This window comes from Glycomyces sp. NPDC048151 (assembly GCF_043202775.1).
Lineage (GTDB): Bacteria > Actinomycetota > Actinomycetes > Mycobacteriales > Micromonosporaceae > Glycomyces.
Genome location: NZ_JBIDBB010000003.1, coordinates 57672 through 113002, shown reverse-complemented (window position 1 = coordinate 113002; position 55331 = coordinate 57672). Strand labels below are relative to the sequence as shown.

Here is a 55331-nt window from a genome sequence, read left to right as displayed (position 1 = left end):
TCCAGGGTCACGGTGTGTTCGGCCTGGTCCTCGGTGGCGACGCGGAGGTTCACGGAGGCCGGTTCGGCGGTGGTGGCGGCACCGTCGGGGCAGCGGGCCTCGCCGTACTTGGTGATCATGTCGCGGGCGTTGACGCTCGGCGGGACCTCGACGTCGAACTCCTGGATCCCCAAGGGCGCGAACGACTCCGTGACGAGCTCGACGCCGATGACGCGGACGGGCGCGTCGCCGTGGTTGGTCACGGCGATCGCGACCTGGCCGGGCTTCATGAACATGCGGCGGATCTCGGCGGTCGCGGTCAGGTCGGGCGGGTCGGAGACGGCGGCAGGATCGGTGTCGCCGCGAGGGCTCGCGAGGCTCCCGGCGAGCGCCGCCGACGCGGCGGCAAGCACGAAGACGCCGACGACGGCGATCCGAATCCAGCGCATGAGGGCCTCCCGGAGCGCCGATCCGAAGGCCCGCACGGGGTCGCGGGGACGGACCGGCCCGATCGGTCCCAGTCTGGCACCGCAGGGGCCCGCTGTGAAGGGCCGAGCCGGACACAGAGCGGGCGCGAATAAAGTTCGCGTTCAAGGCGATGTCGGACCCTTGTGGGAGGGTGTCCTTATTTCACATGGTGGTCGGAGGTGGATGCGGGTGGGAAGGGGCATGCCCTATGGCCGCCCGCGGCGCAACCGCGCCTCGCCCCGTCAGCGCCGCCTACCTGTTGGGCGTCAAGCGTTCCGACCCGTCCAGGCTCCACGCCAGCGCCGAAGGCCAGCGGCCGTAGCCGTCGTCCAGGGAGATGTGGCCGCCGCCCGCGATCACGTCGACCTCGCAGCCCAGCGGCCGCCCGTAGTGCTCGGCGGCGTCCTCGACGCAGTACGGGTCCGCGTCCGAGCAGGCCAGGCGCACCGCGTTCTTGGCGAGGCGCAGGCCCTCGAGGTGGAGGCCGGTCGTGGTGAACCCGGCGATGACGTCCCAGTCGAACGCCTTCGGCCCGGGCGGGCTCACGAACAGCACCCGGTCGGCCGAGAGCGGGTTCGCCGAGGCGGCGTCGGCGGCCGCGAGGTGCATCCACGCGACGCTGGCGAGGCTGTGGCAGACCACGACCTTCTCCCCTCGCATGAGCGCCAGCTCCGACCGGATCGCGTCGGTCCAGTCGGCGAGCGAGGGGCGGTCGGTGTCGGGCAGCTGCGGGTAGAAGACCTGTTCGCCCCGCTCGCGCAGGTCCATGGCGAGCTCGTGCTGCCAGTGGCCTTCGGGCCTGCGGTTCTCCACGCCGTGGAGGATGAGAAAGCTGCGGTTCCACATGTCCGGGAGACTAATCGCGCCCCAGGTCGAAGGCAAGGGCCTTCCCAAACCCGGGGCGCCCGAACCGCTTCGCGCGGGCCTCGTCTAAGACGGGACCTGCGCGACGGTCAGCAGGTGGTTGCTCGCGCCCAGCAGCGAGGGCTCGGCCTCGATCACGCGCAGGCCGTCCATGAGGTGCCTGCGCGCCTCGGGCTCGTCGATGAGCCGCTCCAGCTCGGGGATGTACCCGGGGAAGCCCTGCACGGCGTACTGCGCGGGGGCCTTGAGGCCCGCGTCGGCGAACTCCTCGAAGACCTCGCCAGGGTGCGCCAGGTAGGCGGTAGTGAACATGTCCTGGTCGGAGAAGCGCAGTTCGCCGTCGCCGAGGATGCGGAGGCTGTCCTCGGCGCTGATCTTCCGGTCGATGTCGTTGGACTGCGAGAGGAGCCAGTCGCACCAGCCCGAGGTGCGGTTGATCGTGACGGCCGCGACGACGCCGCCGGGACGCGCGCACCGCTTCGCCTCGGCGATGGCCTGCACCCGGTGTGCGCGGTCGGTCAGGTGGTAGAGCGGGCCCATGAGGAGCACGGCGTCGAAAGTCGCGTCGCCCCAGGGCAGTTCGCGCGCGTCGCCGACGACGGCGGTGACGCCGGGCAGTTCCGCGGCGACCGCGACCTGGCTCGCGACGGGGTCGATGAGGGTCACGCGGTGGCCGTCCTCGGCGAGCCACTGGGAGTGGATGCCGGTCGCGCCGCCCACGTCGAGCACGTCGAGGGAGCCGCCGGGGAGCTTGCGGCGCAGCAGGTCCTGCATGCGGGCGAACTCCAGGCGCCCGCGCGGGCTGCGCGTCAGTCGCGCGCCCTCCTCGCCGCGTTCGTAGTACGACTCGATCTCGGCTTCGAATTCCCAAGTTGTCATGGAGCTCATTGTGCAGGAACAGGACTGAAAACGCTATCCCGTAAGGGGGCGCGGAAACGGCGGCCGGTCTGCCGTCCCGTCGGCACTCCCGCAAGCGCGAAGGGTCGGTCGGCTGGCCGCCGCGCTGCTATCTCACCTCATGCCCCGCGAACCCCGCCGCGCGGGGGCGCTACTCGCGGGTTCAGTTGGCGGCGACGCGGAGTCCGAGGGCGACCATGACCGCCCCGGTGACCCCGTTGAGCCAGGCGCGCACGCGCGGGCGCTCGAGCACGGCCCGGAAGAGCCCGATGAGGTTCGCCAGTCCGATGTAGAACAGTCCGCATACGGCCATCCCGACGGCCGCGAGCTCGCCGATCAGCACGGCCTGCGAGCCGCCGCCCACGAGGAACTGCGGCATGAGCGCCGTGAACAGGACGACCGCCTTCGGGTTGAGCAGGTTGCACATCAGGCCTGAGCGGAACGCCGCCCAGTGGCTCATCGGCCGGTCGAGCTCGATCGCGGCGACGGGCCGCCGCCGCTCCTTGACCGCGGCGCGGATCGACTTCACGCCCAGGTAGACCAGGTACGCCGCGCCCGCGAGCTTGACCACCGTGAACGCCAGCGCCGAGGCGGCCAGGAGCGCGGCGAGCCCGATCGAGGTGGCGACGACCCACACGACGATGCCGAGGCCGATCCCGACGGCGGTCCACATCCCGCTCACGCGCCCTGAGAGCACGGTGTTGCGCACGACCATCGCGAAGTCGGGTCCGGGCACGATGGCGGCGAGCAGGATCGCCAGGCCGAAGAGCAGCGGCGCGGTCATGGTTCTCCCCCTGGGTCGGTGCGGTCGCACCTATCGTGCGCGCCGGGGCCGTGCGGCGCATCCGCACGGTGACGGGGTTGTGCGACTGGGTTCAGGCGGGGTCGGCGAGGCGCCAGTACTGCTTCTTGTCGCGGTCGTGGACGACGACGCCGAGGGCGGCGAGTTCGTCGAGGAGTTCGCGCAGGTCACTGCCGTTGGACTTCTCGAGGGCCTGCTGCCGGGCCTTGAGTACGGCGTTCGCGCCGTCCGGGAGGCCGTCGGCGCCGGGGACCCAGCGTTTGAAGTCGGCGGCGTAGGGGTCGCCGTCGGGGAGCCAGCGGTAGCCGTGCTTGCGGAGGGCGGCGGCGAGGGCGTCGCGGTCGAGGTCGAATTCGGCGTTGGCGAGTTCTTGGCGGCGGTGGCCGAGGACGACGATCCGCTTGTCCTGCACGAAGACGGCTGCGATGTCGGTGCGGTGGGCTTCGCGCTCGTAGTCGCCGCGTTTGAGCCCGATGCGGTCGCGGCCGATGGTGACGGTGAGCATCTCGTGGAGGACGAAGAAGGCGATGAAGAGCCCGAGGACGAGTCCGGCGGCGAGGGCGACGATGAGCTGGAGTGTCGCGGAGAGGTCGGTGAAGAGCTCGAACAGGCCTTGGAACGGGAACCAGGAGAGGCCGACGATCCATTCGACGATGAAGGTGAGGCCCCATCCGAGCGCGGCGCCGGCGAGTGGGAGGCCGATGAGGAAGGCCGGGCCGACCCAGGGGGCGTCGGCGACGGTGGTGGTGTCGCCGGTGCGGGTGTCGTCAGTGGGCATCGGGGTCGCCGCCTTTCGGTCGGATCAAGACGGTTTCACTGTATCCACGGGGTCTGAGCTGCTCAAACGGTTCTACGGAGATCGAGCCCAAGGGATGAGCGCTGTGGCGCGATTCGATACGGAAGGCGTCCCCGCAGGGTCGGGGCCGATACGAAAGTATCGCCGATCCGACCCTCGTAAACGTGTGAAAACGCCGCATACGGGATTCGGCTCGGCTAACGTCCAGATCGTTCGATCCGGTACGCGGCCATGGTGATGCGCCGCGCGCGAGAAAGGCCCGGACCAGTGTCGTCTAGCGGATCTGTGCACCGTCCTGCCACGCTCGTCGCCGCCGCGGCGGCGCTCCTGCTCTGCACCACGGCTTCGGTCGCCGCGTCGACCGAGCCTGCCCCGAACTATGTGGACATCGTGCTGTCCGAGGGCGACAGCCGCTGCGCGGTCGAGCGCGTCGAGGTCGGGGCCGCGCCGCCGAGCACGGTGGCGATCGACGCCGCCGCGGTCGACTTCGACTGCAGCGGCAGCACTGTGCTCGATTTCAGCGCCGACACCGCGTTCGCCTTCGACGACGCGAAGGGCACCGCGACCGCCGAGGACGTGCGCATCGCCGCGACCAAGCTCGGCGTGACCTGCACGTACGAGTCGGAGCGGGTGACGCTCACGCGGGAGGGCGCGGGCCGCGGCTACCGGGGCGGGCCGATCGGCGCGAGGAAGGTCGGCGGCTCGTTCCTGTGCCCGGGTTCGGTGAACCTCGATGCGGCCGAGGTCGTCTTCCACCAGTAGGCCGCTGCCGTCTAGAGCACTCCCGGCGACCGGTCCACGAGCAGGCCCTGCCGCGCGGCCGTGACGGCGTCCCGCCAGGGCTGCGCGTCGGCCGGGTCGAGGCGCTCGGGCACGCGTTCCTCGACGAGGTCCAGCTGCAGCTGCTGCAGGCGTTCCTGGGCGACCCGCACCGGCCCGAAGCTGCGCAGGTACTTCCTCCTGTCGCGGCGCCGCGACAGGCTCGCGGCCTCGACGGCGGCGAGGCTCCCGGCCTGCACCTCCTCGGCGGCGACCGCGTCCCAGCGGGCCCGGAACCCGCGCCGCACCGCGATGTACACGACGACGAGGATCGCGAAGTTCACCAGCGGCTTCCCGATCGCGCCCGCGAGCCCGCTGAAGAACGGGCTGTCGAACAGGAAGTGCATCCCCATGGCGAGCGCGAAGCACCCGGCCGCGACCCAGATCCGCCGCGCCGTCACCCGGCCCGGCGCGCTCACGAGGTACCCGATGCCCGCGCCCGCGACGGCGGTCATCGTCCAGTGCGAGCCGATCCCGGTGAGCAGGATGCGGATCCACAGCACCTGCCCGGTGGCCCCGACCGGGTCGACCCCGCCAGCCATGCCGATCGCGTTGAGCCCGTAGGTGAAGTTCTCCATGACCTGGAAGCCGAACCCGACGAGCGCGCCGTACACGAACCCGTCGGCGGCGCTGCGCACGAGCCGCGTCGAGACGCACGCGAGCAGCACCACGCCCGCGGCCTTCACGGCTTCCTCGTTGAGCGGCGCGGTCAGGGCCGCGGCCCACTGCCCCGCCGCCTCCAGCCCGAGCGCCTTCGACCAGGCGGCCAGGAGCAGGCCGTTCATGACCAGCGCGAGCCCGCACGCGCCGAACGCGCCCCACATGAGCGCCAGCCACGTCCCCGACCACGGCGGGCCCTGCACGGGCCGCAGGAACCGCCGCGAGACCCACACGGCGAACGCGACGCCCGCGGCGAGCACCACGAGGTCGAGTCCCATGCTGCCGGGGAACGCCAGCGCGACGGGCAGGAAGTCCTTGCGGAGGGTCCAGAGTCCGAAGGCGGACAGGGCGATGAGGGTCCAGAACGCGAGCGTGCGGACCCGGACGTTGGCCGGGCGCGGCACGGTCGTGTGCGCGTAGACGGTCATGACGCCTCCTCGATCGCGATGGTGTCGATGAGCGCGGCGGCGGCCGCGCGGTCCTCGTCGGACGCGTGGGACGGGGCGAGGACCTGGGCTTCGACGGCCGTCGCGCCTTCGTCGTCGGGGAGGACGTAGGCCTCGCCGACGCGGCTGCCGACCTGGAGTTTCCCTTCGAGTCCGGCGAGGCCTGCGGTGTTCTCGTACTCGGTGGGGCTGTCGAGCCAGACTTCGGTCCCTTGGCCGCGTTGGATGTCGAGGAGCCGGTCGAAGCCGTTCCACATCTCGCCCGGCGACGTCCCCTCCGGGAAGGTCACTGTGGACAGTTCGACGACCGTGTCGCCGCGCACGAGCACGATGCGGGAGTTGATGTCGCTCGCGGCGCTGTCGAGGACCCAGCCGTCGCCGACCTGCACCGTGGCCCGCTGGTCGGGCCCGAACGCGATCACCGTGTCGGGCACGACCTCCACGCCGTCGGGCTGCGAGGCGGCGAAGACCGCCTCGGCGGTGATCAGGGCGGCCAGCACCCCGACGACGGCGAGCGGCACCCAGATCCGGCGCCGCCCTTCCACCGCGTTCCCCGCGGCCCCTGTGTCGTTCATGCGTTCAACATAGCCAGAAAGCGGCCGCGCTAACCTGGGAAAACTCTCATCTGATCCTGTGTGTACTGCCAGGGTTCAGGGCGAGCCGTGGACGTCGGCGCCGTGCAGGAAGGTCTGCTGGACGTTCCACACGTCCGGGTTGAGCGCGATCCGCGCCGAGTACCAGACCCGGTAGCCGGGCTTGCCGTACTCGGTGTCGGCATACAAGGTGGCGCGGTAGAGGCGGTCGTGCTGCCCGGGTTTGAGCCGCGGGATGGCCGACATCGGGAACGACGCGAAGTTCGTCGGCGTCGACCCGGCAATGAACAGCAGGTCGCCTTCGCGTCCGCTCGCGCCGGTGACGGTGTCGTTGAGCAGTCCGATGTACTCGTTGCCGTCCTTGACGATCGAGAGGTGCCAGGGCTCCTTGTTGTTCTGCATCGGCCCGAGGGTCGCGTACACGCCGGCCGACCAGTTGGCCTTCGCGGGGGTCGCGCCGCCGACGAAGTAGACGATCCGGTTGGGCGAGCGGACCATGTCGACCGCCCACATGTACCAGCGGCCGTTCTCGTAGATGAACGCGGGCGACAGGGGCCGGCGCACGCTCATGGAGCTGCGCATGGCCTCGGCGGGCGCGGACCAGTGCACGCCGTCGGTCGAGGTCGAGTACTTGATGCGCTCCTGGGCGAGGTCGGGGATGACGACGCGCCAGAACAGGTACATGGTGTCGTTGGGGCCCATCTGCAGGTCGGTGTCGGAGTTGTACGGGCCGGGCGATCCGGGCTGGTCGTCGATCGGGTTGGTGAGCCCGGCGGGCACCTCCCAGTTGACGCCGTTGTGGGACGCGGCGATGTTCGGGTCCTCCCAGGCGTCGTTGCTGCCCGGGTAGGGGGTGTGGGCCATCCAGTACTCGTAGCCGTTCCAGCCGCCGGGGATCTTCACGACGCTCGGGTGCGTGGTCTGGCCGCCCGCCGGGGAGGCGTGCGTGGGGATGGTCCGCTTGGCGCCGTAGGGGCCCCAGACCCGGCCGGGCTGTTCGAGCTCCTCGTCCGGGACGGCCGGTTCGCACCGGCTCAGGTCGACCGCGCGCGCCAGGACCTTGCCTCCGGGGGCGAGGCGGGCCTTGAGGGCGACGCGCCGTTCGGTGCCGACGGGCAGGACGGCGGTGCCGGTGAGCGTCTGGTGCCCGGCCAGCGCGGTGCCTTTGCGGAGCGTCCCGGCGAGGTCGGCGGTCTTCCAGGGGTTCGAGTCGGGTCCGGTCTGGATCTGGACGGAGGCCACGACGTGCGCGGCGTCCCCGTAGTTGCGCAGCGCGAACTCGACCTCCCGGTCGCCCGCGGCCGTGCACGTGGAGGAGGCGTACTCGAGGACCGGCCCGCTCGGCGGGACCTCCTGCGCGTGGGTCGGGAGGGCGGCCATGAGCGCGGTCAGTCCGACCGAGACGGTCACTGCGAGCAGTCGTCGTGTGCTGGCGGGCATGGTGCGCTCCTTGCTAGGCGGGGTGGCCGACGGTCAGGTGGAAGTCGTTGAGCATGCCGATGGACTCGGCGCCGGTGACGCCGTTCGCGCCCTCCCACACCATGACCGGGCTCGGCAGGCTGAACGTGCGGTCGAGCGGCGGGAACGCCGGGTCGGCGACGGGTTCGTCCGGCAGCAGACGGACGGGGCCCGTGTAGAGGTAGAGCGGCTGGCCGTTGCCTGCCATGCCGGGGACGTGCTCGACCTCGAACTCGAGGCCGGAGGTGAACACGATGGACTCGGCGTCGGGGTTGTACTCGTAGGTCGTGGAGTTGAGGGAGCGGATCGAGACGGCGGCCTTGCCGAACGGGCCGGTCTCGTCGTCCTTGGTGCCGAGCACGAGGTTCGCGGTGGTGATCGCGGTCTCGCCGGGGTGGCGGGCGAGGTCGACCTCTCCGGCGAGGCCGCCGGTGCCGAGCGGTTCGAGCTGGCCGAGGATGTCGAACACGGCGCCGTCGCTGGTGACGGCCATGCGACGGAAGTTCGGGTCGTCGGCGACGACGTCCTGGGCGACGGTGACGGCGGCCGCGAGGAGGACGACGAGCGGCACGACGACCGCGACGACGCCCAGGCGGCGCTTGCGAAGGCCCGGCGTCTCCGGCCGGTCGGCTTGTCTGCGCGCCATGGCGTTCCCTCCGTCGCCGCGGCGGTGTCCAGGGGTTCCGCCGCCGATGTCTGTCCGCACCGGACAGTAGACGCCTCCGGGCGCTTCCGTGCCGTTTTTGACCGAAAACCAGCAGGTGCCCGGCCGGATACGCAAGGTGAAGTCATCCACCGCAACGGCAAAGGAAACGAAATGGCACACAGTGCACGGCTCGCGTCGGCCCTGACGGCCGCGGTCATCGCCGGGCTCATCGCACCGGGCCCGGCCGCCGCGCAGGAGCCGGCCGCTCCGGTCGAGCAGGGGTTCGCCGGGAACTACGACTACAACGGCGACGGCCGCGCCGACCTCGTCGCCCGCCGCGACGAGACCGGCATCCTCGAGGTGTGGCCCGGCAGCGGCTCCGGCGGCTTCGGCCAGCGCTACGACGTCGGCCCCGGCTGGAACGGGATGGACCTCCTCGCGACCGCCGGGGACCTCGACGAGGACGGCCGGGCCGACCTCCTCGCGCGCCGCGCGAGCGACGGCGCGCTGCTGTTCTACGGCGGCGACGGCACCGGTTTCCGTCCGCCCGTGCGCATCGGCTTCGGCTGGGACGCGATGAGCGCCGTCGTCGCCGGGCACGACTACGACGGCGACGGCCGCGCCGACTACCTCGCCGTCGAGTCCGCCACCGGCTACCTGTGGCTCTACCCGGGCGACGGGACCGGCGGCCACGGCGTGCGCGTCAGGATCGGGTCGAGCTGGAACGCGCAGAAGGAGCTGACCGCGATCGGCGACATGGACGAGGACGGCCACCCCGACATCGTCGCGGTCCGCGGCGCCGACGAGTGCATGTACTTCTACGGCGGCCCCGGCAGCCAGGGCTTCCGCCGCCCGGTCATGTTCGACTGCGGCTGGGACGTCATGGCGTCCGCGGCCGCCGCCGGCGACTTCAACGGCGACGGGCACGCGGACTGGGTCGGGCGCGAGACCGCCAACGGCCTCCTCTACCTGTTCACCGGCGACGGCGAGGGCGGGCACAGCTCGTCGCCCGTGATCGACGTCGGCTGGGGAAAGATGACGATCGCCTAGGCCGCGGCGACCACTGGCAGCCGGTCCATCAGGGACTTCGCCGAGCAGTGGTCGGCCAGGTGGGCCCAGGCCGCCTCCTGCTGCGCCGCGTACGCGCCCGGCTCGGTCGCCAGCCGCTCGACGAGCAGGGCGACTTCGCCCGGCTCGCAGTAGAGGGCGGCCGGGCCGTACACCGGCGCGAACCTGCGGTCCATCACGACCGGCACCCCGGCGGCCATCGCCTCGAGCGGCGCCCTTCCGAACGCGCCCATGCCTTCCCCGGCGAAGCAGACCATGACGTCGATCTCGGCCAGGAACTCCACTGTGGGCATGGCGTCGAACGGATGCACGGTCCAGTTCCGGGGCAGCCCGCCGAGCACCCGCGCGGGCGTCTCGACCCCGCCGAGCACGTGGACCTCGAACGGCTCCCGCTCCGGGTAGCACTCCAGCAGCGTCTCGCGCCGCTCCGGCCAGTGCGACCGCTCGTCCCGCGAGTGCCTGCCGATGCGGATGCGCCCGTCCGGGACGCGGCGGCCCTCGCGCCGCCAGTGCCCGAGGTCGACGACCTCGTGCCACGGCTCGGGGGCGAGGTCGACGTCCGGGTGGCGTTCGAGCGCGGCCTGCACGAGCGGCCCGCCCGCGTACCAGGTGTGCGCGCCCAGCCAGCCCGTGACGTTGCGTGCGACGATCGCGACCTCCCAGGCCTCCCCGCCCGCGCCGTACGCCCCCGAAGGCGGCTCGGCGGCGACGACGGCGGTCCGCGCGGCGGCGACCAGCGGCCGCCGCTCGAGCGGGTGCATGAGCGGCACGGGGTTCCGCACGACCGCGAGCGCGCACGCGACCTCGTCGTCGCGGCCGATCAGGCGCACCGGCCCGCCGAGGAGCGCCTCGACGCGCGGGTCCAGCGGCGCGTTCGCCTGCCGCCGGTAGACCGGATGGTGCAGCAGGCCCACGGTGAGGCCGAGGTCCCGGCAGATCTCGACCTCGGCGACCACCGACGCGACGTCGCCGCCGCAGTCCGCGACATAGACGACGTCGACTGCGAACCGCTCCGGCGCGACCCGCGACCGCTCCTCCTCGAGCTGCCGCGCCTCGACCTCCCGCAGCAGCGCGATCCGTTCGGCCAGCGGCACTCTCGTGTCCGCGGCGAACTCCCGTGCCTCCCGCACCGCCGAGACGGGGAACCCGCCCTCCAGCGCCTCGAACACGCGCCGCTTCCTCCGGTTCCCGGCATCCGGGGCCCGGTGGGCGCGCAGCAGCGCCGCGGCCTGCCGCCCGGCCGCGATGTCGCGGCCCAGACGGCGCAGCCGCACGGACGCACGCCATGTGAGTCCGATGAGGACGGCGAGGACGAGGCCCCCGGCCGCCAGGGCGTAGGGCGCGTCGAGCACGAACGGCAGCGCGATGGTCGCGGCCGCCGCCCCACAGGTGAGCACGGCTCGCAGCCGGGTGTGCTTGTTCATCGGGCGTCTTCCCTCGTCGCAGGTGCATCGGATCGGCTCGGCACGGTCACGCCGAGCCCGTTCACCCTGCGCAGCAGGGCTTCCGGGGAGAACCGCTCGCGCACGGTCCGCAGCCCGGCCTCGGCGCGCTCGGTGCGGTAGGCGGCGTCGGCGGCGAGGCGGCGCACTTCGGCCTCCACGTCCTCCGGTTCCCGGTAGACCGCGCCGTCGCCGAACAGCTCTTCGAAGTCCGGCGACAGGATCGTCGGCACCCCGGCGGCCATCGCCTCCATCGGGGCCCGCCCGAACGCCTCCACCAGGTTCTCGTCGACGAAGTACGCGTACACGTCGACCTGCCCTAGGAAGTCCACGGCCGACATCGTCCCGAACGGATGCGACACCCACCGGCGCGGAATCGTTCCCAGGATCCGTTGCAGCGCATCGTGACCGCCGAGCATGTGCACCTCGATGCCGTCCGTGTCCGGGTAGGCGGCGAGCAGCTGCTTGGCCATGTTCGGGAACTTCGTCACGTGGTCGCGGCTGTGCCGCCCGAGCCGGATCGGCTCCCCCTCGGCGCGGACCCGCCGCTCCTGCGGCGTCCACTCGGCGATGTCGATCGTCTCGTACCAGAAGTCCTCGGCGAGCGCGATGCCCGCCATCTCCTCGGCGTGGTGGGCGTGCAGGACATCGCGGATGGCCGGGCCGATCGCGTACCAGGTGTGCTCCCCGAGCCACTCGGTGACGTTGCGGTGCACGTCAGGGATGCTCCACGCGGTCCCGTACCCGCCGGTCGGCCCGTACTCCTCGAACGGCGCCTGGTTCACCAGCAGCACCGTCCGCCCGGCCACGATCTGCGGCCGGTCCTCCATCATCTCCGCAAGGGCCACCGGGAAACGCACGATCGTCAGATCACAGTGGACGGTGTCTCGCGGGTCGACGAGCACCACCTGCTCGCCGTCGACGAGCGCCGTGATCTTCGGGTCGATCGGCCTGCCCATCGCCCGTTCCTTCACCGGGTGGTTCACCAGCGCCACCCGCAGCCCGGCCGAGACGTATGCCAGGATCTCCGCCTGGTTGGCGGAGGTCGTGCCGCCCCTGAGGTTGAAGGTCGACACGATGGCGATGTCGACGGTGTGGGTGCGCCCCGGCCTGGGGTCGAGCGCGGCCCGCCGGGCGCACAGGACGCCGAGGGCGTGCACCTGCGTCTCGCGGGGACCCTTCCCCGAATCGGCGGCGATCCCCGCCAATGCGGTTGTCGCCGTCGCCGACCAGCCGTGGTTCAGGCGCAGCTCCCACCGCTCGATCATGCGGCGCTTCTTCTCGGTGATCCCGCCGGAAGCGGCCGCCCGGCATTCCTCGGTGGCGCTCACTCGGGCGCGGTCGAGCGCGCGCAGCAGCCGCAGCTGCGTCACGGCCGCCAGGAGGCACAGCACCGTCAGCGCGATGCCTGCGGCGAACCACGGCTCCGGCGCGAACACCGCCAGCGCGGGAACGAGCGGCGCCGCCCCGGCCGCCGACCACACGGGACGCCGACCGGCGGCCCGCACGAGGTGGACGATCGGCGTCGGCAGTCTGCCCGGGTCCTTGGCGGGCAGCACGGGCCGCACGGCCGGGGCGTTCTCGGGCTGCGCGCTTGGCAGCCGCGCGGGCACCTGCCGGTCGAACGCCCGCCACGCGGCCAGCGCGAGCACCGAGCCGGTCCAGACCACCGCGCTCGCGCCGGCGACCCAAGGCAGGGAGGCAGGTTCGACCGCCGCCGCGACGGCGACGGAGGCCGCGACGGACCCGAGCCCGCACGCCGCCAGGAGCACGTCGGCGCGGCCGAACATCCCCCGCAGCCCACGGGACTCGGACTGCGAGTCCGAATGTGCGACGCCAGTCAGGCTGACGGCCTCGGCAGGCGAGGACGGCGACCCATCGGCGGATCCGACAGGCCCGGCAACGCGCACTGAACCGGCCGCGTCGGCTTCGGCGACCCGCGCAGCGGGCACGGCGGGTTCGCGCGCGGACGCATCGCCGACGGTCTCGGGCGCGCTCGCGACATCGGCCTGGCCCGCCGCATCCCGCTGCGTCACTGAAGCCATCGCGACCGACGCCGCCTCCGGTCGACGATCGCTTGCCTCACTCGACGCGGCGTCGGTCGCCGAAGCCGAAGCGGCCGTACCGGTCTCGGCAGCCCGCGCAGCAGGCACGGCGAGACCGGCGGCCTCGCGGGCGGGCACATCGCCGACGGCGTCCAGCGCTCCAGCTGCATCAGACTGCGCCGCAGGCGCGGCCACCGCGGCTGACTCGCGACAGCCCGGCGAAGACGCGGCACCGGCCGCGCCAGACTGCCGCTCCGAGTCGGCAGAGACGACCCCGGCGACTCCGGCCGCACCAGCGGCGGCCTCCGCACCCGCACCCACGCTCACGTTCGCATGCGGCGCACCGGCAACACGATCCGAGCAGTGCACCCGAATCCGGGCGGCATCGATCCCCGGGTGCTCGAATCGGAGCAGCTCCGCGTAGGCCGCGCTGGGCGTGATGACCGGCGCAGTGTGCCCTCCCTCAGGCTCGACGAAATCGAGCCCGTCCTCGGAAGCGGCGGTCAGCACCGCCCGATCGACGAGGGCCTGATCCCCCTTGATGCCCTTCAGGTCAGGACAGTGCAGCAGTGCGACCGCGACGCCCCCGCGCGCCGTGTCGCCCGCCTCGGCGAGCATCGCGCACCGCGTCGCGTCCAAGGCGCTCCAGTCGGCGGCGTAGACGCGGCCGTACTCGATCGCCTGATTGTCCGCATTGGACCTCGTGATGCACCGCGTGATCGGGAACGGCCTAGGGCGCGCGAGCGAAGCCATGAACGGCGACGCCTGGTCGCGCCCGATCGCCCGGTGCCAGCGCGCGAACCCCGAGTAGTACCCGAAGCGGCTCGCCGACATCCAGTGCCGCGACACCTCCCCGGCCGACAGCGTGTTCCCGTTGTACCGCACGGCGGTCAGCGGACCGTTCCCCATGCGCAGGAAGCTCCCCTTACCGAACGCGTTCTGGATCCGGAACCGGTATTCGGAGTCCGCAGTCTTCCTGACCTCGTCGTAGAAGCCGACCTTCTTCAGGACGGCCTCGGACCGGATCATGATCGGCGTCGACCGTGCGGCGATGATCGCGATCTGCGGATCGATCATCAGCGACAGGTCCTCGGCGACCGCGACGCACCTCGACTCGACCATCACCAGGTCCGGATTGACGACCATCGGCCGCACCTGCAGCTCCAGACGGCGCGGGTGCGCCCAGTCGTCGGAGTCCAGTCCGGTGATGAACTTGCCTGCGGCGACCGCCATCGCCCGGTTGCGCGCCTGGTAGGTCCCGGCGTTCTCGGGCTGGATGAGGAGCTTCACGCGCGGGTCGAGCGACGCGGCCTCCAGCAGCACCGACTCGTACTCGGGCCCGGAGGCGTCGTCGACGAGCAGCAGCTCCCAGTTCTGCCACGTCTGCGCCACGATCGACCGCACCGCGGTCAGCAGTGCCCCACCGGGCTTGAAGCAGGTCATGACGACCGAGATCATCGGCCCCCGGTCGACCGGCTCCAGCGGGCCGGTCCGCAACCCGTCGAAGTGCAGCGCCGCACCGGGTTCGGGCCCCACCAGCTCGGGCCATTCGGTGAACTGCCTGAACCGCCGCATGTACGCGGCCGGGCTGCCGCCGTGGTTCGGGTGAGCCTCCTGGCAGCGGAGCGAGCGGAGCAAGAGGTCCGGCAGGCTGTCATAGGCCTTGATGAGACGCTTCACCTGCCTGGTTCGGCCGTGCAGATGCGCCGTGGTCACATGCAGCTCTTGGTGTTCGCCGGGCAGGCGTCCACCGAGCCGGCGATAGGCCAGGTCGTACAGGGCAAGGGCCTTCTCGCGTTCCTCGGGGGTCCGGGCCTTCAACCCGATGGAGGCCGCCAGCGCGCAGAGCGCTTCGAGGTTGAGCGCTGCCTTCCCAAGGCGCGGTTCACGACCGCGGAGATCGAGGAGCAGCCCGGGGTCGGCTGGGTAAGCGAGGTGCGCGAGGACATGGAGTACGAGGCGGGAGTTGTGGAACTGCCCCCACTCGTGGATGTCCTTGATGCGCGTCGACGCCACCGAGTCGAGCGCCTGATCGACCAATTCCGCGACATTCGGCGGCCTGTCCACTCGCACGGAATCGCCTTCGGCGGCACGCTGATTCGGCCGGGATTCGGGCGTGGGCGAGAGGGTTCTTGTACCAGTAGAACCTGTCATGAGCCGGACTTTACGAGTTTTTCCGGCCCCGATTGTCGAACTCCGCGGCGTGTTGCCGCACTTGGGAAGGAACGGACCGGCCGACCCCCACCAGATCGGCCGGTCCCCCGGGGCTAATTTGGCGCAGCCCCGGCGATGAAAGCTTTTGCCTGCTTCATAAGTCCCGCGCACCATGCGTCACCGTTCCACGCCCCGCGCCAGACGGGCGCGAAGTTCTCGTCATCGAACCGGCAGACTTCGTGAGGGCCGACCCCGTCATCGCAGTCGAGCAGGTATTCGCAAGGACCGTTCGGGTACTGAGTCTGGTCCGGGCCGAGCCGGTAGAGCGAGAACAGCACATGGCCCCTTGCGAAGTCGCCGAGGAAGCCGATCGTCGCAAGGCCGCCGTCCGAACGACGCCCGCACTGCTGCTTCGCGACCATTGCCCTACCTCCATTTCAGCCTGTCGGATCCACGACAGTTCTTCCACCAGCCGCGGATCCTCCTATGAAACGAATGTAGGCAAAGCCCAGGCACCGCAAAAGGACCGACGAAGCAGCACTTCCTGCCGAAAGAAGCGCCTGCAAGAACAACCGGAAAGTTTTGCGCCCCAAACTTTCTGAAGCTCACTCCCTATTGATTCGCACAAGCGGCCGAGTGTACCTTTTCCACTACAGTGCGTTCCCACCAAACGAACTCAGGGGGAGTCCGATGCCGCTCTCAAGACTCGCCAACTGGTACGTCCTTGCCGAACTCAATGCGCTCAGCGAAGAAACCGACCTCACACAGCAGCAGATCGCCGATGAGATCGGGGTGAGTTCAAGGACCATCACCAACTACCTCACCGGCGAGACGCGCCCCAAGGCCGGCATGGCAGCCTCCTTCGCCAAGGCCTGCGGCGGCAACGACAAACGAGCCAACTTCTTGTCTCATGTCATCAAGCAGCTCGACAGCGGCAAGATCGTCTCCGACCTCGACCAGCGGAACATCTTCATCATCGAGCGCGCCGAGGCCACCTACGGTGAAATGTGGGAGTGGGAGCCCTGGTACATCCCTGGCCTGCTCCAGGATCCCCGGTATCACATGGACCTGCTCAGCGGTCAAACCGACCACCCGATGCAGAACTGGCAACGCAAACTTCGGAGGCAAATCACGGTAAATCGCCGAGCACCCCAGCCCACTATGCGGTTTCTCGTCGGCTCCACTGCACTGAAACCGCTCCTTGGCAAGGAGTGGGGAGAGGCTCAATTTCAGCGGCTAGTCGAGGCCGACCAGACACCAAACTGCGAGGTCCGAATCCTCGACGGTCTACATCGAGGCGTTGAACACGCGTTCACCACCTTCCACCCTTCGGTACATCCAAAGGCGGGACCATCGTTCGTCTATGTCGAGGCTCTTGATCAGAGTCGGCACATCGAAGAGCCTGTAAAAATCGGCTTGTACGATGTCCAGATCAAGGACTTGTGGTTCCGAGGAGACGGTATAGGAGGGACCCTGGATGACTGGGTTCACTAGCTGGCGTAAGAGCAGCCGCAGCTCCGGTGCGGATGACAGCCAGTGTGTCGAGTGCCGCGTGACCTGGCGAAAGAGCAGCAGAAGCAACAGCGGCGACGACAGCAACTGTCTCGAAGCCCGCTCGCAATCTGGAGCGTTCCAGGTCCGGGACTCGAAGCTGGGACATGGCTCTCCGGTCTTCGATCTCACCGTGATCGACTTCAAAGCACTCCTCGCGGCTGCCGAGTAAGTCGTGAAATCGGCCGATTACTGGGAGCTGCGATACTCGCGCGGTGGGAACTCCGGCGCGGGTTCACGCGGTATTCACGCAGAATTCAAGGCGAGCGTGCTGAACGAGTTCGTCGCCGAACACGGCATCGACTCGGTGATCGAGTTCGGCTGCGGAGACGGGGAACAGCTCGCGCTCGCCGACTACCCGCGCTACCTCGGGTTCGACGTGTCCCCCACGACGCTGCGTCAGACGAAGTCCAAGTTCGCGGGCGACCCGTCGAAGAGCTTCGCGCTCTACGACTCGGAGCTGTACACCGATCCGGCGGGGCTCATCACCGCCGATCTGGCCATTTCTCTCGACGTGATCTTCCATCTCACAGAGGACGACGTCTACGAGCTGCACCTTGACCATGTCTTCGGGGCCGCTCGCCGCTACGTGGTCCTGTACACGAGCGACCTGGACGACCCCGGGATGGACGGCGAGTTCGCGGCTCACATGCGGCATCACCCGGTGGTTCGCGATGTCGCGAAGCGCTTCCCGGAGTGGCGTCTCGCCTCCCGCATCGAGAACCCTCGCCCGTGGTCCCTTGAGGACACCGATGGCTCGATCTCCGACTTCTTCGTCTACGAGCGAGTCACCACCGACTAGAGCGCAAGCCGAAGGGGCCGTCATCACGAACGTCGCGATGACGGCCTCTTCGAGTGCGTGCCAGGTCCGCCGTCAGGCTTCGTCTCAAGCCGGGTTGATCGGTCGGCTCGATCGTCCGGCGCGGCCGGTGAGTTCGGCGTCGAGGGTCGCCTGGGCGGTCTCCATCTGCTCCGCGTAGCCGGGGGCGCTCATACGGGTCCAGACTTCCTCTTCGGACACGTCCTCGACGTGCGACATGATCCACCAGATGTTGCCGAAGGGGTCGCGGATGCGGGCGCCGCGATCGCCCCAGGCGGCGTCGGACAGCTCGGTCACGACGCGGGCACCGGCCTTGACGGCCTTCTCGACCGTCGCGTCCGAGTCGGCGACCCAGATGCGAAGCAGCGAAGGCATTTCGGGCCAGTCGGGACGGCGGTCGAAGGCCAGGAGCATGGTGTCCCCGACCCTGATCTCCGCGTGGCCGATGCTGCCGTCTTCAGTTGCGACACGGCCGGTCTCGACGCCGTCGAAGACCTCGGTGATGAAGTCGAGAAGCTTCGCGGTGTCTTCGGTGACCACCCAGGCGGTGACGGTCGTGTAGCCCTCGGGCTGAAAGTTCACGTTGGTCATGTCGACTCCCGTGCTGGTAGGTGCGGATGTCCCCACTGTATCAGAACGGAATTATACGTTCCCCTTTATTCCCCGGTTCAGCCCACGTTCCTCGCGGCCGGGTTCGAGTGGGCGGCGAGAGCCAGTTCGGACCGCAGGAGTTCGAGGAGTCGGCCGACCCAGTTGCCGCCGGGTTCGGGCCCGTCCGACCAGAACGGGGAGTCGAAGTCGACATAGCGAATTCTGGCGTCGCCCGTTGCGGCAAGGACTCCGGCGAGGTCGGGGTGCTGCTCGAACTTCAACCGCAGCAGGCGCAGCATGGCCGCGGCGCGGACCAGGTGCCAGTCGGGGACCCGGGATGCGGAAGCCGCGACGATCTTCGATGCGGCCGTGGCGGTCCGAGCGGCGGCGATCGCCTCGCGCTCGGCCTCGTCGGTGACGCACTGCGCCCAATAGGCCAGGGCGAGGGTCGGGTAGACCCGGCCGTCGACGGCGACCGGGTACGGAAACCCGTTGTGGAGACGCTGGGTCGGCGGGGCCTTCGTCGGGTCGGCGTACCAGGCGGGCCTGATCTCGACGACCGCGGTCGTCGGGACCGGCGGATCGTCGACCGGGCGAGGCGGAGCCTCCCGTGCTTCGGCGGCCCAAGGGCGTCGTTCCTCGAAGTAGGCGACCGTCCATTCCGAAGGCTCCGAGCCCGGCGCTGCGATCCCGCACAGTTCGCGAAGGGGCCGGTCCTTGGAGTCCATGTCGCCGAGTGCGTAGAGGCGGTTGTGCTCGGGGATCGCCAGGTAGGCCTCCCGGAGTGCGCGGCGCGACTCCGGAGTCCGGTCCTCGAGGTAGCGGTCGATCGCGGTGCGGCAGCGCGCGGTCGCGTTCGGCCGGTCGTTGAGCTCCTCGATGAGGTCGGCCACCTCCGCGAGGAAGGCTTCGTGACCGATGTCGGAGTCGACGTCCTCGAACCGCCAGCCGGTGGTGAGGTGGTACGAGCCGCGAGCGCCGTCCTCGGGCCGCAGCGTCACCTCGCCCCTCGCGAGCATCGCCGCGAGCCCGTCGAGGTCGGTCCGGTCCCAGCACTGGATCACGCCGTCGGCGTAGATGAAGAGCTCGGATGCGTGGTAGTCGAAGTTCTTGACGAAGACGTGCAGCCAGGTCCCTTCGACGCGGACGCCGTCGACCATGCGGTAAGTGCGATTGCGGATCACGTTTCGAAATCTACGACAAGCACGGCCGGTCGAGGCCGCAGGGAGCCGTTTGCCTGCGCCGCAGACGAGCGCGGAGCTCGGCGCGCAAAACACGCTCCGCCGCTGGTCGTCCCGGCGGGATGTTCGGGCACGGTGGGGCTGGTGGGATGATGTCGCACATGTCGATGACACCGCCCATGTCGAGAAACCACCGCGTCCGCCGCATGGTCAGCCGCGACCCCGAAGAGTCGCACCGCACCGCGACGCCGCTCGAACTGCTCTTCGACCTGACCCTGGTCGTGGCGTTCAGCCAGGCCGGATCGCAGGCGGCGCACCTGCTCGAACTCGGGCACTACGGGCCCGCGATCGGGGCGTTCTCGTTCTCGGTGTTCGCGATCTGCTGGGCCTGGATCAACTACTCCTGGCTGGCTTCGGCGTTCGACAACGACGACGTGTTCTTCCGGATCGCGACGATGGTCCAGATGATCGGCGTGCTCATCCTCGCGCTCGGGCTCCCGCAGATGTTCCACTCCATCGACGAAGGCGCGCACGTCGACAACAGCGTCGTCGTCGCCGGGTACGTGATCATGCGGGTCGCGATGATCGCGCTCTGGCTGCGCATCGCGCGCCACGACGCCGAACAGCGCCGCAACGCCCTCACGTACGCGCTCCTCATGGGGATCGTGCAGGTCGGCTGGATCACCCAGATCTTCCTCGACCCGCCGCTCGCGGTGACCGCCGGAGTCGTGGTCGTCCTCGGGCTCTTCGAACTGTTCATCCCGATCGTCGCCGAGATGCGGGGCGGGCGCAGCCCCTGGCACCCTCACCACATCGCCGAACGGTACGGGCTGCTCGTCATCATCACGCTCGGCGAAGTCGTGCTCGGCACGATCCTCGCCGTCTCGGCCGTCATCGAGGTCCAGGGCTGGTCCGTCGAAGCCGTGCTCGTCGCGTTCGGCGGGACCGCGCTCGCGTTCGGGCTGTGGTGGGTGTACTTCATGATGCCCTCCGCCGAAGTGCTCGCGCGCCACCGCGAACGCGGATTCGTCTGGGGCTACGGGCACCTGTTCGTCTTCGGTGCGCTCGCGGCGACCGGCGCGGGCCTGCACGTGGCCGCGACGGTCATCGACCACACCGCGCACATCGGCGCGACCGCCGCGATCTGGACGCTCGTCATCCCCGTCGCGATCTTCCTGGTCGCGCTGTTCACGCTCTACTCGCTGCTCCTGCGCGAGTTCGACCCGTTCCACCTAGTCCTGTTCGTCGGCGCGATCCTCGCGCTCGGCGCGTCCGTCGCCGCGGTCGCGGCCGGGGCGACCATCGGCGTCGGGATCGTGATCGCCGTGTGCTCGCCGCTGATCGTCATCGTCGGGTACGAGACGGTCGGCCACCGCCACCAGGCGGCCGCCCTGGAGCGGGCGATGGCGTAGCGCCGCGCCGTTTCACCCGCTCACACGGCCTCGTCCCCGTTACGCTGGCGGGCATGACACGACCACGGCGACTCCGGAGTGGACCGTGCCCGGCTGGCTGATCGCGGGCGGGTGGGGCCTGGTCGCCGGTGCCGCGCTCGTCGTGGGCGCGCTGTTCGGCTACCTGGTCCGGGTGCCGCAGAAGGCGATCGCGAGCATCATGGCGTTCGGCAGCGGCGTGCTGCTGTCGGCCGTGTCCTTCGACCTCATCGCGGACGCGGCCGACCTCGGCGGGCTCGCGCCCACGGCCACCGGCGCGGTCGCCGGGGCCCTGACCTACACGCTCGCGAACGTCGCACTCGCCCGCCGGGGCGCCCGGCACCGCAAGCGCTCCGGCGCCCAGCAGCCCGCCGAGGCCGACCACCCCGGGTCGGGCACGGCGATCGCGCTCGGCGCGCTCCTCGACGGCATCCCCGAGTCGATCGTCATCGGCACCAGCCTCCTCGGCGGCGGCCCGGTCAGCGCCGCGACCGTCGCCGCCGTGTTCATCAGCAATGTGCCCGAAGGGCTCTCGAGCGCGGCCGGGATGCGGCAGTCCGGGCGCTCGCGCGCCTACGTGTTCGGGCTGTGGAGCGCGATCGCCATCGCGAGCGGCCTGGCCGCGACCGCCGGGTACGCGTTCCTCGGCGACGCGCCGGACGCGCTGCTGGCCGCCATCACCGCACTCGCGGCGGGCGCGATCCTGGCGATGATCACCGACACGATGATCCCCGAGGCGTTCGAGAACGCCCACTTGTGGACCGGGCTCATCGCGGTCATCGGATTCCTGGCCGCCTTCAGCATCGCCGAGTGGTGAGGCGTCAGCTCCCGGCCGGGCGCATGATCGCGAGGTTGTCGCCCCATTCGTCGAGGACCTTGCCGTGGCCCGCGTTGCGGGCCTTCGCTTCGACCTCGGCGAAGAGGCGGCGCTGCACGTCCGTGTCGCCGGTGTCGATGATGCGCTGGATGTCGTCGAGGAGCGCCGCGGTGTCCCAGCCGGGGAGCGGGCGGCGTTCGAGCTCCCACTCCAGCGCCTTGTTGTAGGGGCGGGGGCGCAGGTCCATGGTGAAGAGGAGCTCGAGGAGCGCGCCGATGCTGTCGGCGGCGTCGAGGCGTCCGGCGAGGACGCGGCCGTCGCGCTGGTTCTTCACCGAGCGGAACATGTAGTTCGCGTAGCCGTCGAGGATCTCGGCGGCGCGGTCGAACGCCGTTTGCGGGTCGAGGCGGCCCTTGGCTTCGAGGAACGCGGTGAGCTCGCCGCCGGTGCGGTCGAGGAGGACGCGGCTGCGGGCCAGCGCGTAGTCGACGTACGAGGGGATGGCCGCGAGCTCGTCGAAGGCGATCACGTTGAGGTCGAGCGCGGGCGAGCGCAGGCCGTGGTGGCGTGCCAGCTCGGTCTCGCCCCTGGTGACGACGAAGAGGTCGTGGTCCGAGTGCTCGGTCGCCAGGCCTTCCATGGAGTGGGAGCCGATGAGGAAGAGGCCGACGACGGCGGGGTCGTTCTCGGCGGCGCGGATCGCGTCATCGAAGGTGAAGGTCATCATCGATGTGTAGCAGCCGGTGCGGCGCAAGGGAAGCGGATTTCGTGCGAGCCGGGCCGGTATCGTCGGGTGCAACACCCAGGTGACCGACCCGAAGGCGATCCGCGATGACCACGCCCGATCCGAACGTCCGCATCTCCAACGCCGAGCGCGACGCCGTCGTCCGCCGCCTCCACGCCGCCACCGAGGAGGGCCGGCTCGAACTCGACGAGTTCGCCGAGCGCTCCCGGCGCGTGTACGAGGCGAAGACGTACGCCGAGGTCGAGCGGCTGCTCACCGACCTGCCCGAGGAGCGCGGCGCGGTCGCGATCCCGACCGCGGGAGCGCGGGAGGTGCCGGAGCTGCGGCTCGCGCCGAAGCACAGCAAGGTGGTGCGCGAGGGCGACTGGACCGTCCCGTCCCGGATCGCGCTCGGCCCGAAGCACTCGCGGATCGTGCTCGACTTCCGCCAGGCCGTGTTCACCACCCGTGAGGTGGAGATCGAGGTGAACCTGACGCACTCGGGGCTCACGGTGATCCTTCCCGAGGGCGCTTCGGCGAGCGACGAGGGCATCGACTTCGAGGGCGGGCGGATGCGAGACAAGACCCGGAGGCGGGGCGACGGGCCGCGCATCCGCATCAGCGGACGCAACGTGTACTCGCAGATCAAGGTGGTCAACGAGCGCCGTTTCCTCTGGTGGCGTTGGTAAGCCGGGCGGATCGCCGAAATCAGGCGTGAGCGCGCCTCGCAGTCCTTAGACTGCGGGGATGGCGATTCGATGGACGACAGCGTTCTGGGACTACCCGGCCGAGGGCTTCGAGAGCGGTATCGCGTTCTGGCTCAAGGTGACCGACTCGACCCTGTCGGCGCGGCGCGGCCCTGACGGCGAGTTCGCGACCCTCATCCCGGCCGAGGGCGACCCGCACCTGCGGGTGCAGCGCATCCGGGACGGCAAGGGCGGCAACCACCTCGACCTGCACGTCGACGACGTGGACGCCGAAGCGGAGCGGGCGGTCGAACTCGGTGCGACGGTGGTGCACCGGGAGCCGGGGCTGGTCGTGCTGCACTCCCCCGCCGGATTCGCGTTCTGCCTCGTCGAACATGACGGGGAGGGCGCGGTGCCGCCGCCGCTGGGCTGGCCCGGCGGGCAGAAGAGCCGCACCGACCAGCTGTGCATCGACATCCCGCCGCAGGCGTTCGACCACGAGCTGGCGTTCTGGCAGGTGTTCACGGGTTGGCGGCAGACCGTGACCGATACTCGGGAGTTCCGGCGGCTCCTGCCGCCGCCGGAGCTTCCGCTCCAGTTCCTCCTGCAGCGCTTGGACCTCGCGGAGAAGGGGCAGAGCGCGACCGCGCACATCGACCTGGCCTCCTCGGACATCGACGCCGAGACCGAGCGGCACGTCGGGCTCGGGGCCGGGACCGTGCGGCGCCACCACTGGTGGCAGGTCATGCGCGACCCCGGCGGCCTCGAATACTGCATCACCGGGCGCGACCCGGAGATCGACCTGCACCCGATCACGTGAGCGCGGCGAACGCCTCCCGGAGTGTTGTGCGGGAGGCGTTCGCGTTGCGCCGCATCAGGCCGCGCCGCCTCAGGACTCGGGGAGCCGCCTGCCGAGGACGGGCATGAGGATCGCCGCGACCAGGACGTGCAGGATCGCGAGGAACACCTTCGTTCCCGCCGTCGCCTCGGTGAAGACCACCGGGAACACCTCCAGCGCGAACACGACGCCCGCCCCGATGCGCCAGACCAGGACCGCGCGCCGCTTCGCGAACCGGTCGAGGATCGCGCGAGCCAGCCAGCCCCCGCCGCCGAAGACCACGACCGACGCGGCGACGTTCACCGGGCCGATCGGGACCGGGTCTTGGCCTGGCTGGCTCGCGTTCAGGTCGACCCCTGCGGCGTTCGCGACGACCCAGGCCACGAGTGCGGCGGCCAGGGTCGCGCCGAGCGCGAGGAGGCGGGGGCGCCAGACCGGGGCGGCCACGCGTTCATCTAGTTTGGACATTGCTTGACTCCACTGCCTTGAGTTTCGTTTCGGGGGAACGACTACGAAGGTATGGCCGGGAGCCGGAAGCGCCCATCCGCGAGCGTCCTCGGTTCATACGCGATCGTCCTCAGACCTGCCCGAAGCACCCGCCGCTGGCTAGGGTTGCCCGCATGGATGTGCTCAGCGACGTACTGGCGGTGCTGCGGACCGGCAGGCCCTTCGCCGCCCGGTTCTCGCTCACCGCGCCCTTCTCCGACCAGCGGCGCAGCCACGCCAACGGCTTCGGCGTGCAGATCATGGTGCGCGGCAATGCGTTCGTGACCACCGGCGACGGCGAGGTCATCGAAGTGGGCGAAGGCGACGTGCTCGTCGTCCCGCGCGGCAGCTCGCACTCGATCGTGTCCGACTCGCTCAGCACCCCGGCCGGCCCCGAATGCGACGGCGCCGGGCCCGCCGGGCTCATCCTCCGCTCGCCCGACGACCCCGCCGCGACGCACGTCATGGTGTGCCTCGCCTACGCGATGGCCCCCGGCCGGTCGCACCCGATGCTCGCCGCGATGCCCGACTTCGTCGTCATCCCCGCCGACCCGGTCGCCCGGCCCGCCCTCGCCAGCGCCGTCGCCATGCTCGAAGCCGAGCTGCGCGCCGAACGCGGCGGCGGCGACACGCTCGTGCCCGCGCTGCTCGACGCGGTCCTGATGTACCTGCTCCGGGCCCTGCTCGAAGGGAACGCCCGGCACTGCGGGTTCGACGGGTGGGCGGCGGCGCTGGCCGACCGGTCGATCAGCGCGGCCCTGCAGGCGGTCCACGCCGAGCCTGCGCGGCAGTGGACGGTGAGCTCGCTCGGCGAGGTCGCCGGGCTCTCGCGGTCGGCGTTCTCGCGTCGGTTCACCGAGCTGGTCGGCCAGCCTCCGTTGGGGTACTTGACCTCTTGGCGTCTGACGCTGGCCGCGCGGCTCCTCTCGGACACGGACGCGCCGCTCGCCGCGGTGGCCCGGCAGGTCGGGTACGCCTCGGAGTTCGCGTTCGCGGCCGCGTTCAAACGCGACTTCGGCCTGGCCCCGGGGCGTTTCCGCAAGCAGAGCCCGGCGTGCGAGCCGGCGGTGCCCGCGTTCGAAAGGGAGGCCGTGGCCGTCTGAGGCACGTAGGGTCCTCTCAGGGGAGACGACGAGAGGGGCCCGGCATGGCCGTCGAGACGGAGGTCCGCGAGAGCGCCCGGCGGCTGCGGGCGAGCCGGGTCTGGTACGGGGTGCTGTTCGCGGTCGTGCTCGCCTCGCTGACGTGGCAGACGGTGCTGGTCGTGCAGGGCGGCACGGACGTCAACGCGGGCGAGTCGGCGGCGCACGAGGACCTCGCGGTGCGGCTGGTGCGGCTCGCGAGCTACTTCACGATCCAGAGCAACGTGCTCGTGTGCGTCGGCGCGCTGCTGCTGATGCTCCGGCCCGGTCGCGACAGCCCCGCTTTCCGTGTGCTGCACCTGGACGCGCTGCTCGGCATCGCGATCACAGGGCTCGTCTTCGCCACGATCCTCGCGCCGCTCGTCGATCTTGAGGGCGCGGCGCTGGTGGTGAACGCTGGCCTACACTTCGTTGCGCCGGTGGCGACGGTCCTCGGCTGGATCCTTGTCGGCCCGCGCGGCCGGGTCGACCGCGCGACCATCGCTCGGGCGTTCGTCTGGCCGGTCGCGTGGATCGCCTACACGCTCGTGCACGGCGCTTTCAGCGGCTGGTACCCGTACCCATTCCTCGACGTCGCCGAGATCGGCTATCCCATGGCGCTCTTGAACATCGTGCTGGTGCTGGTGGTGGCGTTCCTGCTGGCGCTCCTGGCTTCCTGGGCGGACCGGAAGCTCGTCAGGAAGTGAGGTCAGTCCTCTTCGATGTCGTCGGCGTCGGAGAGGCGCAGCGTCTCGTCGTCCTTCTTGGGATGCAGCGTGAGTTTGATCCGGTGCAGCTGGGACTCGTTCTTGGTCGAGTCCGCTTTCCCGTCGACGACTCCGAGGACTGCGACGCCCGCGCCTTTCGTCTTGCTCTGGGTGATCTCGAGTGTCAGTTCGAGCTCGATGTCCGCGACTTCGAGGGCCACCTGGTCGTCTGCGGTGAGCATGGCGATCTTCAGTTCACGGCGGATCTCGGCGATGGCGGAGCTGAGGGGAATGGCGTCCATCGGCTGAGTTTAGGCGCGCATTCGGTTGCGGTTCAAGCAGTCAGCGACGGGTGGGCGGGCGGGGCGGGAAACATGAAGACTTTCGCATCGTGTGGGTGATGACAGTCTTGGTACAGGTGAGCGATAATTGAGGTACGCATCAAGGGCAGGGAAGGATAGACGTCCAGGTGTCGTGTAGGTGCAAGCAGACTACGCCAAGCCTCTGGCCTACAGGCAAACCGGATTTCCTTCCGAGGCGACGGCCCCGAAAGCCGGGGTTCCCTCCGATGATTCGGAGGCGTCCGATCTCACCCTTGTAATGCCATCGCGTTCCGCAGCTGACTACGACTCCGCAAACGGGTCGTACTGGGTGGAAGATCGCTGGTTCGGATCACCTGGGCCAGAGGCAGTGTCAACTGAGCGAGGCACATCAGCGCAAGACCGCCAGCGCGATCGACGCCGGCTGGCCGGGCATCAGAGGACCCGGGCAGACCACGGCGAGACGTGCACGGCAACCAATCCACATCCGCCTTCTGGCGTCAGCTTGCCCAATTGCAGCGGCCAGGAACGAGAGAGGAGGAAGCGAAGCCACCAGGCGAACGGGTCGGGAGGCTTTCTAGACGGCGCGGGCCACGGTGATGATCGAAGGCGAAGCGGAGGAATCGAACGGTGAACGGTCGAACCTTCCGAAGCGCTCGGCCACTGCGAATCCGGCTGACTCGAGCAGTGCGTCGAGGGCGTCGGGTTCGATGAACCGCAGCTGGCAGGACGCCACTAGGGGTTTATCCCAATGCGGGCCTTGGAAGACCGAGCTGAGGGCGACCAGGCCGTTGGCATCGGGCTCACTGGCCTCGTGGTGGATTCGGATCGTCGCGCCGAGAGGATCGACGGTCTCGTAGGGGTGATCGGGGTTCCAACTCCGCCATTCAGCCACCGCCGGGTTGCGAGTGTCGAACGCGAAATGACCACCATCGGTCAGCGCACGGCGCACCGCCCGCAGGGACTCCAGGATCGTCGCGTCGTCGAGAAGGCACTGGAACGCGTTGCCGCTCATGAAGGCGAAAGCGAACTCGGCCTTCCAGTCGGCATCAGCGGCGGTACCGAGCCGCCATTCGGCGATGTCGGTTTCACGGGCCTGGTCGAGCATCGCAGCGTCGGGGTCGATCCCGGCAAAGCGGCCTCCATGGCCTTCGGCCCGGGCTCGACGCAGGATCGTCCCGGTCCCGCAGCCGACATCCAGCACGGAGAGCGATTCCATGACCAGGTCGAAGTAGAAGACATCGGCGATCCCCCAGGGGTTCAGCCGGTCGTAGAGGAGCGCGTCCAGCGTCTCGCCATCGAGGGAGGAGGGGTCGTAAAGATGGGCCACAGCGCCAGTATCAAGCGCCTGCCGCAGCCCGGCAATTGGTTTAGGGCGGGGTCGACTTCTCTGATTTCCCGGAAGGCTCGAAACCCTTCTTCATCCCGACCTCCCGCATGGCGATCGCTGCGTTCGCGAATTCTCGCTGCGCATCCTCGGCCTCGTCGAATCGTTCCAGGCCGCGAAGTATCGCGATCTTGAAACGCAAGGCTTCGACAAGCTTGGAGCCGTGGAGCTTGGGTGATGCCTCGGCCAGTCGCTGCCGGATCTCGACGGTCCTCGTCATCACTTCAAGTGCAGCGTCGGGCTCTTCGGCCTGAACATGGTCATGACCGAGCTGTTCGAGCACGTTCGCGAGCGTGCTGTAGGCGCGCGGCTGGTCTTCGACGATCTTCTCCAAGAGTTCGACCTTCAGCCGCAACGGCATTCCCTGCTGCATCGCGATAATGGGCTGAGCGCCGTATCTTCCGACTCGTATGTCCCGCGGAGGCTCCGGGTCATCGGAGTGGAAACTCTCGCGAGCGCGCTCGATCGATTCCAGTTCCTTCATGAGGCCGATCGCCGACTCTTCCTGCCCGGACTCCCACAGCGCCGCCGTGCGCCGCTCCATCGCACGCAGCGCCTCGGGCCAGAGTCGCGGAGTCTCTTGCGCCACCAACCGCAGTTCCGCTTCAGCATCCGCCATGACGCTCAACGCCCCGGTCCTGTTCCCACCGCTGATCCACATCGCCCCTCCGTACTCGACCAGCGCTCGAGCCAGATCCGCGTCCGGGACGTAGTCAAGTCGCGCGGCCCGTCTTCGCAGCTCCACCGCCGCTCCCAGTTCCGCCACCGCCGTCGCCTGTCGCTCGCACCACCAGAGCTGGCTGGCGCGAATCTCGAGCTCTTCGGCTGCCAAGGATCGAAAGCCCGGGTCCTGGGCCGAGATCCATCGCAGAAGCTCGCTCACTTCCTCCACCAGATCCGGGTCGACGCGCTCTTCGGCCATGAAGATCTCGTCGAGCCGCGCGAAGTTCATCTGGTACGCGCCGAGGTCGTTGTCGAGGATGCGCCGTTGAAGCCGCAGCGCCGCCATGGTCGCGTGGAGGGCCTCATTCCGGAAGTCCTCCTTTGCCGCGGCTGCGATCCGTTCGTACTGCTCGATCGCGAACAAGAGATCCGATCGCTGCGACATGCCGATATCGAGGCGGATCCGCACCGTGAAGTCGAGCGTGGACCGGGCTTTGTCGAGCCGGTACTCCTTCCTCGCCCTTCGAGCCGATTGCTCCAGGGTGTCGAGACTGCCCTCATACGCGCGGGCCAGACTCGCACCGGACAACTGCATGAACTCGATGAGCGCTTCGGCGGCCTGGACCGATTCCGTATGGTGGCCGCCTTCGACAAGGCGTTTGCGGATCAGTTCCATGGCCTCCAGCGTCCAAACCGGGTTCTCGAAGGCTCCCAGGGTCACACGCAGGTGCATCGACTCATGGAGGAGACCAAAGCTGTCGGTGAATCGGCCCTTCTCGAGGTAGGCCCGGGCAGCCCCTTCCAAGGCCGCCAGCAGACCTGGTGTGTCGCTCTGCTCGCGGCAGTGCCTGAGCTTGATGTCGTAGAGCAACTGACCGAGCTGCGCGAGGCGTTCGTCATCGTGGCTGGCGAGAACCTCGATGTCGGCGAGGACCTCTGCGATGCGTTCGAAGTCGGCGACTTGCCGCAAGGCACTCGACAGCAGGTTCGCCACTTCAGCGTCCTCGCCGCCTTCGACCTGTCTGACGGCGATCTCGATCAGGCGCGGGAGGCTCTGGTCGAGGACTTCGGCGATGGAGAGCGACTGGTCCTCGCCGCCGACGATCCTGGTGAGGGCGTGGACGAGCATCTGCTTCACGGAGCCGACGGCGTCCGGGTAGTGGTCGTGCGTGAGAGTGAGCAGGTGAAGCATGCGGGCGAAGTGGTCGGTGCCCAAGAGCATCTTGTGGAGCGAGGCGGTGACCGCCGGAAGGTCTTCAATGCTGGCGACCAGGTGCTCCGAGACCAGGTCGGGCTCGATCGGCGCCGTGCGGCCGTCTTCGGCCGGATACAGGCGGGCGAGTGCCTTGCCCGCTTCGCGTCTCGACGCGTTGGACTGGTCGGCCCAGAGGTCGGAGGCTTTCAGGAACTCGGCCGCTTCGAGCACAGTCGGGCCGGTCAGGGTCATGATCGCGACCGCGTGGAGGGCCTGATCGCTCTCCTCAGGGCCGACGTTCGTCGTCGAGAGCGCGGGCTCGGCGGCCCAGCGGCGCTCCCGTTCGCGTTGGAGGAGGAAGCCGAGAAGGCGGTCGCGGAGGCCGGAGCGTTCAGGCGAGGGAAGGGATTCTCCCCTGGCCGCGAGGAGAGCGGCGATGTGGACGAGGAGCGGGGAGTCGTACTGCTCGCCTTCGATGAGGTCGATGAAGCGGTCGGCGTCGGCGGGTTCGTCGATATCGGCAGTGAAGCGGGCATAGGCGTTTCGGAAGTGGGCGGCGCGCTGCTCGGGGCCGAAGTCGCCGCGGCGCAGCTCGATTCGCGGCGACTCCTCGCCTTTGAGGCGGTGCTGCAGCAGGGTGCCGCCCTGGTCGCTGAGCTGGTCGTACCAGCCTCCGGCGGCCCGGGAGATGAGCAGGACCCGCACGGGAAAGCGCAGGCGCTCGCCAAGTCGCTCAAGGTGTTTCAGAAACTCGACGACCTTCGCGGTGACGGCCGAGCGCTCGACGTAGTCGAAGACGATGAGCAGCGGGGTCTGCGGGGCGTGGGATCCCCAAGGTGCTTCAGGGTCGTCCAGGGCGAAGCCCGCGCGCCAGACCGGGTCCTTGTCGGCGATGCGCCTGCACAGTTCAGCGGCGAGGCGGGTCTTTCCGGCCCCGGCCGGGCCGGTGAGGAGGCGCAGGGCCACGTCGCTGGCGTTGTCGGTCGGGTCGTCGAAGCACCAGGAGGTCAAGGCGTCGAGGGCGTCGCCGTGGCTCTCCTTGACGAAGGGGACCTGGCCGTAGCGGGCGGTGATGAGCTTGAACTCGGTGGCTTCGCCGAGGGGTTCGAAAGGGCTGCGCACCAATGGGTGCGGGTCCGACAGGGCGAGCAGTTCGGGGTTGCCTAGGAGCTCGCACAGGCCTTCCTGTTCGAGGATCAGGGCGGCGGGGATCGCGTTGAAGCGGCGTCTGCGCGTGCCGGAGCGTTCGGCGAGGACGCCGAGGAGGGCGTGGTCGTCGAGGATCATCGCGCCGGAGAGTCCGGCCCAGTCGTGATGGTCGACCGCGTCGGGCGAGTCGAAGTCGAACTGCATGCGGCCCTTGCCGGAGCCCTGGCCGGGGACGAAGCCGCCGTCGATGAGGGCGGCGTGGTGCGCGCCGCCCTCGCGTTCGGCGCGGGGGAAGCCGATGCAGCGGGCGGCCTTGGCGCCCACGTAGTCGGTGTACTCGCCCCAGACGACCCGCCCTTTCGGTGCATTGAGGCCGGGGACGCGGAGCAGGGCGATGTCGATGCCGGATTCGCCTGGACCCCAAGCGAGTTCCGCAGGGAGGGGCTCGGCGTCGGGGCGGCAGACTTCGCGGGTCTCGGCGTCGGACACGTCGTGGGCGCAGGTCAGGACGAGTTCGTCGGCGACGAGGTACCCGGTGAGGCTGTGGCGTTTGCGCCTGTCACCGGTGCGTTTGACGGTGCTGATCCGGACGACGCGTTCGTCGCTGCACCAGAGGCGGTCGGCGGGGGCCATGGGGTTCCAGTTCTGTGTCAGTGCTCGGCGGGGCGGGCGCCCTTCTGGCGGGCGAGGCTGCGCCCGAGTTCGGCCGCGGCGAGCATGGCCGGGTAGTTCCAGGCTCTCACTTCCTCGGTCGCGGTGGGGGCCTTGCCGAACAGGCCGTCCGGCTGGGCCGGGACGCGAGGGGCGGGGAGGGGGCGGTCGATGTCGTCGTAGGACATGAGGGCGACCGGCGGGGCCTCGTCGGGTTCGGGGAGTTCGGGTTCGGGCGCGGGAGGAGGTTCGGGAGCGGGCTGTACGGCGCCGAGCGGGCGGTCGAGGGCGGTGCCGCGCAGGGGCTCGTACGTGTCGGCGCCGGGGAGGTCGGGGACGTCGGGCATGGCGTCGTCGATGTCGGCCTGAAGCGCCCGGTAGCGCTCGCCGAGGGCGCTGACGACCTCGGCGAGGCGGTGGCGCTGCTCGTCGCGGAACGCGGCGTGGGCGGCGCGGAGCTGGAGCTCGGTGAGGCCGCCGAGCGGGGTCCAGTGGTCTTCGACCCAGCGGTCGAGGTCGGCCCAGTGGGACGGGTCGAGACCGGCGGCGAGGGCGTCGTCCTGGGCGGCTTCGAGGGCGGCGGCGGCCTCGGCGAGGAGGTGCTTCTCGCTGTAGGACATGCCTTCGCGGGCGGCGTCGAACGCGTCGAGGATCGCGGCGGCCCATGCCTGGTAGCGGTCGGCGGCGCGGCCCTGCCAGTAGTCGGCGAGCTCGTCGAGCTGGCGGGCGAAGGCGGCGGCGACGAGTTCGACGCTCTCGCGGGCGTGCTTCCAGAACTGGCCGGACTGCCGCACGCTCCAGGGGTCGCCGTCGCGCATGAGCATGTGCCACAGCTGTTCCTGGTCGTATTCGGTGTAGTAGTAGTCCGGGCTCCTGTCCATCGGGTCGGCTCCGTTTCGGGTGCGGGGGTCACTCGTCGAGGTCGGCTTCGATCGCTTCGAAGTCGGCGGCCGTGGCCTCCTGGGCTTCGCGGTAGGCCGCGGCGGTCTCGGCGAGGCGTTCGCCGCCGAGGCGGGTGGCGTGGAGGCTGCGGTCGAGGATTCCGGCGAGCTGGTCGTAGACGCGGGCCTTGTAGTGCTCGGCGAGGTCGCGGGCGTCTTCGGAGCCTCCGACGCGCAGGTCGACCGGGTCGATGCGGTCGAACCCGCGGATGAGGAAGGCGAAGGCGGCCACGGCGTTCACGTCGCCCTCGGCGAGCATGCGGACGGTCGCTTCGAGGTCGTCGCCGTTCTGCTGCAGCGCGGTCGCGTGGTCGGCGAGCGCCTGCTCGTCGACCGCCAGATGGTCGTCTTCGTCTTCCTGTCGGTCGCTCATCGCGGCGGCCTGAGCGTGAGGTCCATACCCATAGTGTTTACAACGATCGATCAAGGCATTTCCACCCCGTTGTGTCGCAAATCCGACAGTTCCGGGTCTTGACTCGTTCAGATCAGTTGCGGCACAACGTGTTTCAGAACGAGATCGTCTCGACCTGTTTCACCACTGCGGTGGGCAACGGCTTTCAGGCCTTGGCGCGCTTGCGGGCCTTGACCGCGATGAGGACGACAGGGATGAGCAGGAGCGCGCCGATCCAGAGGACGCCGCTCGGGGCGGTCGCGTCGACGACGTAGCCGCCCGCGAAGGAGCCGACGGCGATCGACAGGTTGAACATGACCGTGTTCAGCGAGGTCGCGATCTCGACCTCGCCGGGCTCGACCGAGTTCATGTACCAGGTCTGCAGGACCGGGGAGACCAGGCCGTAGCCGATGCCCCAGAGCACGAGCACGGCCGTCGCGGAGAACAGGTCGCCGACCGCGAAGGCCATGAGCGCCATGCCCGCCGCCATCGCGACGCCGAGCGCCGCGAGGGTGCCGCGCAGGCGGGTGCCGATGAGCGAGCCGGACGCGACCGTGGCGACGAGCGCCGCCGCGCCGAAGGCGAGGAGCAGGCCGCTGACCTGGCCCGCGCCGATGCCGTTGGCCTGGAGGATCGGGCTGATGAACGTGTACGCGATGAAGTGGCCGGTGACGATGAAGAAGGTCAGGGCCAAGCCGATGCGCACGCCCTTGTTGGCGCGCACCAGCTTCGGGAGGGAGGAGAAGGAGACTGTGGTGTTCGACGGGAGCTTCGGCACGAGCAGCGCGATCGCGGTCATGGCCACGAGTGCGAGCGCGGCGAGCGCCCACATGGCGGCGCGCCAGCCGAAGTGGTCGCCGATGAGGGTGCCGAGCGGGACGCCGAGGACGGTCGCGGCGCCGATGCCGCCGTAGACGGCGGCGGTCGCGCGCGGCACGTCCCTGGCGGGGACGAGGCGGAGGGCGATGCCGCCCGCGACGGCCCAGAACGCGCCGATCGACAGGCCGACGAGGACGCGGGCCGCGAGGAGCATCTCGAAGCCGGAGGCGAGGGCGGCGCCGACGTTCGCGGCGGCGACGAGGACGGCCAGGCCGATGAGGACGAGGCGGCGGTCGAGGCGGCGGGTGAAGACGATGCTCAGGGGCGCGGCGACGGCCGCGACGAGGCCGGGGACGGTGACCATGAGGCCGGCGGTGCCGGCGGAGACGCCGAGGTCGCCGCTGATGGGGGTGAGGAGGCCGACCGGGAGGACCTCGGAGGTCATGACGACGAAGACGCCGAGGGCGACGACGGCGACGGCGAGCCACTGCTTGAGCGTGGCGCGCTCGGGCGCGGCGACGTCGATGGTCGGCTGGGTGAGGGATCGGCGGTCGTCGAGGGTGGTCACGGCTGCGGCCTTCCGTAGCGGTTCGGTTCGGGTCGGAGTCCAGGGACTCTTTGCCGGAACCGGTCCACCACTCGGTCCGCGCTCGGTGACACGGGCTCTGCTCGTACAGGGGCTGTGGGCCTCGTGGGAGGCGTTCGGCCGGGAGCGGGGCTCCCTTGGCGGTGTACGAGCGTATGCCCTGGCCAGAAGCTCGTTGTGCTTCTGGGGCGTCGCCTGTGCTCAAGGGTAGCGCCGATGCGCGTATTTCGGAATGGTGAAATCCGTCGCACAAGCGCATCTGGCGGGAAGGCGCGGCCTCGTCGTATGCGGTGTGGCGAGGCCATGACAGACTCCTTTCTGCGTGTCACGCACACATACGGAAGGAATGGCGAGCAGATGTCAGCAGAAGGCGGCACCAAGGCGATCGTCGCGGCCCTATTGGCCAACACGGGAATCGCGGTCAGCAAGTTCATCGCGGCCGGGATCACGGGTTCGGCGTCGATGCTGGCCGAGGGCGTCCACTCGGTGGCCGACGCCTCGAACCAGGTCCTCCTGCTGATCGGCGGCAAGGCCTCGCGGAAGGCCGCGAGCCCGGCGCACCCGTTCGGCTACGGGCGCGAACGGTACATCTACGCGTTCATCGTCTCGATCGTCCTGTTCTCCATCGGCGGCGTGTACGCCCTGTACGAGGGCTTCCACAAGCTGGGCGAGCGCGACAGCCACCACGGTCTGGAGAACGCGCTCGTCGCGGTCATCGTGCTGGTCCTGGCGATCATCCTGGAGTCGTTCTCGCTGCGCACCGCGGTGAAGGAGTCGAACGCGGTCCGCGGGAAGCAGACGTGGGTCCAGTTCATCAAGGGCTCGCGTTCGCCCGAGCTGCCCGTGATCCTCCTGGAGGACATCGGCGCGCTCGTCGGCCTCATCCTGGCCCTGTTCGGCGTGAGCCTCTCGTGGATCACCGGCGACATCCTCTTCGACGCGCTCGGCACCATGAGCATCGGCGTGCTGCTCGTGCTCATCGCGATCGTGCTCGCCATCGAGATCCGCTCGATGCTCATCGGCGAGTCGGCGACCCTCGAGGACATCGACGCGATCAAGACGGCCATCAACGACGGCGAGGGCAGCAGCCTCATCCACCTCAAGACCCTGCACGTGGGCCCGGACGAGCTGCTGGTGGCCGCGAAGGTCGGCATCGGCGAGTCGGCTACCGGCCAGGAGGTCGCCTCGCAGATCGACGCGGCCGAGGCGCGCATCCGTGCGGCCGTGCCGAAGGCGAAGATCATCTACATCGAGCCGGACATCCCGCGCACGGACGCTTAGGGTCGGATCATGGCCAAACTGGTGCTGGACCTGCACGACATCTTCAACAAGGGCGACCAGATCGAGAAGGCGCTGCGCGACGTCATCGACGAGGCGGTCGCCAAGAAGATCGACCTCGTTGAGATCATCCCGGGCAAGGGCTCGGGGCAGTTGAAGAAGAAGGTGCTCAGGTTCCTCGACCAGAAGGAGGTCAAGGCCCTGTACCACCGCGTGGACAAGGACTCGAAGAACTTCGGCCGCCTGTTCGTGCACTTTCGTCATGAGCACAGCCAGCACAAGGACAAGCGCAAGAAGCGGTAAGTGAAGCAAGGCGGCGGCGCTGCTCCCCTCCCCCGGGGCGGCGCCGCCGTTTCGCGTCCGTCAGTCGATCAGGATGCGTTCGCGCTCGGAACGGGGGTCCGGCGCCCCGAGCAGTTCCAGCAGCCGCAGCACCGGCACCCGGTAGCTGTGGCCGATCCGGAGCACCTGGACGGGGAACTGCCCGTCCTTCGCCAGCCGGTAGGCGACCGTCCTGCCGATCCCGAGGATCTGCGCGGCCGTCTCGACATTCGTCATCACGCCGAGCGACTTGACTCGCTCGACGGTCCAGATCTCGTCGATGACGACACCCGAAGGCCCCACCTTCGCATTCGGTGTCATGTTGGTCCTCTCTGGCGCCCCGAGCCGACACGGGGTGCATCGGCCGGGTGACGCCTAGGACCAGTCGACCCCACACGGCACGGCCAAGTCCAGAGTGCCGCGCCGGAATTCACTCTTACGCGTGGTATCCGATTCCTCACTTGGATGAGGATCGTTTGGGCGCGAATGGGATTCATTGCACATAAAGGACGCGAGTCTGCGTCGCACCTCACCGCCGACCAGCCAGGATGCGCACTAGCGCGGGATAGGTTAGCCTAGCCTCATGTCAGACGACGCAGGCCTCAGCGGCCGCGCCCTCCGCCTCGCCTACTTCGGCGACACCGTCGTGCACGACGCCGACATCACGTTGCGCGGCGGCCGGGTCACAGCCCTCCTGGGGCCCAACGGCTCCGGCAAGTCCACGCTCCTGCGGTCCCTCGCGCGCCTCCACAAGGCCGAGGCCGGAGCCGTCGAGTTCACCGACGGCACCGACGCGACCGCCTTGAGCCCCAAGGACTTCGCGCGCCGCGTCTCGCTCCTCGCCCAGTCCCGGCCCGTCCCCGGCGGCATCCGCGTCGTCGACGTCGTCGGCTACGGCCGCCACCCGCACCGCGGCCGCTGGCGTCAGGGCGACGAGGAGGGCCCCGCGAAGATCCAGCGCGCCATGGAGATCTGCGGCGTCGCCGACATGGCCGAGAAGGGCGTCGAAGCCCTCTCCGGCGGCGAACGCCAGCGCGTCTGGTTCGCGTCCTGCCTCGCGCAGGACACCGCCGTGCTCCTCCTCGACGAGCCCACCAACCACCTCGACCTGCGCTACCAGGTCGAGATCCTCGACCTCGTGCGCGACCTCGCCGACGAGCACGGCACGGCCGTCGGCATCGTCCTGCACGACCTCGACCAGGCCGCCGCGGTCGCCGACGACGTGGTGCTGCTCCACGACGGCCGCGTCAAGGCCGCCGGCGCCCCGTCCGAGGTGCTCACCGCCGAGAACCTCACCGCCGCATACGGCATCGACATCCGCGTCGACGCCGACCCCGCGACGGGCCTGCTCACCGCCCGGCCCATCGGCCGGCACACCCGCAGGTTCGCCAGCACCACCACCGAATAGAAGGAACCCGATGCGACTCCCCCACCTCAAGCGCTCCGCCGTGCCCGCGGCACTGGCCGCGGCCGCGCTCCTCGCCGCCTCCGCCTGCGGCACCACCGAAGCAGGCGGCGGCGACGAGACCTCGGCCGAGTCCGGCCCGGTCACGGTCACCGACTTCCTCGGCCGCACCGTCGAACTCGACGCGCCCGCCGAGAAGGTGGTGACCCTCGAATGGGCCGAGACCGAGATCGCCGCGAGCCTCGGCGTCATGCCCGTCGGCGCGGCCGACCTCGAGGGGTACAACACGTGGGTCGGTGCGTCCGAGCCCATGGACGACACGGTCGTCGACGTCGGCACCCGCCAGGAGCCCTCCGTCGACGCCATCGCCGGGCTCGCCCCCGACCTCATCGTCATGGAGCCCGACGACGAGAAGCTCATCGCCCAGATCGAGGAGTTCGCGCCCGTGCTGGTTGTGGAGGGGTCGAACGCAACCGACAACCTCGACCGCATGAAGCGCGACGTCGACATGATCGCCCAGGCCACCGGCACGACCGCCGAGGCCGAGGCGCTGTGGACCGAGTTCGAGGCGAAGATCGAGGCCACCACCGCCGCGATCGAGGCCGCCGGGACCGGCGACGTGCCCTACCTGTACGCCGACGGCTGGGTCGAGGGCGACGCGATCTCCATCCGGCCCTTCGGCGCCGGCTCGCTCGTGGGCTCGCTCGGCACCGCCGTGGGCCTGGAGAACGCCTGGACCGGCGAGACCGACGCCGCGTGGGGCCTGGGCGCCACCGACGTCGAGGGCATGGCCCAGTACACCGACACCGAGCTGAAGTTCGTCTACAACAACTCCTACAACGACAACATCTTCAACGAGAAGCTCGTCGGGAACCCGATCTGGGACGGCCTGAAGTTCGTCAAGGACGGCTCCATGTACGAACTGCCGCACAGCATCTGGACCTTCGGCGGCCCGCGCTCCTCGGGCGCCATCCTCGACTACTTCGCCGAGGTCTACGCCAGTTGAGCACGGTGAGCCCGCCCGTGCGGCCCGAGGTCCGCAAGGGCCCGCGGCTGCTCTCGACCGCGGCGGTGTTCGCCGCCGCGGTCGGGGCGCTGGTCGCGCTGGCGGCCCTGCACCTCACGCAGGGGACGTCCGCTGTGGACGGCGGGGACCTGCTCGGGCTGCTCACCGGCGGCGCCGACCCGGCCGTGTGGAACGTCCTCGAAGGGGCGCGGCTACCGCGCCTGGCGGGCGCGGTGCTCACCGGCATCGCGCTCGGCGCCTCGGGCGTGCTGCTGCAGTCGGTGGCGCGCAACCCGCTCGCGAGCCCGGACACGCTCGCGGTCAACGCGGGCGCGCACCTGGCCGTGACCGCGGTGGCGGCGTTCGGGCTGACGCTGCCGTTCCTGTCGGGCATCGGCGTCGCGTTCACCGGGGCGCTCCTGACGGCGGGCCTGGTGCTCGCGCTGTCGGCGGGCGGCGGCGAGTCCGCGACGACGCGTCTGATTCTGGCGGGGTCGGCGACCGCGATGGCCGCGAACTCGCTCGTGACGCTCCTGGTGCTGTTGTTCCAGGAGGAGACGACGGGCCTGTTCGCCTGGGGCTCGGGGAATCTCAACCTCTCGGGGTTCGGGAGCATCGGGCAGGCCGCGCCGCTGGTCTTGGTCGCGGTCGCCGTGGCGATGCTCGCCGCGCCGCGTCTGGACCTGCTGCGCTTGGGCGACGACACCGCTTCGAGCCTCGGCGTCCACGTGCGGCGTACGCGGCTCGTCGCCGTCGTGTGCTCGCTGCTGCTCGCCTCGTGCGCGGTGACGGTGGCCGGGCCGATCGGGTTCGTGGGGCTCGCGGCCCCGGTGATCGCGCGGCAGATCGCCGTGCGGGTGCCGGTGCTGCTCGCGCACCGCGCGCTGATCCCGTTCAGCGTCTTGTGCGGCGCGCTCGTCATCGTCGGCGCCGACCTCGTCGTGCGGGCGGTCCTGGGCGCTGAGAAGAGCATCGAAGTGCCTGTGGGCGTGGCGACGACGCTTCTGGGCGCGGCCGTCATGGTGTGGCTGGCCCGGTCGATCGCCTCCGGCGGGGCCGAGGACCGGCCCGCGATCCTGCACGGCGCGGCGGGCCGCAGCCGCCTCGCGTTCGCGCTGATTCTGGGCGGCCTCGCGACGGCCTCGCTCGCGGCGGTGTTCGTCGGCATGCTCGCCGGGGACACGATGCTGCTCGGCGGGGACCTCGTCAACTGGTTCGCCGGAACCACGGGCGATTCCTACACGTGGATCATCGACCAGCGCTATCCGCGGGTGCTCGCCGCGGTCCTCGCGGGCGCGGCGCTCGCGTGCGCCGGGGCGGTCACGCAGGGCGTCCTGCGCAACCCGCTCGCCGAACCGGGCCTCCTCGGCGTCACCGCCGGGGCCGGGGTCGGCGCGGTCGCCCTCATCACGTGGGTGCCGTCGGCGGGGGCGTGGACGGTGACCGGTGTTGCGGCCGTGGGCGGTCTGGGCGCGTTCGCGCTGGTCTACGCGCTCGCGTGGCGGGGCGGGCTCGACACGTCGCGGCTCGTGCTCATCGGCATCGGCGTGTGGTCGTTCGGCATGGCCGCGATCACGATCATCATCCTCGCGTCGGACCCGTGGAACATCCCGAAGGCGATGACCTGGCTCTCGGGCACCACGTACGGGCGGACCGCGGACCGGTTGATCCCGCTCGCGGCGGCACTGGTCGTGGTGCTGCCGCTGATCCTGGCGCACCGCAAGGAGATCGACCTGCTCGCGCTCGACGACGACACGCCGCGGGTGCTCGGCGTCAGGCTCGAGCGGACCAGGCTGCTGCTGCTCGGCTCGGCGGCCGTCCTGACCGCCGCCGCTGTGGCGGTCGTCGGCGTGATCGGCTTCGTCGGCCTGGTGGCCCCGCACCTGGCGCGGGCCCTGGTGGGCAGCAGGCACACCCGGGTGCTCCCGGTGTCGGTCTTCCTGGGCGTCCTGCTCGTGAGCGTCGCCGACACGTTGGGCCGCACCGTGATCGCCCCCGCCCAGATCCCGGCGGGCCTCGTCTGCGCCCTCATCGGCACCCCCTACTTCATCTGGCTCCTGTGGAGGACCCGGACGAGGACGTGAAGTAGGCGCGCAGCCGCTTCGCGTAGACCTGGCGGTCGTCGAAGGAGGCCCAGCCCGGGAGCGGCGACGACTCGTATAGGCGGTCGCCCTCGTAGCGGGGGAAGACGTGGACGTGCAGGTGCCAGACGTCCTGGTTCCCGGCGGGCTCGTTGTGCTGGCGCGTGGAGACGCCGTCGCATCCGTACGTCTCGCGGATCGCGACGGCGACCTCCCGCACCATGTCGCCTACGGCCGCATAGGCGTCGGCGGGGATCGAGTACAGGTTCTCGTAATGCCCGGCGGGGATCACGATCACGTGCCCGCGGTTGTCCGGCCACCAGCGCGGCGAGACGAACGCGGCGGCGTGCTCGTCGCGGCGCACGATGTCCTCGACCGAGCCGATCGCGTCGCTGCGTCCGGCGAGCCGCTCGCAGAACGGGCACACGTATCCGGGCGGTTCGTGAGCGGTCTCCATCCGGCCACCGTATCCGCCCGCGCGGTGCGGGAATTCGCCCTGGGGGTCGAGGCTTGTTCACCTGGGATTCATTGCGGGGCCCCAACATCGAATCGACAACTCAACCCCGATTCGAGGAGACTCCTTGCTTTCGCGACTCTTCACCCTCACCGCGTGCGGCACCGCCGCGGTGCTCGCGTGCGCCGCCTCGGCGCACGCCCACCCCCGGTCGTCCGCGGACGACGGGCTGACCGCCGAGCTCGAGACCCCCGCGCTGTGGGACGAGGACGACGCCGACGCCGACGACCCCGCGATCTGGGTCGACGAGGACGACCCCGAGGACAGCCTCGTCATCGCCACCGCTAAGGAGGCCGGGATCTACGTGTACGACCTCGAAGGCGAAGAGGTCCAGCACATCGCGCCCGACCCCGCGCCCGGCGAGGACGACGCGCCCGGCCGGTACAACAACGTCGACCTCGTGCGCGGCTTCAAGCTCGACGGCGAGCGGGTCGACCTCGCCGTCGCCTCCGACAAGGGCATGGACGACCTGGGGATCTTCGTCGTCGACGAGGACGGGCTCACCGAGGTCACCGACCCGGACGCGGGCTGGATCTTCAGCGCGTCGCAGGAGGAGGTCAACGGCGAGCACACCGCGTACGGCCTCGCCACGTGGCAGGACGCCACGGGCGCCTACGCGCTCGTCAGCCGCAACTCCGAGACCGAAGTGGCCCTGCTGAAGCTCGAGGCGAAGGGCGACACCGTCGGCTGGACGAAGGTCCGGACCCTGGCGCTCCCCGCCGAGTTCGCGATGCCTGACGGCTCGACCTGGACCACCTGCGACGACCCGGGCGAGTACGCGCAGGTCGAGGGCATGGTCGTCCACGACGCGACCGGCACCGCGTACCTCGGCCAGGAGCTCGTCGGCATCTGGAAGATCGACGCGGACCTCACCGGCGAGCCCGAGCTCGTCGACACCGCCGTCGAGTTCGGCCAGCCCGCCGTGTTCGACCCCGAGACCGAGGAGTGCGTCTACGGCGACAACCCCGGCTTCGGCGGCGAGCACCTGCGCACCGACATCGAGGGCCTCACGATCTACGACACCGGCCGCGGCGACGGGTACCTCCTCGCCTCGAGCCAGGGCGACGACACGTACGCCGTCTACTCGCTCGCCGCGGGCAACGCCTACCGCGGGTCGTTCGCGGTCGCGGACGGCGAGGTCGACTCCACCCAGCACAGCGACGGCGCCGACGTCGTGAACGTCAGCCTCCCCGGCTTCGACGGGGGCCTCCTCGTCGTGCAGGACGGCGACAACACGCCCGAAGGGTCCGACGAGTCGAGCACCAACTTCAAGTTCCTCGAATGGGAGGACGTGGCCGAGGACAGCGGTCTCGGCCTCGCCGTGGCGCGCGGCCGCCGCTAGACCCGCACCCGAAACCGCGCCGCCGGGGCCCCCAGGACCCGGCGGCGCGCCTCATTCGGCGGGCTGCAGCCGTGCGTCGGAGCGGACCTTCCAGGCCGCGACCGGCGCGAAGCAGACGGTGATGAGCAGCGCCCACGCCCACAGTTTCGACAGGTGCACCGGCTCCCAGCCGTCGGCCTGGTGCGGGTACACCCACGCCCCGAAGTAGGTCCCGATGTTCTCCGCGATCCACAGGAACACGGCGATGAGCGTGAACGACAGCGCCAGCGGCATCCGGTACTGCCCGTCCCCCACGGTGAAGTGCACCCACGTGCCCAGGGTGACGAAGACCAGGAGCACGGTGAGCGCCAGGCGGATGTCGAACAGCCAGCCGCTGGACAGGAAGTTCAGGTAGATCAGGAGGGCCACGCCGGTCATCGCCCACACCCGGTACCCCTCGATCCGCAGTTTCAGGAGCCGCCACGACCGGCACACGAAGCTGCCCACGGCCGCGTACATGAACCCGCTGTAGAGCGGCACGCCGCCGACGGCGAGCACGCCGAGGTCGGGGTACGTCCACGAGCCGATCGCGACCTTCACCAGCTCGAACCCGAGGCCGAGCGCGTGGAAGCCCGTGACGATCAGCAGCTCCTTCCACGTGTCCGAGCTGAACAGCAGGAAGAACAGGGTCATGCCCATCCCGTAGGCGAACAGCGCGTCGCCGCGCTCCAGAGGCAGCGGCACGACCGCCGAGGCCGCCAGGCCGAGGAAGATCGCCACCGCGAACACGCACGCGCGGGCCTCCAGCAGCCCGAAACGCCACAATTGCCCTATCAAGCGGCCCAACGTGAACGGGGTCCGCTCGCGACCCGGCCTGACCCTCCGAAAGAACCACATCGGCCTATCGTGACCGACCCTCGCCTCCCTGCCAAGCCCCCGCGGCTACCCGGGTTTGCGCGCCACCACCAGGTCGCGGTTGATGGCCTGGTCGACGCGGTGCGCGAAGTCCAGGAAGGGCCCGTCCTCGACCACGTCGAGGCCCGCCTCGGCGAGGATCGCGACGAGGTCCGCGCGGGCGGTCGTGTGGAGGTTCCAGGAGATCCCCATCCCGCCGCCGGGCTTGAGCAGGTCCGCCCAGACCGGGACGGCCGCCTCCAGCAGCTCCGTCGGACGCCGCGTCAGCGCCCGCGTCTCCTTCACCGCCGCGTGCTGCACGCCGTACGGCGCGTCCGTCACCACCAGGTCGAACGACGCCCGCTTGAACACCTCGCCGCTGCGCAGCGTGTCCGCGTTGACGACCTCCACCGCCTGCACGTCGCCCGCGCGGTGGGCCTCCTTCGTGGCCGCGAACTCGACCCGGGTGCGCTGCCCGACCCCCCGGCCCTCGCGCTTCACCCGGCTGGAGACCGCGGTGTGCTTGAGCCGCTTGTCCTTCAGCCAGCGCTGCACGAACGCGCCGTACGCCTCGAAGTCGCGCTTGTCGACCTCCACGCCCGACGCGTCCCAGCCGTACATCGCCGCCTGGTTCAGAGTCGTGCCGCGCCCGCACATCGGGTCGAGGACCTTCACACCGCCGCCGAGGATCCGGTCGGGCGCGAGCGCGACGGCGGCCGTGACGTTCAGCAGCAGCTTCGTGAACTGCTCGTTCGTCTTGCCCACGTACTTGAGGATCGTGATGAGGTCGTCGTCGTACCGGTCGAGCCGTTCGACCTCGACCGGCTCGAGCATCCGGCCGCGCACCGCGAACAGCGCGAACAGGGACGAGAGGTTCGCCAGGAGCCGCAGGTCGCGGCCGCTCAGCGAGTCCGAGCGGAACGCGAGGTACGGGACGCCGCCGAGGACGGTCTCCTCCACGTCCTCGATCGCGCCGTCGAGGACGTGGGCGCTGAAGACCCTGATCTCGTTCGCCGCCATCCGGGCGGCGGTGCGCGCGTACACGCGGTTGGCGGAGGGCGATATCAACATCGCGTACTGCTGCATGGACTTGCGAACCTTCACGAGCTCTCGGACACGGAGAAGGCCCCGGCCTGCCGGCAGGGGCCTTGATTAGCGCGACCTTAGCAAACGCACCGGGGGCGGTCTGCCCGATCCCGCTATGAGCCGTTCAGGACGGGCCAGCCCGCCGCGTTCCACTCGATCCGCTCGATGTCGAGCGCGAAGCCGCCGTTCGACCCGTACGCGTGGTACGAGATGAATCCTCTGTGGATCGACTGGCCTCCGGCGGCGACGTTGTTCCCGTACGCGCCGAGGAGCACCGTGCCGCCGCCGTTGCGCATGTCGACCCCGGCGGCGTCCGTGAAGGGGCCGGTCGGCGAGGTCGAGCGGCCGACGGTGATCTTGTACGTCGAGTTCGCCCCGGCGCAGCACGTGCCGATCGAGGTGAACAGGTAGTAGTAGCCGTCGCGGTAGGTCATCGACGGCCCCTCGATGCCGCCGCCCTTGGTGGCCAGGCGGATCGGGGTCGCGCCCGCCTTCGGCTTGCCCGAGGGCCAGTCGAGCTCGAGGATGTGGATGCCCTGCCACCAGGAGCCGAACACCATCCAGTGGCGGCCCGAGGCGTCGACGACGATGTTCGGGTCGATCGCGTTGTACGCGTCGCCGGAGTAGGACTGGAAGACCGCGCCCTTGTCGGTCCAGCCGTAGCCCGCCGCGCTCGGGTCGAGGGTCGGGCTGGTGGCCAGGCCGATGGCCGAGCGCTGCGAGCCGAACGTCGAGACCGAGTAGTACAGGTAGTAGAGGCCCTGCGCGGCGTCGTAGTGGATCTCGGGCGCCCACAGGTTGTCGACGCCGGGGATCTGCTGCGTGGTCCACGCGGGCTTGGCGTTCCACATGGTGCCGACGTTCTGCCAGGTCTGACCGCCGTTGGTGGAGCGGAAGATCGGGGGCGTGCCGCCGCCGAACCGGCCGTCGCCCGTGGCGTAGACGAACCAGGGCTGCCCGGTGCACCCGGCCCACAGCGCGGGGTCGTGGGTGCCGAGGCTGCCGCCGAGGCTCGGCGGCTGCGTCGGCCCTGAGGCGCAGTCGGTCGGCTCGGGCTGCTGCGTCCCGCCGACCGGGCTGAGGCTCCACTGCTGGTTCGTGCCGCCCGTGGCGGTGTACTGGGAGATGCGCCCGCCCGCGGCGGTCGACCACTCCCACACGTCGAGCGCCTTGCCCGACAGGCGGTTCACGAAGGTCGCGTAGCCGCCGGACTCGGTGACGGTCCACTGCTGGTCGGTGGCGTTCGTGCTGGTCTCCTGCACGACGTTCGCGCCGTCGGCGGTGCTCTGGTTCTGCAGGCCGAGGACTTTGCCGCTGTGCCGGGATTGAATGCGGTAGTAGCCCCCTCCCGCGTCGACGAAGCGGAACTGCTGGTTGGTCGCGTCGGTGCGGTTCCACTGGATGAGGCCCGCGCCGTCGGCGGTCGAGGCGGCGTCGATGTCGAGCGCCAGCCCGGAGTGGCGGCTGGTGAGGACGTAGTTCGCGTTGGTATCGATGGCGGCGCTGGCGGCCGAGGGGGCGAGGAATGCCAGGCCGGAGGCGGTGAGGACGGCGGCGGCGAGCCCGGCGAGCCAGGTTCTGCGCCGCTGCCGCATGGGAGTCGTGTGCATTTCGGGTACTCATCTCTAGATAGTGAGGAATAGAGATGGTTCGATGTTAACGGACACATGCAACGTTGTACAGCCGCATGCGGCGGAACGCCGACCTCGTCCGCGTTCCGCCGCTCCGATCCCGTTCTAGGCGTAGAAGTCCGGCCGCTCCGGCAGCTCGATCGGGACGATCTCGCCCGAGTGCAGCGAGCGCACGGCCGCGTCCACTACCACCGTGGCCGCGAAACCGTCCCAAGAGGACGGACCGGTCGGCTCCTCGCCCTTGAGCAGGTGGTCGACCCAGTCCTGGAGCTCGACGTCGAACGCGTCCGCGAAGCGGTCGCCGAACTCCTGGCCGATCTCCGCACTCGCCTTGGCGGCCTTGCGGACCACGGGCGCGGCCGGGTCGGGCAGGCGCACCGCGCCGTCCTCGCCCACGATCTCGCACTGGATGTCGTAGCCGTACTGGCAGTTCACGAACGCCTCGACGTCCACCCGCGCGCCTGAGACGGTCTCGAACAGGAAGATCTGCGGGTCCTGCAGGTGCGGGAAGCGCTTGGAGGTCTTGCGCGGCAGCACGGTCTGGACCGTGGCGAACTCCTCGCCGAGCAGCCAGCGCATCGCGTCGACCTCGTGCACGGCGGTGTCCTTGGCGGCCATCTCGGTCGTGTAGGCCTCGCGCACGTTCGGGTTGCGGTGCACGCAGTGCGCCATCAGCGGCTCGCCGATCTCCCCGGAGTCCAAGACCTGCTTCATCTGCCGGTACCCGGGGTCGTAGCGGCGCATGAACCCGACCTGCACGAGGCGGCGCCCGGCCGCCTGCTCGGCCTTGAGGATCCGCAGCCCGTCCGCGGTCTCGGTGATGAGCGGCTTCTCGCAGAACACCGGTTTGCCTGCGGCGATGCAGTGCAGCACCTGCTCGGCGTGCGCCGGGCCCCACGAGGTCACGACCACCGCCTCGACCTCGGGGTCGGCGATGAGCCGCTCGGCCGTGTCGACGACGCGCGCGCCGACCGAGGCCGCGACCGCCGCCGCCGACTCCGGGTCGATGTCCGAGACCGCGACGACCCGCGCTCCGGCCACGATGTTGGCGAGCCGGTGCACGTGCTGCTCGCCGATCCAGCCGGTGCCGATCAGGCCGATGCCGATGCTCATGGTGCTCCTCATTCCTCGGATTGGCTAGGACTGCTGACGGCTCGCGCCGAGACCGCAGCCGCCCAGGTACTTGCGGGTGCGGACCGCGATCGGGAAGGGCACGTCCGGCTCGCACGGGTACAGGTCCTGCTCGACGATCACGAACAGCTCGGCGTCCAGTCTGGAGAGCTCGGTGACGATGTCGGCCGGGTTCGGCACGCCCGCAGGAGGTTCGACGCACACGCCGCGCTTGACGGCCTCGCCGAAGCCCAGGCCCTCGTCGCGCACCTGGCGCAGGATCTCGGGGTCCATCTGCTTGATGTGCACGTAGCCGATGCGCTCGCCGTAGCGGCGGATCAGGTCCACATTGTCACCGCCGCCGTAGGCGACGTGGCCCGTGTCCAGGCACAGCGACACGAAATCGGAGTCCGTCCCGTCGAGGAACGTCTCGATCTGCGGCTGCGTCATGATCTGGCAGTCCGCGTGCGGGTGCAGCGCGATCTGGACGCCGTGCTCCTCGAACATCTGCTTGCCGATGCGGTTCGCCGTGGCGTGCACCGTCTTCCACTGCTCGGCGTCCCACTCGGTGACGTCGTTGACGGCATCGGTCCTCTCGTCGCGGAACAGCGGCGGGATGAACACGACGTGCTTCGCGCCCTGCGAGGCCGTCAGCTTCGCGACCTTCGAGACGACGTCGATCGTCTCCGCGAACTTCTCGGGCCGGTGCAGGTTCCCGAACACGGTCCCGCCCGAGACCTTGAGGCCCCGCGAGCCGACCTCGTCGGCCAGGACCTCGGGATCGGTCGGCAGGTACCCGTACGGGCCCAGCTCCAGCCACTCGTACCCGGCGCCCGCGAGCTCGTCCAGGAACCGGTCGTACGGCAGCTGCCGCTCGTCCTCGGGGAACCACACCCCCCACGAGTCGGGGGCCGACCCGAGCCGGAGGTTGAGGGCTTGTGTCGTCATTGACAATGCTCCTTCAGCTGGAGGTGGGGAAGTTGAGCTGGGCGGCCTGGGACTCGGTGTGCTTGGGCCAGCGGGAGGTCACGACCTTCGCGCGGGTGTAGAAGCGCACGCCCTCGTGGCCGTGGATGTGGCTGGAGCCGAACAGGGAGTCCTTCCAGCCGCCGAACGAGTAGTGCGCGGTCGGCACCGGGATCGGGACGTTCACGCCGACCATGCCGACGTTCACGTCGCGCTCGAAGGTGCGCACCGCGCCGCCGTCGAACGTGAAGATCGCGGTGCCGTTGCCGTACGGGTTGGCGTTGATCAGGTCGATCGCGGCTTCGAGGGTGTCGACGCGCACGACCGCCAGGAGCGGCCCGAAGACCTCGTCCTTGTAGACGTCCATGTCGGGCGTGACGCGGTCGAGGACGCTGGGGCCGACGAAGAACCCGCCGAGGTGGCCTTCGACCTGGAGGCCGCGGCCGTCGACCACGGGCTCGGCGCCTTGGGCCACACCGGATTCGATGTAGCCGGTGACGCGCTCGCAGGAGGCCTTGGTGACGACCGGGCCCATCTCGGCCTCGGGGTCGTCCCCGGCGCCGACGACGATCGCTTCGGCCTTCTCCTTGAGGAGGCCCACGAGTTCGTCGGCGGCGTCGCCGACGGCGACCGCGACGGATATGGCCATGCAGCGCTGCCCGGCCGAGCCGAACGCGGCGGCGGCGAGCTGGTTCGCGGCCCAGTCCATGTTCGCGTCGGGCATGACGACGGCGTGGTTCTTCGCGCCGCCGAGGGCCTGGACGCGCTTGCCGTTCGCGGTGGCACGCTCGTGGATGTACTTGGCGATGGGGGTCGAGCCGACGAACGAGACGGCGGCGACGTCCTCGTGGTCGAGGAGGGCGTCGACGGCGGTCTTGTCGCCGTTGACGACGTTGAAGACGCCGTCGGGGAGCCCGGCGTCGGCGTAGAGCTGCGCGATGAACAGGCTCGCGGAGGGGTCGCGCTCGCTGGGTTTGAGCACGAAGGTGTTGCCGGTGGCGATCGCGATGGGGTGCATCCACATCGGGACCATGACCGGGAAGTTGAAGGGCGTGATCCCGGCGCAGACGCCGAGGGGCTGTCGGAAGTCGTAGGAGTCGACGCCGCGCGAGACGTCGTTCGAGAAGCCGCCCTTGAGCGCGGAGGTGATGCCGCACGCGAACTCGATGACCTCGCGGCCGCGCACGATCTCGCCGCGCGCGTCGTCGATCACCTTGCCGTGCTCGGCGGCGATGATCTTGGCAAGTTCGAGTTCGTGGCGTTCGACGAGGTCGCGGAGGCGGAACATGACGCGCGAGCGGTTCGACAGGGACTGCTGACCCCAGGACGCGAAGGCGGCCTTCGCCGACTGCACTGCGGTGTCCACATCGGATACGGTGGCGAGGCGGACCTGCGCCTGCTCCTCCCCCGTCGCGGGGTTCCACACGGGCGCGAGCCGGTCGGACCCGCCAGAAGCCGGCTTGCCGCCGATCCAGTGCTCGATGATCTGCATGGGGTCCCCTTAGAGGTAGTGGCGCTGTTCGCGCTTGTGGTCGGTGTAGGCGGCGCGGGCGGCGCGAGTGGAGTCGAGTTCGGACACTTCACTGACAGGCACTTCCCACCAGGCCGAGCCGGGCGGGTTCGGGCCGGTCGGGTCGGTCTCGATGTGGACGACCGTGGTGCGGTCGTTGGCCTTGGCCTGCATGATCGCTTCGCGGAAGGACGCGACGGAGTCGGCCTCGATGACCTCGGCGCCGAAGCTGGCGGCGTTCGCGGCCAGGTCGACGGGGAGCACGTCGCCGTCGAGGAGCCCGGACTTCCCGTCCCGGTAGCGGTACGCGGTGCCGAACCGCTGCGAGCCGAGGGATTCGGAGAGCGACCCGATCGAGGCGAATCCGTGGTTCTGGACGATCACGATGACGACCTTGAGGCCCTCGGAGACCATGGTCGCGATCTCGCTCGACAGCATCAGATAGGACCCGTCGCCGACGAGGACCACGACCTCGCGTTCGGGCGCGGCCATCTTCGTGCCGACCCCGGCGGCGATCTCGTAGCCCATGCACGAGAACGCGTACTCGACGTTGTAGGCCTTCGGGTCCCTTGCGCGCCAGAGCATCTGGAGGTCGCCGGGCATCGACCCGGCGGCGTTGATCACCACGTCCGAGTCGTCGAGCACGTCATTCAAAGCTCCGAGGATCTCGGTCTGGGCGGGCAGCGGGCCGTGGCCCAGGTTGAAGCAGGCGTCGGCCGTGGCCTGCCACTCCTCGGCGAGGCGGCGCGTCTCGGCGCGGTACTCGTCGGGGACGCTCCAGCCTTCGAGGGCCTTCGTCAGCGCGGCGAGGCCGGTCTTGGCGTCGGCGAGCAGCATCTCCGCGGAGTGCTTCGCCGCGTCGAGCCGGGCGACGTTCAGGTTCGCGAACGTCACGTCGGGATCGCCGAACACGGTGTGGCTCGCCGTCGTGAAGTCCGAGTACCGGGTGCCGATGCCGAGCACCACATCCGCTTCGGCCGCAAGGGCGTTCGCGGCGGAGGTCCCGGTCGAGCCGAGACCGCCGACGGCCGCGTGGTGGTCCCACGGGATCGCGCCCTTCCCGGCGTGCGTGTCCGCCACCGGGATCCCGGTGGCCTCGGCGAACGCCCGCAGCTCGGCCTCGGCCCCGCTGTAGACGACGCCGCCCCCGGCGACGATGAGCGGCTTCTCGGCACTGCGCAGCAGTGCCGAGACCCGCTCCACAGCGGCGGGATCGGGCGCGACCCGGCCGACGCGCCACACCCGCCTCCGGAAGAACTCGACCGGCCAGTCGAACGCCTCGGCCTGCACATCCTGCGGCAGGCAGAGCGTCACGGCTCCGGTCTCGACCGGATCGGTCAGCACGCGCATCGCCGCCAGAGCAGCAGGGATCAACTGCTCAGGCCGCGAGACGCGGTCGAAGTACTTGGACACCGGCCGGAACGCGTCGTTCACGCTCACGTCCCCCGCGCGCGTGTCCTCCAACTGCTGCAGCACCGGGTCCGGGACCCGCGAGGCGAACATGTCGGAAGGCAAGAGCAGCACCGGAAGCCGGTTCGTCGTCGCCAGCGCCGCGCCGGTGATCATGTTCGTCGAGCCCGGCCCGGTCGAGGCGGTGCACGCGAACGTCTGGAGCCGGTTCTTCATCTTCGCGAACGCCGCCGACGCGTGCACCATCGCCTGTTCGTTGCGCGCCAGGTAGTACGGGAGGTCGGCCTCGCCGGTCCGCGCCGCCTGGAGGAGCGCCTGCCCGAGCCCGGCCACGTTCCCGTGCCCGAAGATCCCCCACACGCCCGGGATGAGGCGCTGCTCGACGCCGTCGCGCTCGGAGTACTGCGCGGCGAGGAAGCGGACCAGCGCCTGCGCGGTCGTGAGTCTCACGGTCTCAACGGGCATCGTCGCCCTCCTTCTCCACAGCCGAGGACAACGGCAGGCGAGGATCGAGATCCTCAGGGGCCCAAGTGGACCGGACCCACCCGTGGGCGGGGTCGTCGCTGATGAGCCAGGCGCGGTCCTCGCCGGGACCGGCCATCACGTTCAGGTAGTACAGGTCGTAGCCGGGGGCGGCCGCGCTCGGGCCGTGCCAGCCGTGCGGGATGACGACCACGTCGCCGCTGCGGACCTCCTCGCTGACCTCGATGGGCCGCTCCGGGGTCCCGTAGACGCGCTGCCAGGCGAAGCCGTTCCGGTCGCTGACCTCGAAGTAGTAGATCTCCTCGAGTTCAGCCTCGCCGTCCTTCGCCTCGTCGTGCTTGTGCGGCGGGAAGGACGACCAGTTGCCGCCGGGGGTGATCACTTCACAGGCGATGAGCTTGTCGGCCTCGAACGTCTCCGGCGTGCAGAAGTTGTTGACCTGCCTGGAGGCCTGGCCGGAGCCGCGCAGCTCGACCGGGACGTCCTCGGCGGGGCCGTACCGGGCGGGCAGGCGGCGCTCGCACTTCGCGGAGGGCAGGGCGAAGCGTCCGCCGGTCGCGCTGGCGACGGTGACCGTGGCGTCCCTTGGGGCGTAGACGAAGTCGGTGACGCGGCTGAAGACGCTCCGGCGGCCCTGGACTTCGAAGGTCTCGCCGTCGCAGGTGACCGTGCAGCTCCCGGAGAGCGGCAGGACCAGGGTCTCGGCGTCGCCGGTAGCGAACGTGGCGGAACCGGAGGGCTCAAGGCACAGCACCTTGAGTCCGGAGTACCCCCAGCCGGCGGACTCAGGAGTGACGACGGTGTCGTAAGGCCCTGCAGCAGTAGACCCGGAGGGCAGGTAAAAGGAGCTCACAGCAGACTCACCACCGCATCGACGGCCGAGGCGACATCGCCGTCGGCCGGGTAGAGAAGCGAACGGCCCACGGTCAGACCGACCACATTGGGCAGATCAAGCGAACGGCCCCAACTCTCCCGCTGGGCCGCGAGGTCGGCGACCTCGCCGCCGAGGATCACCATCGGCAGTGTGGAGGCCGCCGCGACCCGTTCCATGTCGGGCGCGGTCGGCACCTTCAGCCAGGTGTGGGCCGAGGTCGAGCCGAGGCCCGAGGCGATCGCGACCGACTTGACGACCCCCTCCGTCGTCAAGTCGTTCACGACCTTCCCGCCCTCGCGGCGGGAGATGAACGGTTCGACCATGGCGATCAGGCCGCGGTCGGCGAGCGCGTCGACGGCATGAGCCGTCGCTTCCAGGGTCGGAGCGGTCCGGTCGTCCCCGAGGTCGATCCGGGTGAGCGTCTTGCCGCCGTCGAAGCCCATGCGGGCGATGGCGTCAGCGGTCATCCCGGTGAAGCGGTCGTCGATCTCGAACGAGGCTCCGGCGAGGCCGCCGCGGTTCATCGAGCCGAAGACGACCTTGCCGTCCAGCGCACCCAGGAGCAGCAAGTCCTCAAGGATGTCCGCCGTAGCGAGCACGCCGTTGCAGCCGGGATGCTTCAGCGCGACGACAAGCCGACCCAGCAAGTCGCCGCGATCGGCCATGGCCATCGGGTCCCCGCCCGTGGCGAGGGCGCCTCGCGCCGGGTGGTCGGCGGCGATGACGAAGCACTTGCCCGAGGGCCCGACGGGACTCGTGGCGCGCTTGCGGGCGTCGGCGGCCCTGCGGACCGCGCCCGGGTCGGCCACGCGGATCCGGGTCAGCTCGGCGAGCCGGTCACTCCACATCGCGTGCCTCCTGCAATTTGCGCTCCACTTCGCCTTCGGTCGGCATGGCGTCGGAGCAGGCGAGTTCGCCCGCGACGATCGCGCCCGCCGCGTTCGCGAAGCGCATGATGCGTTCGGTGTCCCATCCGGCGAGCAGGCCGTGGACGAGCGCGCCGCCGAAGGCGTCGCCCGCGCCGAGGCCGTTGACCACGTTCACGGGTGCGGGCGGCACTTCCACCTGGCCGCTGTCGTCGAGGGCGAGCACGCCCTTGGGGCCCTGCTTGACGACGGCGAGCGAGACGCCGGCCGCGCGGAGCGCCTGGGCGGCCTCGGCGGGGGTGTCCGTTGCACCGACTGCCACTTCGCACTCCTCGCGGTTGCCGACCGCGACCGTGACGTGCGGCAATGCCAGTTTCACCCAGTCGCGGGCGGCCTGCGGCGAGTCCCAGAACATCGGCCGGTAGTCGAGGTCGAGCACGGTGATCCCACTGCGCCCACGCGCCTCGAGTGCCGCCAGCGTCGCCGATCGGGAAGGCTCCTGACACAGGCCGGTGACGGTCACCCAGAAGACGGACGCCTCCCGGATGCCGTCGAGATCCAGCTCTGCGGCACGAATGTCGAGGTCGGGAGCCTTGGGGAGCCGGTAGAAGTACAGCGGGAAATCGTCGGGGGGAAAGATCTCGCAGAAGGTGACGGGCGTAGGCAACTCCTCGGAAGTCCCGACGAACGAGTCGTCCACTCCATAGCCCCGGATCGCGTTGCGAACGAACTTCCCGAAGGGATCGGCGCCGACCTTCGTGATCACCGCTGCGCGCCGCCCGTACCGGGCCGCCGCGACGGCGACGTTCGTGGGGCTCCCGCCGAGGAACTTGCCGAAGGTCTCGACGTCCTCGAGGCCGACACCGACCTGCTGGGGGTAGATGTCGACCCCGACCCGGCCCATCGTGACGACGTCGTGCGTCGCGGCCACGGGCACACCTTCCTCTCGAAAATCTGGAGCGCTCCACTGTCGCGCGTTACTGTCGCGCGACAGTGATTTGGAATATACTCACTCCCAGACCCGCGCGTCAAGCCGCCGAGCCCGACGGAAATAAACTCGGGTTACCCGCCGGTCGCCCGCCGGGCCCAGGAGAGGACGAGTCGTTGGACGAAGCGCTTCAGCCCCAATCGCAAACCGCCCCCCAGCGCGCCACCATGGCCGACGTCGCCAAGCGCGCCGGCGTCTCCCGCACGCTCGTCTCCCTCGTCCTGCGCGACCGCCCCGGCGCCGGAGCGGCCACCCGCGAACGGGTCCTCAAAGCCGCCGACGAGCTCGGCTACCGCCCCGACAGCGCCGCCCAGATGCTCGCCCGCGGCCGCAGCCGCACCCTCGGCGTCCTCATGAACCTCGAGCAGCCCTTCCACGCCGAAGTCGTCAAGGCCATCTACCCCGCCGCCGCCCAGCTCGGCTACGACGTCCTCCTCTCGGCCGTCGCGCCCGGACGCGACGAGCACCACGCCACGGGAGCGCTCCTCGGGCACCGCTGCGAAGCGCTCGTCCTCCTCGTCTCCGACCCCGAATCACACTCCACCGAACGCCTCGGCGGCACCGTCCCCACCGTCGTCGTCGGCCGCAAGGCCACCACCCCCGGCGTCGACAGCGTCCACACCGCCGAAGCCAAGGGCGTCCGCCAGGCCGTCGACCACCTCGTGGACCTCGGCCACCGCCGCATCGTGCACATCGACGGCGGCAAGGGACCCGGCTCGGCCGACCGCCGCACCGCCTACCGGGCCGCGATGCGCCGCCACCGCCTCGCCGACGAGATCCGCGTGATCCCCGGCGCCCAGGACGAGGACTCGGGGATAGCCGCCGGCATGCTGCTCCTGAGCGAAGACGAACTCCCGACCTCCGTCCTCGCCGCGAACGACCGCTGCGCGATCGGCCTCATGCACGCCCTGCGCAGCGGCGGCGTGGACGTCCCCGGCCAGGTCTCGATCGTCGGCTACGACGACAGCAACCTCTCGCACCTGTCCCACATCAACCTCACGACGGTCCGCCAGGACGCCACCGGCATCGCCGAGAACGCCGTCCGCAGCGCCGTCGAACGCCTCGACAACGCCGCGCTCCCCGCCCGCGAGACCGTCTGCGACGCCAAACTCGTCGTCCGCGCGACGACCGCGCCGCCCCGCTAAGTCCTGCTTCCCGGGGATCAGGAGCCCGATGATCCAGCTGACGACGCTGACGATCAGCGCGCCCCAGAGCGCGGGCCAGAACCCGTCGATCGCGAACGGCAGGCCGAACCGGTCCGCGATCCACTCCGTCAGCAGGAACAGCAGCGCGTTCACCACGAGCGCGGCCAGGCCAAGCGTGACGATGTAGAGGCAGCTCCCCGCTTTCCGGATGAGCGGCTTCAGGATCGCGTTGACCAGGCCGAAGACCAGGG

General features: G+C 70.1%; 52 protein-coding genes and 1 pseudogene (2 of these 53 cut by a window edge). 18 read left to right on the top strand and 35 right to left on the bottom strand.

Annotated features, from left to right (window positions below; all coding sequences use genetic code 11):
• The 5 genes from ACGGCP_RS07155 to ACGGCP_RS07135 all read right to left on the bottom strand — a co-directional run.
• Positions 1–428, bottom strand: the 5' end (the start) of a protein-coding gene (locus tag ACGGCP_RS07155) for a hypothetical protein (RefSeq protein WP_392962336.1). Its footprint begins 430 nt before the window's first position; 428 of the gene's 858 nt are visible here — the first part of the coding sequence; its start codon is at positions 426–428; its stop codon lies beyond the left edge, outside the window.
• A 271-nt stretch (positions 429–699) separates the two neighbouring features.
• The gene (locus tag ACGGCP_RS07150; protein ID WP_392962334.1) at positions 700–1293 is read right to left on the bottom strand and encodes an RBBP9/YdeN family alpha/beta hydrolase; all 594 of its coding nucleotides are present in this window, start codon (positions 1291–1293) and stop codon (positions 700–702) included.
• Between the two features lie 84 nt (positions 1294–1377).
• Positions 1378–2190, bottom strand: a complete 813-nt coding sequence (locus ACGGCP_RS07145) for a class I SAM-dependent methyltransferase (RefSeq protein ID WP_392962331.1) — start codon at positions 2188–2190, stop codon at positions 1378–1380.
• Between the two features lie 181 nt (positions 2191–2371).
• Positions 2372–2992, bottom strand: coding sequence for a LysE family translocator (locus tag ACGGCP_RS07140; RefSeq protein WP_392962328.1), 621 nt, complete (start codon positions 2990–2992; stop codon positions 2372–2374).
• A 91-nt stretch (positions 2993–3083) separates the two neighbouring features.
• Positions 3084–3788, bottom strand: coding sequence for a hypothetical protein (locus ACGGCP_RS07135; protein ID WP_392962325.1), 705 nt, complete (start codon positions 3786–3788; stop codon positions 3084–3086).
• A gap of 303 nt (positions 3789–4091) precedes the next feature.
• Between ACGGCP_RS07135 and ACGGCP_RS07130 the strand changes: the two genes are divergently transcribed.
• Positions 4092–4568: a hypothetical protein gene (locus tag ACGGCP_RS07130; protein WP_392962323.1), complete on the top strand. Its 477-nt coding sequence runs from the start codon at positions 4092–4094 to the stop codon at positions 4566–4568.
• An 11-nt stretch (positions 4569–4579) separates the two neighbouring features.
• Here the strand turns inward: ACGGCP_RS07130 and ACGGCP_RS07125 are convergent, their stop codons facing one another.
• From ACGGCP_RS07125 to ACGGCP_RS07110, 4 genes are all read right to left on the bottom strand, one after another.
• A complete protein-coding gene (locus ACGGCP_RS07125) occupies positions 4580–5713 on the bottom strand; it encodes a PrsW family intramembrane metalloprotease (protein ID WP_392962320.1) in 1134 nt (377 codons plus the stop codon).
• Entirely contained in the window at positions 5710–6306 is a 597-nt protein-coding gene (locus tag ACGGCP_RS07120; RefSeq protein WP_392962317.1) for a hypothetical protein, read from the bottom strand. The genes ACGGCP_RS07125 and ACGGCP_RS07120 overlap by 4 nt, the downstream gene beginning before the upstream one ends.
• Before the next feature lie 75 nt (positions 6307–6381).
• Positions 6382–7764 carry a hypothetical protein gene (locus tag ACGGCP_RS07115; protein WP_392962315.1) on the bottom strand — a complete coding sequence of 461 codons (1383 nt, stop codon included), beginning with the start codon at positions 7762–7764 and terminating at the stop codon, positions 6382–6384.
• Positions 7765–7777: 13 nt separating this feature from the next.
• On the bottom strand, positions 7778–8428 hold the full coding sequence (locus ACGGCP_RS07110) for a hypothetical protein (RefSeq protein ID WP_392962312.1): 651 nt from the start codon (positions 8426–8428) through the stop codon (positions 7778–7780).
• 171 nt (positions 8429–8599) lie between these two features.
• On the opposite strand from ACGGCP_RS07110, the gene ACGGCP_RS07105 reads away from it, so the two are divergent.
• The gene (locus tag ACGGCP_RS07105; protein ID WP_392962309.1) at positions 8600–9478 is read left to right on the top strand and encodes an FG-GAP repeat domain-containing protein; all 879 of its coding nucleotides are present in this window, start codon (positions 8600–8602) and stop codon (positions 9476–9478) included.
• On the opposite strand, the gene ACGGCP_RS07100 is transcribed toward ACGGCP_RS07105, so the two are convergent.
• From ACGGCP_RS07100 to ACGGCP_RS07090, 3 genes are all read right to left on the bottom strand, one after another.
• Entirely contained in the window at positions 9475–10920 is a 1446-nt protein-coding gene (locus ACGGCP_RS07100; RefSeq protein WP_392962307.1) for a glycosyltransferase, read from the bottom strand. The genes ACGGCP_RS07105 and ACGGCP_RS07100 overlap by 4 nt on opposite strands.
• Positions 10917–15023, bottom strand: a complete 4107-nt coding sequence (locus tag ACGGCP_RS07095) for a glycosyltransferase (protein ID WP_392962304.1) — start codon at positions 15021–15023, stop codon at positions 10917–10919. The genes ACGGCP_RS07100 and ACGGCP_RS07095 overlap by 4 nt, the downstream gene beginning before the upstream one ends.
• 227 nt (positions 15024–15250) lie before the next feature.
• Positions 15251–15559, bottom strand: a complete 309-nt coding sequence (locus ACGGCP_RS07090; protein ID WP_392962301.1) for a hypothetical protein — start codon at positions 15557–15559, stop codon at positions 15251–15253.
• A gap of 268 nt (positions 15560–15827) precedes the next feature.
• Between ACGGCP_RS07090 and ACGGCP_RS07085 the strand changes: the two genes are divergently transcribed.
• The 3 genes from ACGGCP_RS07085 (at position 15828) to ACGGCP_RS07075 (ending at position 17490) form a co-directional block, all read left to right on the top strand.
• The gene (locus ACGGCP_RS07085; RefSeq protein WP_392962298.1) at positions 15828–16631 is read left to right on the top strand and encodes a Scr1 family TA system antitoxin-like transcriptional regulator; all 804 of its coding nucleotides are present in this window, start codon (positions 15828–15830) and stop codon (positions 16629–16631) included.
• Complete coding sequence (locus tag ACGGCP_RS07080) at positions 16615–16860, top strand: DUF397 domain-containing protein (protein ID WP_392962295.1); 246 nt, start codon at positions 16615–16617, stop codon at positions 16858–16860. Before ACGGCP_RS07085 ends, ACGGCP_RS07080 begins: the two co-directional genes overlap by 17 nt.
• A 96-nt stretch (positions 16861–16956) precedes the next feature.
• Positions 16957–17490, top strand: a complete 534-nt coding sequence (locus ACGGCP_RS07075) for a class I SAM-dependent methyltransferase (protein ID WP_392962292.1) — start codon at positions 16957–16959, stop codon at positions 17488–17490.
• 84 nt (positions 17491–17574) lie between these two features.
• On the opposite strand, the gene ACGGCP_RS07070 is transcribed toward ACGGCP_RS07075, so the two are convergent.
• Both ACGGCP_RS07070 and ACGGCP_RS07065 read right to left on the bottom strand, forming a co-directional pair.
• Positions 17575–18099 carry a VOC family protein gene (locus tag ACGGCP_RS07070; protein ID WP_392962290.1) on the bottom strand — a complete coding sequence of 175 codons (525 nt, stop codon included), beginning with the start codon at positions 18097–18099 and terminating at the stop codon, positions 17575–17577.
• A 77-nt stretch (positions 18100–18176) separates the two neighbouring features.
• Complete coding sequence (locus ACGGCP_RS07065; RefSeq protein WP_392962287.1) at positions 18177–19283, bottom strand: NADAR domain-containing protein; 1107 nt, start codon at positions 19281–19283, stop codon at positions 18177–18179.
• 158 nt (positions 19284–19441) lie between these two features.
• Between ACGGCP_RS07065 and ACGGCP_RS07060 the strand changes: the two genes are divergently transcribed.
• Together ACGGCP_RS07060 and ACGGCP_RS07055 are read left to right on the top strand one after the other, a co-directional pair.
• Positions 19442–20692, top strand: coding sequence for a low temperature requirement protein A (locus tag ACGGCP_RS07060; protein ID WP_392962284.1), 1251 nt, complete (start codon positions 19442–19444; stop codon positions 20690–20692).
• Positions 20693–20777: 85 nt separating this feature from the next.
• On the top strand, positions 20778–21527 hold the full coding sequence (locus ACGGCP_RS07055; protein WP_392962281.1) for a ZIP family metal transporter: 750 nt from the start codon (positions 20778–20780) through the stop codon (positions 21525–21527).
• A gap of 4 nt (positions 21528–21531) precedes the next feature.
• Here ACGGCP_RS07055 and ACGGCP_RS07050 read toward each other — a convergent pair whose 3' ends face one another.
• A complete protein-coding gene (locus ACGGCP_RS07050; RefSeq protein WP_392962278.1) occupies positions 21532–22251 on the bottom strand; it encodes a hypothetical protein in 720 nt (239 codons plus the stop codon).
• A 107-nt stretch (positions 22252–22358) separates the two neighbouring features.
• Here ACGGCP_RS07050 and ACGGCP_RS07045 point away from each other — a divergent pair, with 107 nt between their 5' ends.
• Entirely contained in the window at positions 22359–22940 is a 582-nt protein-coding gene (locus tag ACGGCP_RS07045; protein ID WP_392962275.1) for a DUF1707 domain-containing protein, read from the top strand.
• A gap of 58 nt (positions 22941–22998) precedes the next feature.
• A complete protein-coding gene (locus ACGGCP_RS07040) occupies positions 22999–23757 on the top strand; it encodes a VOC family protein (protein ID WP_392962273.1) in 759 nt (252 codons plus the stop codon).
• Between the two features lie 69 nt (positions 23758–23826).
• On the opposite strand, the gene ACGGCP_RS07035 is transcribed toward ACGGCP_RS07040, so the two are convergent.
• Positions 23827–24243 carry a DUF6069 family protein gene (locus tag ACGGCP_RS07035; protein ID WP_392962270.1) on the bottom strand — a complete coding sequence of 139 codons (417 nt, stop codon included), beginning with the start codon at positions 24241–24243 and terminating at the stop codon, positions 23827–23829.
• A 152-nt stretch (positions 24244–24395) separates the two neighbouring features.
• Here ACGGCP_RS07035 and ACGGCP_RS07030 point away from each other — a divergent pair, with 152 nt between their 5' ends.
• Positions 24396–25364 (top strand): AraC family transcriptional regulator, encoded by a 969-nt coding sequence (locus tag ACGGCP_RS07030; protein WP_392962267.1) that lies wholly within the window; start codon positions 24396–24398, stop codon positions 25362–25364.
• A 44-nt stretch (positions 25365–25408) separates the two neighbouring features.
• On the top strand, positions 25409–26089 hold the full coding sequence (locus ACGGCP_RS07025; RefSeq protein WP_392962264.1) for a Pr6Pr family membrane protein: 681 nt from the start codon (positions 25409–25411) through the stop codon (positions 26087–26089).
• A 2-nt stretch (positions 26090–26091) separates the two neighbouring features.
• Here ACGGCP_RS07025 and ACGGCP_RS07020 read toward each other — a convergent pair whose 3' ends face one another.
• The 6 genes from ACGGCP_RS07020 to ACGGCP_RS06995 form a co-directional block, all read right to left on the bottom strand.
• Positions 26092–26391 carry a trypco2 family protein gene (locus ACGGCP_RS07020; RefSeq protein ID WP_392962261.1) on the bottom strand — a complete coding sequence of 100 codons (300 nt, stop codon included), beginning with the start codon at positions 26389–26391 and terminating at the stop codon, positions 26092–26094.
• A gap of 595 nt (positions 26392–26986) precedes the next feature.
• Complete coding sequence (locus tag ACGGCP_RS07015; RefSeq protein WP_392962258.1) at positions 26987–27739, bottom strand: class I SAM-dependent methyltransferase; 753 nt, start codon at positions 27737–27739, stop codon at positions 26987–26989.
• A gap of 40 nt (positions 27740–27779) precedes the next feature.
• Positions 27780–31436: a trypsin-like peptidase domain-containing protein gene (locus ACGGCP_RS07010; protein ID WP_392962255.1), complete on the bottom strand. Its 3657-nt coding sequence runs from the start codon at positions 31434–31436 to the stop codon at positions 27780–27782.
• 17 nt (positions 31437–31453) lie between these two features.
• A complete protein-coding gene (locus ACGGCP_RS07005; protein ID WP_392962253.1) occupies positions 31454–32335 on the bottom strand; it encodes a hypothetical protein in 882 nt (293 codons plus the stop codon).
• Positions 32336–32363: 28 nt separating this feature from the next.
• A complete protein-coding gene (locus ACGGCP_RS07000; protein WP_392962250.1) occupies positions 32364–32768 on the bottom strand; it encodes a hypothetical protein in 405 nt (134 codons plus the stop codon).
• A gap of 184 nt (positions 32769–32952) precedes the next feature.
• A complete protein-coding gene (locus ACGGCP_RS06995; RefSeq protein WP_392962247.1) occupies positions 32953–34173 on the bottom strand; it encodes an MFS transporter in 1221 nt (406 codons plus the stop codon).
• Between the two features lie 375 nt (positions 34174–34548).
• On the opposite strand from ACGGCP_RS06995, the gene ACGGCP_RS06990 reads away from it, so the two are divergent.
• Positions 34549–35472, top strand: a complete 924-nt coding sequence (locus ACGGCP_RS06990; RefSeq protein WP_392962245.1) for a cation diffusion facilitator family transporter — start codon at positions 34549–34551, stop codon at positions 35470–35472.
• Positions 35473–35481: 9 nt separating this feature from the next.
• A complete protein-coding gene (locus tag ACGGCP_RS06985) occupies positions 35482–35772 on the top strand; it encodes a Smr/MutS family protein (RefSeq protein WP_363523949.1) in 291 nt (96 codons plus the stop codon).
• Positions 35773–35832: 60 nt separating this feature from the next.
• Here the strand turns inward: ACGGCP_RS06985 and ACGGCP_RS06980 are convergent, their stop codons facing one another.
• Complete coding sequence (locus tag ACGGCP_RS06980) at positions 35833–36111, bottom strand: helix-turn-helix domain-containing protein (RefSeq protein ID WP_392962242.1); 279 nt, start codon at positions 36109–36111, stop codon at positions 35833–35835.
• 262 nt (positions 36112–36373) lie between these two features.
• Here ACGGCP_RS06980 and ACGGCP_RS06975 point away from each other — a divergent pair, with 262 nt between their 5' ends.
• The 3 genes from ACGGCP_RS06975 to ACGGCP_RS06965 are packed head-to-tail and all read left to right on the top strand — an operon-like array spanning position 36374 to position 40285.
• Positions 36374–37198, top strand: coding sequence for an ABC transporter ATP-binding protein (locus ACGGCP_RS06975; protein WP_392962239.1), 825 nt, complete (start codon positions 36374–36376; stop codon positions 37196–37198).
• 10 nt (positions 37199–37208) lie between these two features.
• Positions 37209–38201: an ABC transporter substrate-binding protein gene (locus tag ACGGCP_RS06970; RefSeq protein WP_392962237.1), complete on the top strand. Its 993-nt coding sequence runs from the start codon at positions 37209–37211 to the stop codon at positions 38199–38201.
• Positions 38198–40285: an iron ABC transporter permease gene (locus tag ACGGCP_RS06965; RefSeq protein WP_392962234.1), complete on the top strand. Its 2088-nt coding sequence runs from the start codon at positions 38198–38200 to the stop codon at positions 40283–40285. The genes ACGGCP_RS06970 and ACGGCP_RS06965 overlap by 4 nt, the downstream gene beginning before the upstream one ends.
• Here the strand turns inward: ACGGCP_RS06965 and ACGGCP_RS06960 are convergent.
• A complete protein-coding gene (locus tag ACGGCP_RS06960; RefSeq protein ID WP_392962231.1) occupies positions 40248–40739 on the bottom strand; it encodes an HIT family protein in 492 nt (163 codons plus the stop codon). The genes ACGGCP_RS06965 and ACGGCP_RS06960 overlap by 38 nt on opposite strands.
• 124 nt (positions 40740–40863) lie before the next feature.
• Here ACGGCP_RS06960 and ACGGCP_RS06955 point away from each other — a divergent pair, with 124 nt between their 5' ends.
• Positions 40864–42138: a phytase gene (locus tag ACGGCP_RS06955; RefSeq protein ID WP_392962229.1), complete on the top strand. Its 1275-nt coding sequence runs from the start codon at positions 40864–40866 to the stop codon at positions 42136–42138.
• Positions 42139–42189: 51 nt separating this feature from the next.
• Here ACGGCP_RS06955 and ACGGCP_RS06950 read toward each other — a convergent pair whose 3' ends face one another.
• From ACGGCP_RS06950 to iolC, 10 genes are all read right to left on the bottom strand, one after another.
• Positions 42190–42954 (bottom strand): DUF817 family protein, encoded by a 765-nt coding sequence (locus ACGGCP_RS06950; protein WP_392962227.1) that lies wholly within the window; start codon positions 42952–42954, stop codon positions 42190–42192.
• A 105-nt stretch (positions 42955–43059) separates the two neighbouring features.
• A complete protein-coding gene (locus ACGGCP_RS06945; RefSeq protein ID WP_392962224.1) occupies positions 43060–44097 on the bottom strand; it encodes a TRM11 family SAM-dependent methyltransferase in 1038 nt (345 codons plus the stop codon).
• A gap of 113 nt (positions 44098–44210) precedes the next feature.
• Positions 44211–45707, bottom strand: coding sequence for a family 43 glycosylhydrolase (locus ACGGCP_RS06940; protein ID WP_392962221.1), 1497 nt, complete (start codon positions 45705–45707; stop codon positions 44211–44213).
• A gap of 126 nt (positions 45708–45833) precedes the next feature.
• Positions 45834–46841, bottom strand: coding sequence for a Gfo/Idh/MocA family protein (locus tag ACGGCP_RS06935; RefSeq protein WP_392962218.1), 1008 nt, complete (start codon positions 46839–46841; stop codon positions 45834–45836).
• A gap of 24 nt (positions 46842–46865) precedes the next feature.
• A complete protein-coding gene (locus ACGGCP_RS06930) occupies positions 46866–47786 on the bottom strand; it encodes a TIM barrel protein (protein ID WP_392962215.1) in 921 nt (306 codons plus the stop codon).
• Between the two features lie 13 nt (positions 47787–47799).
• Positions 47800–49296 (bottom strand): CoA-acylating methylmalonate-semialdehyde dehydrogenase, encoded by a 1497-nt coding sequence (locus ACGGCP_RS06925; RefSeq protein ID WP_392962213.1) that lies wholly within the window; start codon positions 49294–49296, stop codon positions 47800–47802.
• Positions 49297–49305: 9 nt separating this feature from the next.
• Entirely contained in the window at positions 49306–51189 is a 1884-nt protein-coding gene (gene iolD / locus ACGGCP_RS06920) for a 3D-(3,5/4)-trihydroxycyclohexane-1,2-dione acylhydrolase (decyclizing) (protein WP_392962210.1), read from the bottom strand.
• Complete coding sequence (gene iolB, locus ACGGCP_RS06915) at positions 51179–52060, bottom strand: 5-deoxy-glucuronate isomerase (protein WP_392962207.1); 882 nt, start codon at positions 52058–52060, stop codon at positions 51179–51181. Before iolB ends, iolD begins: the two co-directional genes overlap by 11 nt.
• Entirely contained in the window at positions 52057–52929 is an 873-nt protein-coding gene (locus ACGGCP_RS06910) for an aldolase (protein ID WP_392962205.1), read from the bottom strand. Before ACGGCP_RS06910 ends, iolB begins: the two co-directional genes overlap by 4 nt.
• Positions 52919–53851, bottom strand: a complete 933-nt coding sequence (iolC, locus tag ACGGCP_RS06905; RefSeq protein WP_392963565.1) for a 5-dehydro-2-deoxygluconokinase — start codon at positions 53849–53851, stop codon at positions 52919–52921. The genes ACGGCP_RS06910 and iolC overlap by 11 nt, the downstream gene beginning before the upstream one ends.
• Before the next feature lie 251 nt (positions 53852–54102).
• Here iolC and ACGGCP_RS06900 point away from each other — a divergent pair, with 251 nt between their 5' ends.
• A complete protein-coding gene (locus ACGGCP_RS06900) occupies positions 54103–55080 on the top strand; it encodes a LacI family DNA-binding transcriptional regulator (RefSeq protein WP_392963563.1) in 978 nt (325 codons plus the stop codon).
• A 90-nt stretch (positions 55081–55170) separates the two neighbouring features.
• Here the strand turns inward: ACGGCP_RS06900 and ACGGCP_RS06895 are convergent.
• Positions 55171–55331: pseudogene (locus ACGGCP_RS06895) on the bottom strand (phage holin family protein); its annotated part runs 124 nt beyond the window's last position; the annotation flags it as partial.

Coding starts and splice junctions, on each gene's coding strand:
- ACGGCP_RS07150 (WP_392962334.1), bottom strand. CDS start 1,293: ATGTGGAACCGCAGCTTTCTCATCCTCCACGGCGTGGAGAACCGCAGG.
- ACGGCP_RS07145 (WP_392962331.1), bottom strand. CDS start 2,190: ATGACAACTTGGGAATTCGAAGCCGAGATCGAGTCGTACTACGAACGC.
- ACGGCP_RS07140 (WP_392962328.1), bottom strand. CDS start 2,992: ATGACCGCGCCGCTGCTCTTCGGCCTGGCGATCCTGCTCGCCGCCATC.
- ACGGCP_RS07135 (WP_392962325.1), bottom strand. CDS start 3,788: ATGCCCACTGACGACACCCGCACCGGCGACACCACCACCGTCGCCGAC.
- ACGGCP_RS07125 (WP_392962320.1), bottom strand. CDS start 5,713: ATGACCGTCTACGCGCACACGACCGTGCCGCGCCCGGCCAACGTCCGG.
- ACGGCP_RS07120 (WP_392962317.1), bottom strand. CDS start 6,306: ATGAACGACACAGGGGCCGCGGGGAACGCGGTGGAAGGGCGGCGCCGG.
- ACGGCP_RS07115 (WP_392962315.1), bottom strand. CDS start 7,764: ATGCCCGCCAGCACACGACGACTGCTCGCAGTGACCGTCTCGGTCGGA.
- ACGGCP_RS07110 (WP_392962312.1), bottom strand. CDS start 8,428: ATGGCGCGCAGACAAGCCGACCGGCCGGAGACGCCGGGCCTTCGCAAG.
- ACGGCP_RS07105 (WP_392962309.1), top strand. CDS start 8,600: ATGGCACACAGTGCACGGCTCGCGTCGGCCCTGACGGCCGCGGTCATC.
- ACGGCP_RS07100 (WP_392962307.1), bottom strand. CDS start 10,920: ATGAACAAGCACACCCGGCTGCGAGCCGTGCTCACCTGTGGGGCGGCG.
- ACGGCP_RS07090 (WP_392962301.1), bottom strand. CDS start 15,559: ATGGTCGCGAAGCAGCAGTGCGGGCGTCGTTCGGACGGCGGCCTTGCG.
- ACGGCP_RS07085 (WP_392962298.1), top strand. CDS start 15,828: ATGCCGCTCTCAAGACTCGCCAACTGGTACGTCCTTGCCGAACTCAAT.
- ACGGCP_RS07080 (WP_392962295.1), top strand. CDS start 16,615: ATGACTGGGTTCACTAGCTGGCGTAAGAGCAGCCGCAGCTCCGGTGCG.
- ACGGCP_RS07070 (WP_392962290.1), bottom strand. CDS start 18,099: ATGACCAACGTGAACTTTCAGCCCGAGGGCTACACGACCGTCACCGCC.
- ACGGCP_RS07060 (WP_392962284.1), top strand. CDS start 19,442: ATGTCGATGACACCGCCCATGTCGAGAAACCACCGCGTCCGCCGCATG.
- ACGGCP_RS07050 (WP_392962278.1), bottom strand. CDS start 22,251: ATGACCTTCACCTTCGATGACGCGATCCGCGCCGCCGAGAACGACCCC.
- ACGGCP_RS07045 (WP_392962275.1), top strand. CDS start 22,359: ATGACCACGCCCGATCCGAACGTCCGCATCTCCAACGCCGAGCGCGAC.
- ACGGCP_RS07040 (WP_392962273.1), top strand. CDS start 22,999: ATGGCGATTCGATGGACGACAGCGTTCTGGGACTACCCGGCCGAGGGC.
- ACGGCP_RS07035 (WP_392962270.1), bottom strand. CDS start 24,243: ATGTCCAAACTAGATGAACGCGTGGCCGCCCCGGTCTGGCGCCCCCGC.
- ACGGCP_RS07030 (WP_392962267.1), top strand. CDS start 24,396: ATGGATGTGCTCAGCGACGTACTGGCGGTGCTGCGGACCGGCAGGCCC.
- ACGGCP_RS07025 (WP_392962264.1), top strand. CDS start 25,409: ATGGCCGTCGAGACGGAGGTCCGCGAGAGCGCCCGGCGGCTGCGGGCG.
- ACGGCP_RS07020 (WP_392962261.1), bottom strand. CDS start 26,391: ATGGACGCCATTCCCCTCAGCTCCGCCATCGCCGAGATCCGCCGTGAA.
- ACGGCP_RS07010 (WP_392962255.1), bottom strand. CDS start 31,436: ATGGCCCCCGCCGACCGCCTCTGGTGCAGCGACGAACGCGTCGTCCGG.
- ACGGCP_RS07005 (WP_392962253.1), bottom strand. CDS start 32,335: ATGGACAGGAGCCCGGACTACTACTACACCGAATACGACCAGGAACAG.
- ACGGCP_RS07000 (WP_392962250.1), bottom strand. CDS start 32,768: ATGAGCGACCGACAGGAAGACGAAGACGACCATCTGGCGGTCGACGAG.
- ACGGCP_RS06990 (WP_392962245.1), top strand. CDS start 34,549: ATGTCAGCAGAAGGCGGCACCAAGGCGATCGTCGCGGCCCTATTGGCC.
- ACGGCP_RS06985 (WP_363523949.1), top strand. CDS start 35,482: ATGGCCAAACTGGTGCTGGACCTGCACGACATCTTCAACAAGGGCGAC.
- ACGGCP_RS06980 (WP_392962242.1), bottom strand. CDS start 36,111: ATGACACCGAATGCGAAGGTGGGGCCTTCGGGTGTCGTCATCGACGAG.
- ACGGCP_RS06975 (WP_392962239.1), top strand. CDS start 36,374: ATGTCAGACGACGCAGGCCTCAGCGGCCGCGCCCTCCGCCTCGCCTAC.
- ACGGCP_RS06970 (WP_392962237.1), top strand. CDS start 37,209: ATGCGACTCCCCCACCTCAAGCGCTCCGCCGTGCCCGCGGCACTGGCC.
- ACGGCP_RS06960 (WP_392962231.1), bottom strand. CDS start 40,739: ATGGAGACCGCTCACGAACCGCCCGGATACGTGTGCCCGTTCTGCGAG.
- ACGGCP_RS06945 (WP_392962224.1), bottom strand. CDS start 44,097: ATGCAGCAGTACGCGATGTTGATATCGCCCTCCGCCAACCGCGTGTAC.
- ACGGCP_RS06940 (WP_392962221.1), bottom strand. CDS start 45,707: ATGCACACGACTCCCATGCGGCAGCGGCGCAGAACCTGGCTCGCCGGG.
- ACGGCP_RS06935 (WP_392962218.1), bottom strand. CDS start 46,841: ATGAGCATCGGCATCGGCCTGATCGGCACCGGCTGGATCGGCGAGCAG.
- ACGGCP_RS06930 (WP_392962215.1), bottom strand. CDS start 47,786: ATGACGACACAAGCCCTCAACCTCCGGCTCGGGTCGGCCCCCGACTCG.
- ACGGCP_RS06925 (WP_392962213.1), bottom strand. CDS start 49,296: ATGCAGATCATCGAGCACTGGATCGGCGGCAAGCCGGCTTCTGGCGGG.
- iolD (WP_392962210.1), bottom strand. CDS start 51,189: ATGCCCGTTGAGACCGTGAGACTCACGACCGCGCAGGCGCTGGTCCGC.
- ACGGCP_RS06910 (WP_392962205.1), bottom strand. CDS start 52,929: ATGTGGAGTGACCGGCTCGCCGAGCTGACCCGGATCCGCGTGGCCGAC.
- iolC (WP_392963565.1), bottom strand. CDS start 53,851: ATGGGCCGGGTCGGGGTCGACATCTACCCCCAGCAGGTCGGTGTCGGC.
- ACGGCP_RS06900 (WP_392963563.1), top strand. CDS start 54,103: ATGGCCGACGTCGCCAAGCGCGCCGGCGTCTCCCGCACGCTCGTCTCC.